The sequence below is a fragment of the Streptomyces sp. NPDC053079 genome, assembly GCF_044546695.1.
GTDB lineage: Bacteria > Actinomycetota > Actinomycetes > Streptomycetales > Streptomycetaceae > Streptomyces.
Window position 1 is genome coordinate 389,132 of sequence record NZ_JBITZJ010000002.1, and the last position, 55,384, is coordinate 444,515.

At 71.7% G+C, this 55,384-nt stretch carries 52 protein-coding genes and 2 pseudogenes; 22 read left to right on the forward strand and 32 right to left on the reverse strand.

Annotated features, from left to right (window positions below):
* Positions 1-70 precede the first annotated feature (70 nt).
* Positions 71-1,219, forward strand: a complete 1,149-nt coding sequence (locus tag ACIGXW_RS09000) for an adenosine deaminase (RefSeq protein WP_071964306.1) — start codon at positions 71-73, stop codon at positions 1,217-1,219.
* A gap of 173 nt (positions 1,220-1,392) precedes the next feature.
* Positions 1,393-1,788 carry a hypothetical protein gene (locus ACIGXW_RS09005; protein ID WP_071964305.1) on the forward strand — a complete coding sequence of 132 codons (396 nt, stop codon included), beginning with the start codon at positions 1,393-1,395 and terminating at the stop codon, positions 1,786-1,788.
* 94 nt (positions 1,789-1,882) lie between these two features.
* Here the strand turns inward: ACIGXW_RS09005 and ACIGXW_RS09010 are convergent, their stop codons facing one another.
* From ACIGXW_RS09010 to afsQ1, 5 genes are all read right to left on the reverse strand, one after another.
* Positions 1,883-2,095, reverse strand: coding sequence for a PspC domain-containing protein (locus tag ACIGXW_RS09010; protein WP_071964304.1), 213 nt, complete (start codon positions 2,093-2,095; stop codon positions 1,883-1,885).
* Positions 2,096-2,189: 94 nt separating this feature from the next.
* The gene (locus ACIGXW_RS09015; protein ID WP_071964315.1) at positions 2,190-2,744 is read right to left on the reverse strand and encodes a VanZ family protein; all 555 of its coding nucleotides are present in this window, start codon (positions 2,742-2,744) and stop codon (positions 2,190-2,192) included.
* 70 nt (positions 2,745-2,814) lie between these two features.
* The gene (locus ACIGXW_RS09020) at positions 2,815-3,411 is read right to left on the reverse strand and encodes a hypothetical protein (RefSeq protein ID WP_399571488.1); all 597 of its coding nucleotides are present in this window, start codon (positions 3,409-3,411) and stop codon (positions 2,815-2,817) included.
* A complete protein-coding gene (locus ACIGXW_RS09025) occupies positions 3,408-4,913 on the reverse strand; it encodes an ATP-binding protein (RefSeq protein WP_399572484.1) in 1,506 nt (501 codons plus the stop codon). Before ACIGXW_RS09025 ends, ACIGXW_RS09020 begins: the two co-directional genes overlap by 4 nt.
* A gap of 114 nt (positions 4,914-5,027) precedes the next feature.
* Positions 5,028-5,705 (reverse strand): two-component system response regulator AfsQ1, encoded by a 678-nt coding sequence (gene afsQ1 / locus ACIGXW_RS09030; protein WP_177338123.1) that lies wholly within the window; start codon positions 5,703-5,705, stop codon positions 5,028-5,030.
* 218 nt (positions 5,706-5,923) lie between these two features.
* Between afsQ1 and ACIGXW_RS09035 the strand changes: the two genes are divergently transcribed.
* Positions 5,924-6,676, forward strand: coding sequence for a SigE family RNA polymerase sigma factor (locus tag ACIGXW_RS09035; RefSeq protein WP_071964301.1), 753 nt, complete (start codon positions 5,924-5,926; stop codon positions 6,674-6,676).
* 152 nt (positions 6,677-6,828) lie between these two features.
* Here ACIGXW_RS09035 and ACIGXW_RS09040 read toward each other — a convergent pair whose 3' ends face one another.
* Positions 6,829-7,518, reverse strand: coding sequence for an ATP-binding protein (locus ACIGXW_RS09040; RefSeq protein ID WP_071964313.1), 690 nt, complete (start codon positions 7,516-7,518; stop codon positions 6,829-6,831).
* A gap of 159 nt (positions 7,519-7,677) precedes the next feature.
* On the opposite strand from ACIGXW_RS09040, the gene ACIGXW_RS09045 reads away from it, so the two are divergent.
* Positions 7,678-8,067, forward strand: a complete 390-nt coding sequence (locus ACIGXW_RS09045) for a hypothetical protein (protein ID WP_360914133.1) — start codon at positions 7,678-7,680, stop codon at positions 8,065-8,067.
* A gap of 72 nt (positions 8,068-8,139) precedes the next feature.
* Here ACIGXW_RS09045 and ACIGXW_RS09050 read toward each other — a convergent pair whose 3' ends face one another.
* Genes ACIGXW_RS09050 through deoC form a run of 3 tightly spaced genes read right to left on the reverse strand, consistent with a single transcriptional unit; the run spans position 8,140 to position 11,451 of the window.
* On the reverse strand, positions 8,140-9,024 hold the full coding sequence (locus tag ACIGXW_RS09050) for an aldehyde dehydrogenase family protein (RefSeq protein WP_071964300.1): 885 nt from the start codon (positions 9,022-9,024) through the stop codon (positions 8,140-8,142).
* Positions 9,017-10,447 (reverse strand): aldehyde dehydrogenase family protein, encoded by a 1,431-nt coding sequence (locus tag ACIGXW_RS09055; RefSeq protein WP_399571491.1) that lies wholly within the window; start codon positions 10,445-10,447, stop codon positions 9,017-9,019. The genes ACIGXW_RS09050 and ACIGXW_RS09055 overlap by 8 nt, the downstream gene beginning before the upstream one ends.
* Before the next feature lie 2 nt (positions 10,448-10,449).
* Positions 10,450-11,451: a deoxyribose-phosphate aldolase gene (deoC, locus tag ACIGXW_RS09060; protein WP_071964311.1), complete on the reverse strand. Its 1,002-nt coding sequence runs from the start codon at positions 11,449-11,451 to the stop codon at positions 10,450-10,452.
* 357 nt (positions 11,452-11,808) lie between these two features.
* Between deoC and ACIGXW_RS09065 the strand changes: the two genes are divergently transcribed.
* The 3 genes from ACIGXW_RS09065 (at position 11,809) to ACIGXW_RS09075 (ending at position 14,545) form a co-directional block, all read left to right on the forward strand.
* A complete protein-coding gene (locus tag ACIGXW_RS09065; RefSeq protein ID WP_399571494.1) occupies positions 11,809-13,164 on the forward strand; it encodes a hypothetical protein in 1,356 nt (451 codons plus the stop codon).
* A gap of 87 nt (positions 13,165-13,251) precedes the next feature.
* Positions 13,252-13,890: a class F sortase gene (locus ACIGXW_RS09070; protein WP_399571496.1), complete on the forward strand. Its 639-nt coding sequence runs from the start codon at positions 13,252-13,254 to the stop codon at positions 13,888-13,890.
* Positions 13,891-13,942: 52 nt separating this feature from the next.
* The gene (locus ACIGXW_RS09075; RefSeq protein WP_399571498.1) at positions 13,943-14,545 is read left to right on the forward strand and encodes a PH domain-containing protein; all 603 of its coding nucleotides are present in this window, start codon (positions 13,943-13,945) and stop codon (positions 14,543-14,545) included.
* A 243-nt stretch (positions 14,546-14,788) separates the two neighbouring features.
* Here the strand turns inward: ACIGXW_RS09075 and ACIGXW_RS09080 are convergent, their stop codons facing one another.
* From ACIGXW_RS09080 to ACIGXW_RS09090, 3 genes are all read right to left on the reverse strand, one after another.
* Positions 14,789-16,477 (reverse strand): phospho-sugar mutase, encoded by a 1,689-nt coding sequence (locus ACIGXW_RS09080; RefSeq protein WP_399571501.1) that lies wholly within the window; start codon positions 16,475-16,477, stop codon positions 14,789-14,791.
* Positions 16,478-16,879: 402 nt separating this feature from the next.
* Positions 16,880-17,701: a purine-nucleoside phosphorylase gene (locus ACIGXW_RS09085; RefSeq protein WP_360906364.1), complete on the reverse strand. Its 822-nt coding sequence runs from the start codon at positions 17,699-17,701 to the stop codon at positions 16,880-16,882.
* A 101-nt stretch (positions 17,702-17,802) separates the two neighbouring features.
* Entirely contained in the window at positions 17,803-18,240 is a 438-nt protein-coding gene (locus ACIGXW_RS09090; protein WP_071965776.1) for a gamma-glutamylcyclotransferase, read from the reverse strand.
* A 163-nt stretch (positions 18,241-18,403) separates the two neighbouring features.
* Here ACIGXW_RS09090 and ACIGXW_RS09095 point away from each other — a divergent pair, with 163 nt between their 5' ends.
* Together ACIGXW_RS09095 and ACIGXW_RS09100 are read left to right on the forward strand one after the other, a co-directional pair.
* A complete protein-coding gene (locus ACIGXW_RS09095) occupies positions 18,404-19,852 on the forward strand; it encodes an NAD(P)H-quinone dehydrogenase (protein ID WP_360906366.1) in 1,449 nt (482 codons plus the stop codon).
* A 155-nt stretch (positions 19,853-20,007) separates the two neighbouring features.
* On the forward strand, positions 20,008-20,979 hold the full coding sequence (locus ACIGXW_RS09100; RefSeq protein ID WP_399572486.1) for a DeoR/GlpR family DNA-binding transcription regulator: 972 nt from the start codon (positions 20,008-20,010) through the stop codon (positions 20,977-20,979).
* On the opposite strand, the gene ACIGXW_RS09105 is transcribed toward ACIGXW_RS09100, so the two are convergent.
* The 3 genes from ACIGXW_RS09105 to ACIGXW_RS09115 all read right to left on the reverse strand — a co-directional run bounded on the left by ACIGXW_RS09105 (position 20,976) and on the right by ACIGXW_RS09115 (position 24,533).
* A complete protein-coding gene (locus tag ACIGXW_RS09105; RefSeq protein ID WP_177337472.1) occupies positions 20,976-21,536 on the reverse strand; it encodes a TetR/AcrR family transcriptional regulator in 561 nt (186 codons plus the stop codon). The genes ACIGXW_RS09100 and ACIGXW_RS09105 overlap by 4 nt on opposite strands.
* Positions 21,537-21,726: 190 nt before the next feature.
* The gene (locus ACIGXW_RS09110; RefSeq protein WP_071961846.1) at positions 21,727-23,481 is read right to left on the reverse strand and encodes a biotin carboxylase N-terminal domain-containing protein; all 1,755 of its coding nucleotides are present in this window, start codon (positions 23,479-23,481) and stop codon (positions 21,727-21,729) included.
* Positions 23,482-23,774: 293 nt separating this feature from the next.
* Positions 23,775-24,533, reverse strand: coding sequence for an IclR family transcriptional regulator (locus ACIGXW_RS09115; protein WP_399571503.1), 759 nt, complete (start codon positions 24,531-24,533; stop codon positions 23,775-23,777).
* 173 nt (positions 24,534-24,706) lie between these two features.
* Between ACIGXW_RS09115 and ACIGXW_RS09120 the strand changes: the two genes are divergently transcribed.
* A complete protein-coding gene (locus ACIGXW_RS09120; protein WP_399571506.1) occupies positions 24,707-25,312 on the forward strand; it encodes a hypothetical protein in 606 nt (201 codons plus the stop codon).
* Positions 25,313-25,330: 18 nt separating this feature from the next.
* On the opposite strand, the gene ACIGXW_RS09125 is transcribed toward ACIGXW_RS09120, so the two are convergent.
* From ACIGXW_RS09125 to ACIGXW_RS09145, 5 genes are all read right to left on the reverse strand, one after another.
* Positions 25,331-25,939 carry a Maf family nucleotide pyrophosphatase gene (locus ACIGXW_RS09125; RefSeq protein WP_071961849.1) on the reverse strand — a complete coding sequence of 203 codons (609 nt, stop codon included), beginning with the start codon at positions 25,937-25,939 and terminating at the stop codon, positions 25,331-25,333.
* Between the two features lie 29 nt (positions 25,940-25,968).
* On the reverse strand, positions 25,969-27,426 hold the full coding sequence (locus ACIGXW_RS09130) for a peptidoglycan D,D-transpeptidase FtsI family protein (protein ID WP_399571509.1): 1,458 nt from the start codon (positions 27,424-27,426) through the stop codon (positions 25,969-25,971).
* Between the two features lie 131 nt (positions 27,427-27,557).
* Complete coding sequence (mmpB, locus tag ACIGXW_RS09135) at positions 27,558-27,686, reverse strand: morphogenic membrane protein MmpB (RefSeq protein WP_360906377.1); 129 nt, start codon at positions 27,684-27,686, stop codon at positions 27,558-27,560.
* 107 nt (positions 27,687-27,793) lie between these two features.
* The gene (locus tag ACIGXW_RS09140; protein ID WP_399571510.1) at positions 27,794-28,000 is read right to left on the reverse strand and encodes an acyl-CoA carboxylase epsilon subunit; all 207 of its coding nucleotides are present in this window, start codon (positions 27,998-28,000) and stop codon (positions 27,794-27,796) included.
* A gap of 46 nt (positions 28,001-28,046) precedes the next feature.
* A complete protein-coding gene (locus ACIGXW_RS09145; RefSeq protein WP_399571512.1) occupies positions 28,047-29,645 on the reverse strand; it encodes an acyl-CoA carboxylase subunit beta in 1,599 nt (532 codons plus the stop codon).
* Between the two features lie 150 nt (positions 29,646-29,795).
* Here ACIGXW_RS09145 and ACIGXW_RS09150 point away from each other — a divergent pair, with 150 nt between their 5' ends.
* From ACIGXW_RS09150 to hutH, 5 genes are all read left to right on the forward strand, one after another.
* Positions 29,796-30,647: a biotin--[acetyl-CoA-carboxylase] ligase gene (locus tag ACIGXW_RS09150; protein ID WP_071961853.1), complete on the forward strand. Its 852-nt coding sequence runs from the start codon at positions 29,796-29,798 to the stop codon at positions 30,645-30,647.
* 130 nt (positions 30,648-30,777) lie between these two features.
* Positions 30,778-31,920: an adenylate/guanylate cyclase domain-containing protein gene (locus ACIGXW_RS09155; protein WP_071961854.1), complete on the forward strand. Its 1,143-nt coding sequence runs from the start codon at positions 30,778-30,780 to the stop codon at positions 31,918-31,920.
* A 272-nt stretch (positions 31,921-32,192) separates the two neighbouring features.
* A complete protein-coding gene (locus ACIGXW_RS09160; RefSeq protein WP_399571514.1) occupies positions 32,193-32,993 on the forward strand; it encodes an enoyl-CoA hydratase/isomerase family protein in 801 nt (266 codons plus the stop codon).
* A 155-nt stretch (positions 32,994-33,148) separates the two neighbouring features.
* Positions 33,149-34,285, forward strand: coding sequence for a diguanylate cyclase domain-containing protein (locus ACIGXW_RS09165; protein WP_399572489.1), 1,137 nt, complete (start codon positions 33,149-33,151; stop codon positions 34,283-34,285).
* A gap of 254 nt (positions 34,286-34,539) precedes the next feature.
* Positions 34,540-36,084 carry a histidine ammonia-lyase gene (hutH, locus tag ACIGXW_RS09170; protein WP_071965649.1) on the forward strand — a complete coding sequence of 515 codons (1,545 nt, stop codon included), beginning with the start codon at positions 34,540-34,542 and terminating at the stop codon, positions 36,082-36,084.
* A gap of 4 nt (positions 36,085-36,088) precedes the next feature.
* Here hutH and ACIGXW_RS09175 read toward each other — a convergent pair whose 3' ends face one another.
* Positions 36,089-36,379 (reverse strand): hypothetical protein, encoded by a 291-nt coding sequence (locus tag ACIGXW_RS09175; protein WP_399571516.1) that lies wholly within the window; start codon positions 36,377-36,379, stop codon positions 36,089-36,091.
* Positions 36,380-36,698: 319 nt separating this feature from the next.
* On the opposite strand from ACIGXW_RS09175, the gene ACIGXW_RS09180 reads away from it, so the two are divergent.
* Entirely contained in the window at positions 36,699-37,973 is a 1,275-nt protein-coding gene (locus tag ACIGXW_RS09180; RefSeq protein WP_399571519.1) for an Ig-like domain-containing protein, read from the forward strand.
* 149 nt (positions 37,974-38,122) lie between these two features.
* Positions 38,123-39,346 carry a DUF2786 domain-containing protein gene (locus tag ACIGXW_RS09185; protein ID WP_399571521.1) on the forward strand — a complete coding sequence of 408 codons (1,224 nt, stop codon included), beginning with the start codon at positions 38,123-38,125 and terminating at the stop codon, positions 39,344-39,346.
* A 25-nt stretch (positions 39,347-39,371) separates the two neighbouring features.
* Here the strand turns inward: ACIGXW_RS09185 and ACIGXW_RS09190 are convergent, their stop codons facing one another.
* A complete protein-coding gene (locus ACIGXW_RS09190; protein ID WP_399571523.1) occupies positions 39,372-40,142 on the reverse strand; it encodes an AraC family transcriptional regulator in 771 nt (256 codons plus the stop codon).
* A 55-nt stretch (positions 40,143-40,197) separates the two neighbouring features.
* Between ACIGXW_RS09190 and ACIGXW_RS09195 the strand changes: the two genes are divergently transcribed.
* Complete coding sequence (locus ACIGXW_RS09195; protein WP_399571526.1) at positions 40,198-40,767, forward strand: class I SAM-dependent methyltransferase; 570 nt, start codon at positions 40,198-40,200, stop codon at positions 40,765-40,767.
* Between the two features lie 5 nt (positions 40,768-40,772).
* Here the strand turns inward: ACIGXW_RS09195 and ACIGXW_RS09200 are convergent, their stop codons facing one another.
* From ACIGXW_RS09200 to ACIGXW_RS09210, 3 genes are read right to left on the reverse strand one after another with little or no spacing between them, the layout of a single operon-like run.
* Positions 40,773-42,119, reverse strand: coding sequence for a nucleotidyl transferase AbiEii/AbiGii toxin family protein (locus ACIGXW_RS09200; RefSeq protein WP_399571528.1), 1,347 nt, complete (start codon positions 42,117-42,119; stop codon positions 40,773-40,775).
* Positions 42,116-42,787 (reverse strand): hypothetical protein, encoded by a 672-nt coding sequence (locus ACIGXW_RS09205; protein ID WP_399571530.1) that lies wholly within the window; start codon positions 42,785-42,787, stop codon positions 42,116-42,118. The genes ACIGXW_RS09200 and ACIGXW_RS09205 overlap by 4 nt, the downstream gene beginning before the upstream one ends.
* A gap of 12 nt (positions 42,788-42,799) precedes the next feature.
* Positions 42,800-43,693: a LysR substrate-binding domain-containing protein gene (locus tag ACIGXW_RS09210; protein ID WP_399571532.1), complete on the reverse strand. Its 894-nt coding sequence runs from the start codon at positions 43,691-43,693 to the stop codon at positions 42,800-42,802.
* A 108-nt stretch (positions 43,694-43,801) separates the two neighbouring features.
* Between ACIGXW_RS09210 and ACIGXW_RS09215 the strand changes: the two genes are divergently transcribed.
* The gene (locus ACIGXW_RS09215; RefSeq protein ID WP_399571535.1) at positions 43,802-44,218 is read left to right on the forward strand and encodes a nuclear transport factor 2 family protein; all 417 of its coding nucleotides are present in this window, start codon (positions 43,802-43,804) and stop codon (positions 44,216-44,218) included.
* 6 nt (positions 44,219-44,224) lie between these two features.
* Here the strand turns inward: ACIGXW_RS09215 and ACIGXW_RS09220 are convergent.
* Positions 44,225-44,326, reverse strand: a pseudogene (locus ACIGXW_RS09220) (peptide-methionine (S)-S-oxide reductase); the annotation flags it as partial.
* A gap of 580 nt (positions 44,327-44,906) precedes the next feature.
* The gene (locus ACIGXW_RS09225) at positions 44,907-46,655 is read right to left on the reverse strand and encodes an AIPR family protein (RefSeq protein WP_399571538.1); all 1,749 of its coding nucleotides are present in this window, start codon (positions 46,653-46,655) and stop codon (positions 44,907-44,909) included.
* A 157-nt stretch (positions 46,656-46,812) separates the two neighbouring features.
* On the opposite strand from ACIGXW_RS09225, the pseudogene ACIGXW_RS09230 reads away from it, so the two are divergent.
* Positions 46,813-47,282 (forward strand): annotated as a pseudogene (locus tag ACIGXW_RS09230) (NUDIX domain-containing protein).
* 12 nt (positions 47,283-47,294) lie between these two features.
* Here ACIGXW_RS09230 and msrA read toward each other — a convergent pair.
* The 4 genes from msrA to ACIGXW_RS09250 all read right to left on the reverse strand — a co-directional run bounded on the left by msrA (position 47,295) and on the right by ACIGXW_RS09250 (position 51,898).
* Positions 47,295-47,978, reverse strand: a complete 684-nt coding sequence (gene msrA / locus ACIGXW_RS09235; protein WP_399571540.1) for a peptide-methionine (S)-S-oxide reductase MsrA — start codon at positions 47,976-47,978, stop codon at positions 47,295-47,297.
* A gap of 74 nt (positions 47,979-48,052) precedes the next feature.
* Complete coding sequence (locus ACIGXW_RS09240; protein WP_399571542.1) at positions 48,053-49,111, reverse strand: hypothetical protein; 1,059 nt, start codon at positions 49,109-49,111, stop codon at positions 48,053-48,055.
* Between the two features lie 43 nt (positions 49,112-49,154).
* Positions 49,155-50,684: a M48 family metalloprotease gene (locus ACIGXW_RS09245; RefSeq protein WP_399571545.1), complete on the reverse strand. Its 1,530-nt coding sequence runs from the start codon at positions 50,682-50,684 to the stop codon at positions 49,155-49,157.
* Between the two features lie 122 nt (positions 50,685-50,806).
* Positions 50,807-51,898 carry a hypothetical protein gene (locus ACIGXW_RS09250; protein ID WP_399571547.1) on the reverse strand — a complete coding sequence of 364 codons (1,092 nt, stop codon included), beginning with the start codon at positions 51,896-51,898 and terminating at the stop codon, positions 50,807-50,809.
* A 125-nt stretch (positions 51,899-52,023) separates the two neighbouring features.
* Between ACIGXW_RS09250 and ACIGXW_RS09255 the strand changes: the two genes are divergently transcribed.
* Positions 52,024-53,169 carry a cystathionine gamma-synthase gene (locus ACIGXW_RS09255; protein ID WP_360906411.1) on the forward strand — a complete coding sequence of 382 codons (1,146 nt, stop codon included), beginning with the start codon at positions 52,024-52,026 and terminating at the stop codon, positions 53,167-53,169.
* 146 nt (positions 53,170-53,315) lie between these two features.
* Here the strand turns inward: ACIGXW_RS09255 and ACIGXW_RS09260 are convergent, their stop codons facing one another.
* Complete coding sequence (locus ACIGXW_RS09260; RefSeq protein ID WP_177337451.1) at positions 53,316-53,819, reverse strand: MarR family transcriptional regulator; 504 nt, start codon at positions 53,817-53,819, stop codon at positions 53,316-53,318.
* Positions 53,820-54,076: 257 nt separating this feature from the next.
* Here ACIGXW_RS09260 and ilvA point away from each other — a divergent pair, with 257 nt between their 5' ends.
* Entirely contained in the window at positions 54,077-55,288 is a 1,212-nt protein-coding gene (gene ilvA / locus ACIGXW_RS09265) for a threonine ammonia-lyase (protein ID WP_399571550.1), read from the forward strand.
* Positions 55,289-55,384: the final 96 nt, after the last annotated feature.

Genomic DNA, 55,384 nt, shown 5'->3' on the forward strand with positions numbered 1-55,384 from the left:
CACCCCACCGATGGGTCACCGTTCCGTATCGTTCGCCGATATCTACGCGCGTAGGGGCTAGAGTGCCGAAATGACGAGCGAGACCCTCTCCCAGCCGGCCGCCCAGCCCACCTCCGATCAGATCCGGCGCGCGCCCAAGGTGCTGCTCCACGACCACCTCGACGGCGGACTGCGCCCCGGAACGATCGTGGACCTCGCCGCCGCGGTCGGCTACGACAAGCTCCCCGAGACCGACCCGGGCAAGCTGGGCATCTGGTTCCGCGAGGCGGCGGACTCCGGCTCGCTGGAGCGCTACCTGGAGACCTTCGCGCACACCTGTGCCGTCATGCAGACCCGCGAGGCGCTGGTCCGCGTCGCCGCCGAGTGCGCCGAGGACCTGGCCGAGGACGGCGTCGTCTACGCGGAGGTGCGCTACGCCCCCGAGCAGCACCTGGAGGCCGGGCTCACCCTCGAGCAGGTCGTCGAGGCCGTGAACGAGGGCTTCCGTGAGGGCGAGCGCCGGGCGAAGGCCAACGGTCACCGCATCCGCGTCGGCGCCCTGCTGACCGCCATGCGGCACGCCGCCCGCGCCCTGGAGATCGCCGAACTGGCGAACCGCTACCGCGACTCCGGCGTCGCCGGCTTCGACATCGCGGGCGCCGAGGCGGGCTTCCCTCCCACCCGCCACCTGGACGCGTTCGAGTACCTCAAGCGCGAGAACAACCACTTCACGATCCACGCGGGCGAGGCCTTCGGCCTGCCGTCGATCTGGCAGGCCCTGCAGTGGTGCGGCGCGGACCGGCTCGGCCACGGCGTGCGGATCATCGACGACATCGAGATCGCCGAGGACGGCACGGTCAAGCTCGGCCGGCTGGCCTCGTACGTGCGGGACAAGCGCATTCCGCTGGAAATGTGCCCGACCTCCAATCTTCAGACCGCTGCGGCGAGTTCATATGAAGAGCACCCGATCGGTCTTCTCCGTAAGCTGCACTTCCGGCTGACGGTGAACACCGATAATCGTCTGATGAGCGGTACCAGCATGAGCCTGGAATTCGAGCACCTGGTCAAGGCGTTCGGCTATTCCCTGGATGACATGCAGTGGTTCACCGTCAACGCGATGAAGTCGGCCTTCATCCCATTCGATGAACGTCTCGCCATGATCAACGACGTGATCAAGCCGGGTTACGCGGAGCTGAAGTCCGAGTGGCTGTTCCGCCAGACGGCGACCGGCACGGTCTGACCAGCAATTCCCTTTCGGGGTGACTCCGCCGGTCGGCAGACGGGGGAATTCAGTGAATACGGCCGGGGCTTCGCGCCCCGGCCGTGTCATTGATTGCGGGCCGGGTGGACTCGTGGCTAGGTTGCAGAGCCGCTCGGCTTTTCCCCGTCATCCCCGTCACGAGGACTGATCAGATGAAGCAGGCATCCCTCAAGGCCCTCGGCGCCGCCGCTGTCGGTGCCGTCATCGCCGTCGGTGCGGCGGGTACCGCCTCCGCCGGCACGCTCGAGTCCGTCACCACCACCGCCACGGGCGTGGAGAAGGCGCTTCCCGTCGAGTCGGTCGGCCAGGTGGCCCCGGCCGGCGGGCCGGTCGCGATCGCCGCGGACCGGGCGGTGAAGTCGGGGTTGCTGGAGCAGACCGCCCACGCCCTCGACACCGCCCTCGCCCCCCACCTGCCCACCGAGAAGCTGACGCACGCCCCCGCCGACAACAAGGGCAACGCCGGCCTGCTCGGCGGCCTGCCCACCAAGGCCATCGCCCCCAACGGCCTCTCCCTGCCGGGCCTGGGCACCCCCAACATGCGCTGACGGCGCCGCGCGGGACGAGAGGAACAGCGCGAACGGGCCGCGCACCCCCGTCCGGGGTGCGCGGCCCGCGTGGTCCCGGGCGGGGGCCGTGGCGTCACCAGCCCTTGGCGGCGGCCCGGGAGGTGCCCTCGGCGGGCATCAGGATCCACAGCGCGATGTAGAGCACGAACTGCGGGCCGGGCAGCAGGCACGACAGCAGGAAGATCACCCGCATCGTCGTCCGGGAGGTGCCGAAGCGCTCGGCCAGACCCGCGCAGACTCCGGCGATCATCTTGTGGTTGCGGGGGCGGACCAGCGGAGCGGACATGGCAGCGACTCCTTCACGTCAAGGTGCCATCGGTGCGGGAACGTTTTCCCGATGACCTCAACGCTACGACCGCCACCCTGGGCGGAGCGTCACTCTACGGAGCGATCCCGACCCTGGGGATCGTCGGGGTCAACCCCCGCTCCGTCTCCTCCCGGCGGACGGTCCGGGTAGGGCCCACGTCGGACCTGCGACGGAGCCGGGCCCGTACCGCGGGGACGACGGCCAGGTGCGCCACCGTCACGCCGGTGACGTTCAGCAGCAGGGCGTCCACGTCCAGGACCTGGCCCACCACACCGCTCTGCACCACCTGCAACAGCAGCGAGATCATCGCCGCGGTGAAGACCGTCCGGGCCAGCGAGACCGGCGTCGACGCCACGATCCGGCCCCCCGCCCAGGGCAGCAGCACCCCCAGCGGCGCGAACGGCAGCACCCCGGCCGCCAGCGACCGCGTCGCGTCCCACGGCCCCAGCGCCAGATCGGCCCGGATCGTGGCCAGCGGCTCCAGGTGCGCGGCGGACACCCACGGGGCGGTCAGCGGTCGCAGGGCGAGCCAGCCGACCACCAGGAGGTGGGCAACCAGGAGGACACAGCCCGCCACGCGGTAGCGGTATCGGAGGGCGGGCGTACCGCCGTAGCCATGACGCTGCACGCCCCCCATGACGCGGTGCGCGGGGCGCGCGGTTCCGCAGCCGGGTACAGAGAGTCAGCGCCCGTTGTCGTCAGACGGCGCCAGGGGTGCTGTGCACCGTCTCCGGGTGGGTGCGCGTCTCCTCCGTGCACGTGTAACCGCGGGGCTTGTCCTCGCCGGGACCGCCCAGGACCACCGTGCTGCGTCCGTCGGCCGCGGCCGTACCGGCGTAGGTGCACACGACCTGCGCCAAGGCCGGCGGAGGCAGCTCCTCCGGCGCGGTGTTCAGGCGCAGCGTCCGGTCGGGGTCGCCCTTGCGCGGCCCGCTCACGGTCAGCCGCTGGGGGACGTCCGTGGAGAAACCGGCCTCCTCCTCGACGGGGGCGGGCTGCCGCCGCAGCTCGTCCAGCAGCGCGCGGGCGAGCGAGACGGCCTGGTCGTCCTCCTGGACGGGGACCACCCGGGTCACGGGGAGTAGCTGTGAGGTACACACGAGCTGGACGGAGATGGTGATGTTGCCCGGGGGCGGCGCACTCTGCGGGCCGGGGCGCGTGACGCACGTCGCACGCGAGGGCGCGCTCCCGGCGTCCACGGGCACGGCCGTGCCCCTGATGCCGCAGCCGGCGACCGTGGACATGACCGCCAGGCCCGTCGCCAGGACCGTCGTGCGGGTGATGGCGCGTCTCACTCCGCGCTCCCTTCCGCCGGACCACCGGACGGGGCGCCGCCGTCGTTCTCGGAGCCGGAGTCGATACGGGGGAGGGTGAGGGTGAACACGGCGCCGCCTTCCGCGGAGTTCGCCGCGGTGATCTCGCCCCCGTGGATGTGGGCGTTCTCCAGCGCGATGGACAGGCCCAGGCCGCTGCCCTCGGAGCGCGGGCGCGAGGCGCTCGCCTTGTAGAACCGGTCGAAGACGTGCGGCAGCACGTCCTCGGGGATGCCGGGGCCGTGGTCGCGCACCGCGATCACCAGGGCCTCGTCCGTCTGCCGCACGGACACCCGCACCGGGGAGCCGCCGTGCTTGAGGGCGTTGCCGATGAGGTTGGCGAGTATGACGTCCAGGCGGCGCGGGTCGAGCCGCGCCATGATGCCGCGCTCCGCGTCCAGTTCGACGGCGTCCAGCCAGGCCCGCGCGTCGATGCACGCCGTGATCTGGTCGGCGATGTCCACGTCGTCCAGGACCAGCCGGGCCGTGCCGGCGTCGAAGCGGGTGACCTCCATCAGGTTCTCCACCAGGTCGTTCAGACGACGGGTCTCGCTGACCACGAGCTGTACGACGGGCGCGATCATCGGGTCGAGGGAGTCCGCCTCCTCCTCCAGCACCTCCGTCACCGCGGTGATCGCCGTGAGCGGGGTCCGCAGCTCGTGCGACATGTCGGCGACGAAGCGCCGGCTCGCCGCCTCCCGCGAGCTCAGGTCCTCCACCCGCTTCTGCAGCGACTCCGCCGTCTTGTTGAAGGTCCGCGACAGGTCGGCCAGCTCGTCCGTGCCGGAGACCTGCAGCCGGGTGTCCAGCTTGCCCTCGCCGAGCCTTCGCGCCGCGTCGCCGAGCCGCTGCACGGGCCGCAGCACCGTCGAGGCGGCGGCCTGGGCGAGCAGCGCGGAGCCGATCAGGGCCAGTCCCGTGGCGATGCCCAGCGACCAGGCGAGAGAGTTGAGGTCGGCCCGCTCGTTGTCCAGGGACTTCAGCAGATAGCCCGTGGGCCCACCGCCGATCACCTTCGCGCCGCCGACCAGGTACGGCTTGCCGTCGAGCGTGATCCGCTGCCAGTACAGGTGGTACGGGAAGGGGTTGGAGTCGTCGACCTTCCGCTCCCGGTTGACGGCCGTCACCAGCGTCTTCGGCACCACGGCGAGCGTGAACAGATCGCGGTCCGAGGGCGCCGCGCAGTCGCCGCCGCCCTTGACCTTGCCGATCAGCAGCACCTCGTACTTCTGCGAGGTGGCCGCCATCCGGTCCGCGGCCTCCTGCAGCTCCGGACAGGTCGGGGTCAGCGGCAGCGATCCGGTGTTGTCCTGCAGCGTCTTGCGGAAGTCGTCGAGAGCGGCGTTCTGCGTACGGGTGAGGACCGCGTCGCGGTTGAGCCAGTACGCGATGGCGGACGCCGACACGGCGGCGGCGAGGGCCACCAGCGCGAAGACGAGCATCAACCGCAGCCGCAGGCTGATCCACCGCATGCTCAGCTTCATGACGTTCGTGGCCGCCGCCCAGCCCCGCACCCGACCGGGCTCTTCTGTCACTGTGGGCTCTCTGTCCTTCGCACTACGGATGAACTACGACGTGATCGCCTTGCCGCGTACGCCCTACTGCGGGGCGTCCAGGCGGTAGCCGACCCCACGGACCGTACGGATCAGCGTCGGCGACGACGGCACGTCCTCGACCTTGGCGCGCAGCCGCTGCACACAGGCGTCCACCAGCCGGGAGTCGCCGAGGTAGTCGTGCTCCCACACCAGCCGCAGCAGCTGCTGCCGCGACAGCGCCTGCCCCGGCCGGCGGCTGAGCTCCAGCAGCAGCCGCAGCTCGGTCGGCGTCAGCTGCAGGTCCTGGCCGTTCTTGGTGACCGTCATCGCGGACCGGTCGATGACCAGCGAACCGAACGACGCCGAGTCGCTCGACTCCCGCTCCCCACGGCGCAGCACGGCCCGGATGCGGGCGTCCAGCACCCGCCCCTGCACGGGCTTGACCACGTAGTCGTCCGCACCGGACTCCAGGCCGACCACGACGTCGATGTCGTCGTTGCGTGCGGTGAGCAGAATGATCGGCAGCTGGTCGGTGCGCCGGATCCGGCGGCACACCTCGAAGCCGTCGATACCGGGCAGCATCACGTCCAGCACGATCAGGTCCGGCCGCTGCTCGCGCAGCATCTTCAGGCCGTCCTCGCCCGTCGCCGCGGTCACCACACGGTGACCCTGGCGGGACAGGGAGAATTCGAGAGCCGTGCGGATGGCGTCGTCGTCCTCGATCAGCAACAGGAAAGGCACGGTGGTCATTCTGGCCTAAGACTGGCCGGTAGTTCGACAGAAGGACGCCGCAGCGACTCCCCACGGTCCGGCAACAGCGGCGGCACGGCCTGTTGCAGGGCTGTGACAGTCGGCGGACAGCGCCATGAAACTGGCCCGGCAGGCTTCTCTTCACCGGGCAGTTCCCAGGGTCCGGGTCACTGACGGACCGAGCTGGCTCCACCGACGGGGGGCGCGAGATGAACACACTGCACAGCACCACGAACAGCGCAGTTCGCACGCGCCTTCACGACGCCGGCCGGAGCACGGAGAAGTCCGGTGCCGTGGGCGGGCGGGGGTGCGCTCGCGGCACCGGACGTGTACGGCCGCCTTACATGGTGGCCATCGACGCGATCGCGTACGGGGAGCCCACTTCAGGCGCGGGGGGCGCCTTGGGGGCCACGGGGGAGAAGACCGGCGGCGTGTCCCGGAGCGAGGCGGAGTTCACCGCCTACGTCCAGGAGCGCCGGGCCTCCCTGTACGCGACCGCGTACCACCTCACCGGGGACCGCCACGAGGCGGAGGACCTGCTGCAGAGCGCGCTGTTCTCCACCTACCGCGCCTGGGACAGGATCACCGACAAGGCGGCGGTCGGCGGCTACCTGCGCCGCACCATGACCAACCTGCACATCAGCGCCTGGCGGCGCCGCAAGCTCAACGAGTACCCGACCGAGGAGCTGCCGGAGACGGTCGGCGAGACGGACGCCATGCGCGGCACCGAACTGCGCGCCGTCCTGTGGCAGGCCCTCGCCCGGCTGCCCGAGCTCCAGCGCACCATGCTCGTCCTCCGCTACTACGAGGGCCGTACGGACCCGGAGATCGCGGAGATCCTCGACATCAGCGTCGGCACCGTCAAGAGCAGCATCTGGCGCTCGCTGCGCCGGCTGCGCGAGGACGAGGTCATCGGCTCCGGCCGGGGCGTACGGGAGTCCTTCGGGGAGCTCGTCGCCTAGCCGGTGACGGGGGCTCGGGAGAGCCCCCGGGGGAACCAACGGGGGGAACACGGGGGAAGAGAGCGGGCGGGCAGCCGGGGGGACTGCCTCGCCCGCTCTCGCATGCGCCCGTCGTCCTGGAGCACGCGCTCAGGACACGCGCTCCAGCACACTCAGGAATGGACGCTCTCGCGCCGCCCGGCGGCGGCCGCGGCGATCCGGCCCATCGCCGTCTCCCCGCCGCAGGCGAACGCACCGAGCTCCGTCTGGCGCGCCACGATGGCCCGCTCGGACCGCATCAGACGCAGGCCGCGGCGGATCAGGTACAGGACGGGCTTGCGGGCCTCGCGCAGGTCGCGCACCAGGCGGCGGCGGAACGTCGTCGAGGGACGGCCGCGCAGGCACAGGGCGTCGGCGAGGTGACCGAGGTCACGGCACTGCCCGATGATGTCGGCGGCGAAGATGCCCTCCGCGATGAACAGCGGAGTGCGGCCTATGTCGAGCGCGCTCGCCCCGACCCGCGAGCTGGTGGAGATGTCGTACAGCGGCACGTCCGTGCGGCTCGTGCGGCACAGGGAGTCGATCGCGGCGACAGCCGCCTCCGCGTCCCACGACAGGGGCGAGTCCCAGTCCGTGCCGCTGCCGTCGGGGAGCTGGGGAAGCGTCGGGTCGTGGCCCTCCTTGTAGAAGTCGTCCAGGTTGAGCACGGGCAGCCCGGTGCGGGCGGCCAGGGACGACTTTCCGGAACCGGACGGACCGGTGAGCAGGATGACGCGCGCGGGTGTCAGGAGGGATGTCACGGGACACCAGTGTGAGGCATTGAGCCGTATGGAGGATCCCCCCGGGTCGAGGCGTGCACGCATCGTCACTGCTTCGCTACGCTGCGCTGTCGAATCGACCGACTCGTACCGGTCACACAACTCACGCTCCGGCAGGTGGTCATGGCCTCCCACGCACGTCACGCGCGTCACGCACGAACCGCGCCCGTCCCTCCGCCGCGCCGACGGCGCACGCTCGCACGCGTGGGGCTGCTGACCGTCTCGGCCGGCGCGGCGCTCGTCGCGGGCGGCGCCGCGGACGCGAGCGCCAAGCCGCAGCCGCCGACCGCCCAGCTCGGCCGCACCGACGTCGGCGCGGCGTTCGCCGGCACCGGCATCGCGCTGGAGAAGTCGGTGCAGGGCCTGGCGCCGGTCCTGCAGACCTTCAAGTACCACCCGCTGGCGGCCACGCCCGTGGACCCGCTGAACAACGGCGCCCGCACGCAGGTCGCCGACTTCAAGCCGGTCGGCACCCAGATGCTGACGTCGCCCGTCACCAAGCGCGGGCAGGTGGGCGACCTGCCGCTCGTCGGCCAGGCGCTGGGGGCGCTGCAGGGCCCCCAGGCCGGTCAGGCCGGTCAGGGCGGCCACTGAGCGCGTACACGACGACGGCGGTGGTTTCCCCGGCCGGGGAAACCACCGCCGTCGTCGTGCTGCGGGGGCGGCTCAGTAGGACGAGCCGCCCGCGCCCAGCGAGCCCGTGGGGTGCCAGACGGTCTTCGTCTCCAGGAAGGCGGTCAGCCGGTCCGTGCCCGGGTCGGCCGAGAAGTCCACAGCCTGTGGACGGACGACGCGCTTGAGGTTGTCGGCCGCGGCGAACTCCAGGGCCTTCGCCAGCTCGGCGTCGGCGCCGGCCAGGTCGATCGCGTTGACGTCCTGGTGCGCGGCGAGGGACGGAGAGATCTCCGCGGCCTTGCCGGACAGGATGTTGACCACGCCGCCGGGCACGTCGGAGGTGGCGAGCACCTCGCCCAGCGACAGGGCCGGCAGCGGCGCCTTCTCGGACGCCACGACGATCACGGTGTTACCGGTGGCGATCACCGGGGCGATCACGGACACCAGGCCCAGGAACGAGGACTCCTGCGGCGCCAGGACGGCCACCACGCCGGTGGGCTCGGGCGAGGAGACGTTGAAGAACGGCCCCGCGACCGGGTTGGTGCCACCGACGACCTGGGAGATCTTGTCGGTCCAGCCCGCGTACCAGACCCAGCGGTCGATCGCCGCGTCCACCTGGGCGGCGGCCTTGGCCTTCGACAGCCCCTCCGCGTCGGCGACCTCGGCGACGAACTGGTCCCGGCGGCCCTCGAGCATCTCGGCGACGCGGTAGAGCACCTGGCCGCGGTTGTACGCGGTCGCGCCCGACCAGCCGCCGAACGCCTTGCGCGCCGCCACGACGGCGTCACGGGCGTCCTTGCGGGACGACAGGGGGGCGTTGGCGAGCCACTTGCCCTTAGAGTCCGTCACCTCGTACACCCGCCCGCTCTCGGACCGGGGGAATTTGCCCCCGACGAACAGCTTGTAGGTCTTGAAGACGCTAAGTCGCTCAGACATCGAGGTAGGCCTCCAGACCGTGGCGGCCGCCCTCGCGGCCGAAGCCCGACTCCTTGTAGCCGCCGAAGGGCGAGGTCGGGTCGAACTTGTTGAACGTGTTGGCCCAGATGACGCCGGCCCGCAGCTTGTCCGCCACGGCGAGCATGCGCGAACCCTTCTCGGTCCAGATGCCGGCCGACAGCCCGTACTGCGAGTTGTTGGCCTTCGCGACGGCCTCGCCCGGCGTGCGGAAGGTCAGCACGGACAGCACCGGGCCGAAGATCTCCTCGCGGGCGATGCGGTGCGCCTGGGTGACGTTCGTGAACAGCGTCGGCGCGAACCAGTAGCCGTTGCCCGGCAGCTCGCAGGCCGGGGCCCAGCGCTCGGCGCCCTCGGCCTCGCCGCTGTCGGCCAGGGCCTTGATACGGGCCAGCTGCTCGGCGGAGTTGATCGCACCGACGTCGGTGTTCTTGTCCAGCGGGTCGCCGACGCGCAGCGTGGACATCCGCCGTTTGAGGGCGTCCAGCAGCTCGTCCTGGATCGACTCCTGCACCAGCAGGCGCGAGCCCGCGCAGCAGACCTGGCCCTGGTTGAAGAAGATGCCGTTGACGATGCCCTCGACGGCCTGGTCGATGGGGGCGTCGTCGAAGACGATGTTGGCGCCCTTGCCGCCCAGCTCCAGGGTGAGCTTCTTGTCCGTACCGGCCAGGGAGCGGGCGATCTCCTTGCCGACGCCGGTGGAGCCGGTGAAGGCGACCTTGTCGATGCCGTCGTGGGCCACCAGCGCGGCGCCGGTGGAGCCGTCGCCGGTCAGGATGTTCACGACGCCCTTGGGCAGGCCCGCCTGGCGGCAGATGTCCGCGAAGAACAGCGCCGACAGCGGAGTGGTCTCCGCCGGCTTGAGCACCACGGTGTTGCCGGCGGCCAGCGCCGGAGCGATCTTCCACGCCAGCATCAGCAGCGGGAAGTTCCACGGGATGACCTGGCCGGCCACGCCCAGCGCCTTCGGGTTCGGCCCGAAGCCGGCGTGGTCGAGCTTGTCGGCCCAGCCCGCGTAGTAGAAGAAGTGCGCGGCGACCAGCGGGAGGTCCGCGTCGCGGGTCTCCTTGATCGGCTTGCCGTTGTCGAGCGTCTCCAGGACGGCCAGCTCGCGTGAGCGCTCCTGGATGATCCGGGCGATGCGGAAGAGGTACTTCGCGCGCTCCGCGCCCGGCAGGGCGGACCACTTCTCGAACGCCTTGCGGGCGGCCTTGACGGCCGCGTCCACGTCCTCGGCCGACGCCTGGGCGACCTCGGAGAGGACCTCCTCGGTGGAGGGGGAGAGGGTCTTGAAGACCTTGCCGTCGGAGGCGTCGCGGAACTCGCCGTCGATGAAGAGCCCGTAGGACGGGGCGATGTCGACGACCGCGCGCGACTCGGGCGCCGGTGCGTATTCAAAAGCCATGGTCAGTCCACCGTCACGTAGTCGGGACCGGAGTAGCGCCCGGTGCTCAGCTTCTGGCGCTGCATCAGCAGGTCGTTGAGGAGGCTGGAGGCACCGAAGCGGAACCACTCGTTGGTCAGCCACTCCTCGCCCACGGTCTCGTTGACCAGCACCAGGAACTTCAGCGCGTCCTTGGTGGTGCGGATGCCGCCGGCGGGCTTCACGCCGACCTGCACCCCGGTCGTGGCGCGGAAGTCGCGCACGGCCTCCAGCATCAGCAGGGTGTTCGCCGGGGTGGCGTTCACCGCGACCTTGCCGGTCGAGGTCTTGATGAAGTCGGCGCCGGCCAGCATGCCCAGCCAGGAGGCGCGCCGGATGTTGTCGTACGTCGACAGCTCGCCGGTCTCGAAGATGACCTTCAGCCGGGCGGCCGAGCCGTCCTCGCGGCGGCAGGCCTCCTTGACGGCCTTGATCTCCTCGAAGACCGACAGGTAACGGCCGGAGAGGAAGGCACCCCGGTCGATCACCATGTCGATCTCGTCCGCGCCCGCGGCGACGGCGTCCTTGGTGTCCGCCAGCTTCACCGGCAGCGCGGCCCGGCCGGCCGGGAACGCGGTCGCGACGGAGGCGACCTTCACGCCGGAGCCGGCGAGGGCCTGGGCGGCGGTGGCCACCATGTCGGGGTAGACGCAGATCGCGGCCGTACGGGGGGTCCCGCGGTCCGTCGGGTCCGGGTTGACGGCCTTGGCGCACAGCGCCCGGACCTTGCCCGGAGTGTCCGCGCCCTCCAGGGTCGTCAGGTCGATCATGGAGATCGCCAGGTCGATGGCGTAGGCCTTCGCCGTCGTCTTGATCGAGCGGGTGCCGAGCGCCGAGGCGCGGGCCTCCAGCCCGACCGGGTCGACGCCCGGGAGGCCGTGCAGGAAGCGGCGCAGCGCACCGTCGGAAGCGGTCACGTCCGCCATCGACGCCAGTCGCTCGGCGGCTTCGTTGCCGTTTGAGGGAACTGTTGGGGGAGGGTGCATGGTCACCGGATGAGCATATCTACGCGCGTAGCGCGTGTCACCCCCTCGGGTGGCGGCAAAGCGCTGACCAGCAAGATCACTTGGCGATCGGGCGGTGTGGCGGGGGCGGTCGGCGGCCGGCTGCTCTTCGACCTTAGCGTCCGGCTCGATGTCCGGTTCGGTCGGATTAGGCCTGAAGGGGTGCCGCATCTTCCGCTTGCTGTCGATGTTTGGTGACAAAAAGCGGAAAGTTCGATCACTTGTGATCCATAAGCTTTTTCTCAGCAGAACCGCCCGACCTCTCCGGCCCCACCCGAACTGAGGGAAGCGGCATGCGAATTCCCTTCTTCCCAGGCCTGATCTCGCCAGGAGTCCAGCATGTCAGCTTTGTCCCCGCGCCGCCGTCGTAACGCCGTCCGCGCCGTCTTCGCCTCCGCCGCACTCGCCTCCGCCGTCCTGGCCCCGGCGACCGCCGCGTTCGCCGCCGAGCCTGCGGCTCCGGCCGCGCCGGCCGCCCCTGCGGCGTCCGCCGTCAAGGCGGGCGAGCCGGGTACCGGTACGAACACCCCGGCGGCACCGGCCGGTGCCGCCCAGAAGTCCGGGGAAGCGAAGACGGAGACGTCCGGGGCCGGCAAGAAGGCCGAGGCCGGTACGCAGGCCGGGACGGGCAAGAAGGCCGACGCGGCCACCCAGACCGAGCCCGAGAAGAAGGACGCCGCCACCCAGACCGACGCCGACAAGGGCGACGGCAAGGGCACGTCCCCGACCACCTTCACCCTCGTCGACGGGCACCAGATCTCGGTCGGCAAGGACCGGCCGAACGCCTTCCGGGCCGAGCTCGCCGTCAACGGCCGTGTCGTACTGATCCTGTCGAGCGAGGGCAAGGCCGACGTCGGCTACTACGGCGGCATGCGCGTGGTGCTGAACCCGAACGGGACGGTCGAGTCCTCGTGGACCGGCAAGGGTGACAAGGACGACAAGTCCGAGTACATCGGCATGGAGACGCTGCCCCAGGGCGGAGTCGTCCGCGTCTACAAGCTCGGCCCGAACCACTACCAGGGCAAGATCCTGCGCGGCGGGGCGGCCGGCGCGACCCTCAACACCATCGAGGCCGACGGCAAGGACGGCTACGGCGAGTACAAGGGCCAGCGCATCCGGCTCAGCGCGGCCGACGGCTCCGTCACCGTTCAGGTCATGGCCGGCCCGAGCGGCACCACCGAGTGCACCGCGACCGTCGAGGCCCACATCGGTGCCGGCACCATCGCCGTGCTGACCAACGGGCCCGAGGGTCCGCAGGTCCGTTACAAGGACGGCACCGGCGAGACCACCGGCGTGATCATGGACCGGGAGCACCCGTCCGACGGCCGCACCGGCAAGATTGTCGACCCCAACGGCGCCAACCCCCAGCTCGTGACGAAGATGCAGGGCGGCGACTACCCGTCCGTCGTCAGCAACTTCCCGGTGGGCTCCAAGGACTGCGGCGCGGCCGGCGCCAAGGGCAGCGGCTCCACCGGCGGCGGGGCCAAGGCCACCAACGCCTCCACGCAGCTGGTGTCGGCCGGTGCCGCCCAGACCAAGGCCGTCCCGCAGGGCGGCGTCGCGGCCGGTGCCGAGGGCGTGCGTGACGGCAACGAGACCGCGCTCCTCGCGGCGGGCGGTGCGCTCGCCTCGGTCAGCGCCGCGGGCGTCGCGTTCGCCGTGCTGCGCCGCCGTGCCGTCGGCGCGGGCGTCTGATCCGTAACCTTCCCCCGACCCGCGAGGGCGGGCCGTCCCTCACCGGCGGCCCGCCCTCGCGCCGTAGCGCCCCGTCAGGAGTTCCGCATGACCCAGCCCTCCGCAGGCTCCCGCCCCCGCCGGGGCGCCGCGGCCGCGCTGCTCGTCCTCGCCCTCGGCGGCGGTCTGCTCGCCTGCGGCGGTGCGAAGACGGGCAACGCCGGCGCCCATGTGTCCGCGACCACCGCGGCGCGGCCGGCGTCCACCGTCGCCCCGCTGCCCGCCTCCAAGCCCGTACGCGTCAGCGTGCCCGCCGCCTCCGTCGACACCGGCCCCATCCTCGAGCTCGGGCTGGCCGACGACGGCACCGTCGAGGTGCCGTCCGTCGAGCAGGCCGACCGCATCGGCTGGTACGACAAGGGCGTCACGCCCGGCGAGACGGGTCCCGCCGTACTCATCGGCCACTTCGACACGGCGAAGGGGCCGGCCGTCCTCAAGAACATCGCCAGGCTCAAGGTCGGCGACCCCATCACCGTCGGCCGGGCCGACGGGTCCACCGTCACGTTCACGGTCCGTGAGCTGCAGCAGGTCGACAAGAAGGACTTCCCCACCCGCAAGGTCTACGGGAACACCGACCGGCCCGAGCTCCGACTGATCACCTGCGGCGGCGACCTGCGCGACGGCCACCGGCCGGACAACATCGTCGTCTACGCCGACCTCACCGCGACGTCCGGCGGACGCTCCTAGCGTTGTCGTACCGCAATGTCCGGTACCCGGTGGGTCGGGCAGAATCGGCGCCATGAAGAGTTCCCCCAATGCCCCCGGTCAGGAATACGCCGAGCGGTGCTACAGGTCCCCCGCCGGCATCGGCGGAGGCGTGCTGCTGCTGGCGCTGGCCGCGTGGCTGGGCGGCGACGCGATCGTGAGCGGCGAGGGCGACACGCCGTGGCTCGCCCTGGCGGGGCTGCTGTGCGCGGTGCCGCTGATCATCGCGTTCACGTTGCGGCCCGCGGTGTGGGCGGGGGAGGAGCGGCTGCTGGTGCGCAATCCGTTCCGCACGATCACGCTGCCGTGGGCCTCTGTCGAGGCCGTTCGGGCCGGGTACTCCAGCGAGGTGCTCGCCGGTGGGGCGAAGTACCAGCTGTGGGCGCTGCCGGTGTCGCTGCGCCAGCGCAAGCGGGCGGCGCGGGCGAGTGCGCGCGGGGGCGTGGGCGGTGGCGTTGGCGATGAGGCGGTGCGGGCGGCGTCGGACCAGGCGGTCCAGGACCTGGGCGAGCTCGCGGAGCGGTGCGCTTCGCGCGAGGGCGCGCAGGGAGAACCGACGGTTCGCTGGGCGTACGAACTGATCGTGCCGTCGCTTGTGGGGCTGGTGCTGCTGGTGGTGCTGGCTGCCGTTGGCTGACGGCCACCGTTGGCGGGGCGGGGGCGGTGCAGGTCCGCTGTTCCGTTGTGCCCACCCGTTCCGCCCTGCGGAACGACTGCCCACAACGGGCGTGAGGGGGCGGGGCGGGATGGGTCCTGGCAGGGGGCGTAAGGGTTATTTGCGGCGGCTTTGGCGGCTTCGTATGAAGGAACCGCACCCGCCGTAAATAATCCAGCCCCCAGAAGGACCCGTCCCGCCCCGCCCCCGACCCACCACGAGGCGTCAGATGCCGGCGGCCCGTGCCAGGTCCGTCTTGACGGCCGCCAGGACCTCGGCCGCACGCACGCGCGCGTCCACCAGGGCGTTCGCCGCGGCGACCGGCACCACGACCTCCAGGTAGCACTTCAGCTTCGGCTCCGTGCCGCTCGGGCGCACGATGACCCGGGCCCCCGAGACCGTGCCCGACTCGTCACCCGCCAGGTGGTACCGCAGGCCGTCCGTCGGCGGCAGCGACTCCGTGCCCTTCGTCAGGTCCTCGGCCGACACCACGTGCAGCCCGGCCAGAACCGTCGGCGGCTGCTCCCGCAGACGACGCATCGCCGCCGCGATCAGCGACAGGTCCTCCACACGCACCGACAGCTGGTCCGTCGCGTGCAGCCCGTGCTCGACCGCCAGGTCGTCCAGCAGGTCGCTCAGTGTCCGCCCGGTCGCCTTGAGCTCCGCCGTCAGCTCCGCGACCAGCAGCGCCGCGGTGATGCCGTCCTTGTCCCGCACGCCCTCGGGGTCGACGCAGTAGCCCAGCGCCTCCTCGTACGCGTAGCGCAGGCCGTCCACGCGGGCCAGCCACTTGAAGCCGGTCAGCGTCTCCTCGTACGACGCGCCGGCCGCGGCCGCCGCGATGCGGGACAGCAGCGAGGACGAGACGATCGTCGTCGCGAACGTGCCGCGGGCGCTCTTGTGGACCAGGTGCGTGGCCAGCAGCGCGCCCACCTCGTCGCCGCGCAGCATCCGCCAGCCCTCGATCGTGTCCGGCGCGGGCACGGCCACGGCGCAGCGGTCGGCGTCGGGGTCGTTGGCGATGATGATGTCGGGCGATCCGCCCGCCGCCACGGCCGCACGGGCCGTCGCGAAGGCCAGGTCCATCGCGCCCGGCTCCTCCGGGTTCGGGAACGCGACCGTCGGGAAGTCCGGGTCCGGCTCCGCCTGCTCGGCGACCACCGTCGGCGCGGGGAAGCCGGCGCGGGCGAACGCGGCGGTCAGCACGTCACGGCCGACGCCGTGCATGGGCGTGTAGACCACGTCGACGTCGCGGGGGGAGCCGCCCGTCAGCACGGCGTCCGTGCGCTCGAGGTAGGCGCCGACCACGGCGTCCTCGCCGAGGGTCTCCCAGCCGGCGGACGGCCGGGGTACGTCGTCCAGGCTCGCGACCGCCGCGATCTCGGCGGCGATCTCCGCGTCGGCGGGCGGCACGATCTGGGAGCCGTCGCCGAGGTAGACCTTGTAGCCGTTGTCGCGGGGCGGGTTGTGGCTCGCGGTGACCTCGATGCCGGCGACGGCGCCCAGGTGGCGGATCGCGAAGGCGAGGACGGGGGTGGGCAGCGGCTTGGGCAGCAGCGCCGCCTTCAGGCCGGCGCCCACCATGACCGCGGCGGTGTCGCGGGCGAAGTCGGCGGACTTGTAGCGGGCGTCGTAGCCGATGACGACGGTGCCGTTGGCGTGGCCCTGCTTCTTGAGGTACGCGGCGAGGCCGGCGGCGGCGCGGATGACCACGGTGCGGTTCATGCGCATGGGGCCGGCGCCGAGCTCGCCGCGGAGGCCGGCGGTGCCGAACTGCAGGGTGCCGGCGAAGCGGCTGCCGAGCTCGGTGAGGTCGCCGGCGTCGATGAGCCGGGCGAGCTCGTCGCGGGTCTCGGGGTCGGGGTCCTCGGCGAGCCAGGCCTGGGCCCGGGCGATGAGGTCGTCTCGCTCCACGGTTTTCCTCCGGAGGTCTTTGGGGGTGCGCATGGGGTGCGGGGTGGTGCGGGGCCGGGGGGGGGGGGGGGGGGCTGGGGGGGGGGGGGGGGGGGGGGCGGGGGGGGGACGGGCCCTTCTGGGGGCTGCATGATTTACGGCGGATGAGGCCCAGCGTTGAGGGTGCCCCCAATGCCGCCGCAAATCACGCTCTACGCCCCCTGCCAGGGCCCGTCCCGCCCCGGCCCCTCCCGCCGGTACGGCGGCCGCGGGCCGGTGGGAGCTGCCTCGGCCCCACCGGTGTCGGACGACTGCCGGCAATCGGGCGGGTGGGTGGGCGTTTCCGCGCCGCAGGCGCGGAAACGCCCGTGCCGGAGGCGCAAGGGCCCCCGGCACGGAGTGGCTATGGCGTTGACCGCCAGGTCAGAGCTTCGGCAGGACCTGCGCCAGGAGCGAGCCCATGCGAGCGGCGGCGTCGCGGCCGGCCTCGAGGACCTCCTCGTGGTTCAGCGGCTCGCCCGTCATGCCGGCGGCGAGGTTCGTCACCAGCGAGATGCCCAGGACCTCGGCACCGGCCTCGCGGGCCGCGATGGCCTCGAGCGTGGTCGACATGCCGACGAGGTCGCCACCGAGGGTGCGGACCATGTGGATCTCGGCCGGGGTCTCGTAGTGCGGGCCGGGGAGCTGGACGTAGACGCCCTCTTCGAGGGTCTCGTCGACCTCCTTGCACAGCGCGCGCAGACGCGGCGAGTACAGGTCGGTGAGGTCGACGAAGTTGGCGCCCACGATCGGCGAGGTCGCCGTCATGTTGATGTGGTCGCTGATCAGCACCGGCTGGCCGGGGCGCATGCCGTCGCGGAGGCCACCGCAGCCGTTGGTGAGGACGACGGTCTTGCAGCCGGCGGCGACGGAGGTGCGGACCCCGTGCACGACGGCGGCGACGCCGCGGCCCTCGTAGTAGTGCGTACGGCCGAGGAAGACGAGCGCGCGCTTGTCGTTGACCTTGTAGGAGCGAACCGTGCCCGCGTGGCCCGCGACGGCGGCGGCGGTGAAGCCGGGCAGCTCGGTGACCGGGAACTCGGCCTCGGGGGTGCCGAGCGCTTCGGTGGCGGGGACCCAGCCGGAGCCCATGACCAGGGCGACGTCGTGGGTCTCGGCGCCTGTGAGCTCGCGCAGGCGGGCGGCGGCGGCGTCGGCCGCGGCGTACGGGTCGGCCTGGATCTCGGGGGTAACTGATGCGTTCACGCGGACGAGGGTAACCGCTAATGGCCTACGCGCGTAGATGTCGCTGGTTACGGTGTTCCGATTGTTGCTTTGTGCTTTGTGACGAGATGGAATCGTCACCTTCAGCACGGGCGCTTGCGCAGCTCCATGACGTAGTCGTGCGGAGCGCCGGCGGATTCCGCGGCGTCCGCGATCTCGCCGAGGTAGCGGGCGGAGGGCAGGCCCCCCTCGTATCCGTTGAGGACATAGACCCAGGCTGGCTCCTCACCGTCGAGAGTGTGGACACGGACACGCATGCGCCGGTAGATGTCCAGGCCGACGCCCTCCCAACGGTCCATCGAGTCCTCGTCCATCGGGGCGATGTCGTAGAGGGCCACGAAGACCTGCGAGCGGGGGGCTTCCACGATCGTGGCGAGTGCGCCCTCCCAGCCCATCTGCTCCCCGCCGAACGTCAGTCGCCAGCCGTTGAGCCAACCGGTGCCGCGCAGCGGGGAGTGCGGTGCGCGGCGGGTCATCAGCCGCGCGTCGAGGTTGCCGGCGTACGCGGCGTAGAGCGACATGGTTCCGAGGGTACGTGAGTGAGGCGGGACGGCATTTGGGGTGGCAATCTCGAAGGGAGGTTCGTGCGGAACTTTCTGTCGGTTTTCGTACAGAGGTCGCACGGATCGGCGTCAGGATGGCGTAGGGGGCCCCGGAAGGAGCCGCTTTGATGGGTGCGGGACAATGGAATACGTGACTCGGATCGTGATCATCGGTGGCGGACCCGGCGGCTATGAGGCGGCGCTCGTCGCCGCGCAGCTCGGCGCGGAGGTGACCGTCGTCGACTGCGACGGTCTGGGCGGGGCGTCGGTGCTGACCGACTGCGTGCCCTCGAAGACTCTTATCGCGACGGCAGAGGTGATGACGACCTTCGACTCCTCGTACGAGGAGCTGGGGATCATCGTCGCCGACGACACGCCGCCGCTGGAACAGGCCGCCGGTGTGGTGGGCGTGGACCTGGGCAAGGTCAACCGACGGGTCAAGCGCCTCGCGCTGGCCCAGTCGCACGACATCACGGCCTCGGTGACGCGGGCCGGCGGGCGGGTGCTGCGCGGGCGCGGGCGGCTTGAGCCGCAGCAGGCCCCGGACGGCTCGCGCCGGGTCGTGGTGACGGCCGCCGACGGGACCGAGGAGACGCTGGCCGCGGACGCCGTCCTGATCGCCACCGGTGCGCACCCCCGGGAGATCCCCGACGCGCTGCCGGACGGCGAGCGCATCCTGAACTGGACCCAGGTCTACGACCTGGACGAGCTCCCCGAGGAGCTCATCGTGGTCGGCTCCGGCGTGACCGGTGCCGAGTTCGCCGGCGCGTACCAGGCGCTGGGGTCCAAGGTGACCCTGGTGTCCTCGCGCGACCGGGTGCTGCCGGGTGAGGACCCGGACGCCGCGGCCGTTCTGGAGGACGTCTTCCGGCGGCGCGGCATGAACGTCATGGCCCGCTCCCGGGCCCAGTCCGCCAAGCGGGTGGGCGACCGGGTGGAGGTGACGCTCGCGGACGGGCGCGTCATCAGCGGGACGCACTGCCTGATGGCGGTCGGGTCCATCCCGAACACGGCGGGGATAGGGCTGGAGGAGTCCGGGGTCCGGCTCAAGGAGTCCGGGCACATCTGGACGGACCGGGTCTCGCGCACGAGCGCGCCGGGCGTCTACGCCGCCGGTGACTGCACGGGCGTGCTCGCGCTGGCGTCGGTCGCGGCGATGCAGGGCCGCATCGCCATGTACCACTTCCTGGGCGACACGGTCGCGCCTCTCAATCTCAAGGCTGTATCCGCGAACGTATTTACGGATCCCGAGATTGCTACGGTCGGGTATACACAGGCCGATGTCGACAACGGCGTGATTGACGCCCGTGTCGTCAAGCTTCCGTTGCTGCGTAATCCGCGAGCGAAGATGCAAGGTATTCGGGACGGTTTTGTGAAGATGTTCTGCCGTCCCGGCACGGGCATCGTCGTGGGTGGTGTGGTCGTCTCGCCGCGGGCCAGCGAGCTCATTCACCCGATCTCGATCGCGGTCGACAACAACCTGACCGTGGAGCAGATCGCCAACGCCTTCACCGTCTACCCCTCGCTGTCCGGCTCCATCGCCGAGGTGGCGCGGCAGTTGCACACGCGCAAGTCGCAGCGGGAGGCGTAGGGACAGGGGACCGGGTGTTCCGGTTCCCTATACCACTTCTTGCGCGGCACTACGGACAACTTCCGTTAATTGCTGCAACCTGCTGAAAACAGATGGTCGTTGGCGTTACTGTCGGTTTCGTGTTCGCTGCAGAACGTCGCCAATTGATCCTCGAAATGGTGCGGGCCAACGGAGCGGTTTCGCTCCGCGAGCTCGCCCGCGTCGTCCAGACCTCAGAAGTGACCGTACGGCGTGACGTGCGGGCGCTGGAGGCCGAAGGACTGCTCGACCGCCGGCACGGCGGTGCGGTGCTGCCGGGCGGTTTCACCAGGGAGTCCGGCTTCCCGCAGAAATCCCATCTAGCGACCGCCGAGAAGACGGCCATCGCCGATCTCGCGGCGAGCTTCGTCGAAGAGGGCGAGGCCGTCGTCGTCGGCGCCGGTACCACCACGCAGGAGCTGGCCCGCCGGCTCGCGCGCGTACCGGGTCTGACGGTGGTCACCAATTCCCTGCTCGTCGCCCAGGCGCTGGCCCATGCCAACCGCGTCGAGGTCGTCATGACCGGCGGCACCCTGCGCGGCTCCAACTACGCACTGGTCGGCAGCGGTGCCGAGCAGTCCCTGCAAGGGCTCCGGGTCACCCGGGCCTTCCTGTCCGGGAGCGGGCTGACCGCCGAGCGCGGGCTGTCCACGTCCAACATGCTCTCCGCGAGCGTGGACCGGGCGCTGGTGCAGGCCGCGGCGGAGGTGGTGGTCCTCGCGGACCACACCAAGCTGGGCACCGACACGATGTTCCAGACCGTGCCCACGGACGTGATCACCAGACTCGTGACCGACGAGCCGCCCGCCCACGACGACCGGGCCGCCACCGAGCTCCAGGCGCTGGCCGACCAGGGCGTGCACATCTCCGTCGCCGGGCCCGGGTCGGGCTCGGGGGGCGGTGCCGTGCACGGCGACGCGGTCTCCCAGACGGCCCGCCGCCGGGACGTGCCGCCGCTGCCGGGACAGCGCAGAAACCTGCCCCTGGGCCACGGCCAGCCGGGCGGGCCGGGGTCGGGCGGGCCCCCGGGCGCGCAGCTGCGCAGCGCGGTGTCCCTGGACGGCCAGGCCACGGCCCGGGTGGCGGACCTGGCCCCGAGGCGGCGCTAGGCCGGGGGGCGCTGCGCCTTTATCCCTGTCAGCGTCAGGGTGAGCAGGCGGTCGGCCAACTCCGGGTCGTCCGGGGACTGTTCGACCGCCAGCGAAATGGCGTTGGTCAGCTGCATCAGGTCGACGATGTCCACGTCCTCGCGGATGGCGCCGGCCCGCTGCGCCCGGGCGAGCAGCGTGCTGCCCGCCTCGCGCATCGGCAGGCTGCACCGGGACATGGCGGACGCCTTGTCGGTCTGCGCGGCCATCAGGGCCCGTGACAGGCCGCGGTAGGTGCTGGCGTGGGCCACGATGGCCCGCAGCCAGGCGACGAGCGCCCGGCAGGGCTCGGGGGACGCCAGCAGCTCGCGGGAGCGGGCCAGCAGGCCGTCCACCTCGCCCTGGAAGACCGCGCTCATCAGCGCGGTGCGGTTGGGGAAGTGCCGGTAGAGCGTGCCGATGCCGACGCCGGCCCGCTTGGCGATGTCCTCCAGCGAGGCGTCCGTGCCGTGCTCGGTGAACGCCGTACGGGCCTCCACGAGCAGCCGCTCGTAGTTGCGCCGGGCGTCCGCGCGCATAGGTCGTGGTGACGTCTGCGCCGCGTCGGTCGCCATTGGGTCAGTCCTCCCGATCGGTGGCCGCAGTGCCGGCCTCAGGTCCCACAGTCCCCGTCAGCCAAGGATGCCAGGCCGGTGCGCGCGCCGGTCCGGGAATGCCCACGGGCCCCGGCCTGTGCGGCCGGGGCCCGTGGGGCTGCGGAGTCCGGGATTAGTCCTTGATCTCGCAGATGACGGCGCCGGAGGAGACGGACGCGCCGACCTCCGCCGTGATGCCCTTGACCGTGCCGGTGCGGTGGGCGTTGAGGGGCTGCTCCATCTTCATGGCCTCCAGGACCACGATGAGGTCGCCCTCGTTGACCTGCTGGCCCTCTTCGACGGCCACCTTGACGATGGTGCCCTGCATCGGGGAGGCGAGGGCGTCGCCGGAGGCCGCGGAGCCGGACTTCTTGGCGGCGCGGCGCTTGGGCTTGGCCCCGCCGGCCGCGGCGGTGCGGGCGATGGTCATGCCGAGGGAGGAGGGCAGCGAGACCTCCAGGCGCTTGCCGCCGACCTCGACGACCACCGTCTCGCGGCCCGGGGCCTCCTCGTCCTCGTCCGCCGTCGCGCCGGCGAACGGCGCGATGGTGTTCTCGAACTCGGTCTCGATCCACCGGGTGTGGACCCGGAAGGGGTCCGCGGTGAAGGCGGGGTCGGTGACGACGGCCCGGTGGAAGGGGATGGCCGTGGCCATGCCCTCGACCTGGAACTCCGCCAGGGCGCGGGCCGCGCGCTGCAGGGCCTGCTCGCGGGTGGCGCCGGTGATGACCAGCTTGGCGAGGAGGGAGTCCCAGGCGGGGCCGATGACCGAGCCCGACTCCACGCCCGCGTCCAGCCGGACGCCGGGGCCGGTCGGGGCGGAGAAGCGGGTGACGGTGCCCGGGGCGGGCAGGAAGTTGCGGCCCGGGTCCTCGCCGTTGATGCGGAACTCGAAGGAGTGGCCGCGCAGCGGCGGGTCGTCGTAGCCCAGTTCCTCGCCGTCGGCGATGCGGAACATCTCGCGGACGAGGTCGATGCCGGTGACCTCTTCGGTGACCGGGTGCTCGACCTGCAGACGGGTGTTGACCTCGAGGAAGGAGATCGTGCCGTCCTGACCGACCAGGAATTCGCAGGTGCCGGCGCCCTCGTAGCCCGCCTCGCGCAGGATGGCCTTCGAGGCGCGGTACAGCTCGGCGTTCTGCTCGTCGGACAGGAACGGCGCGGGCGCCTCCTCGACCAGCTTCTGGTGGCGGCGCTGCAGCGAGCAGTCACGGGTGGAGACGACGACCACGTTGCCGTGCTTGTCGGCCAGGCACTGGGTCTCGACGTGCCGCGGGCGGTCCAGGTAGCGCTCGACGAAGCACTCGCCGCGGCCGAAGGCGGCCACGGCCTCGCGGACGGCGGAGTCGTAGAGCTCGGGGACCTCTTCGAGCGTGCGGGCGACCTTCAGGCCGCGGCCGCCGCCGCCGAAGGCGGCCTTGATGGCGATCGGCAGGCCGTGCTCCTCGGCGAAGGCGACGACCTCCTCCGCGCCCGAGACCGGGTCGGCGGTGCCGGCGACCAGGGGCGCGCCGGCGCGCTGGGCGATGTGACGGGCCGCCACCTTGTCGCCGAGGTCGCGGATGGCCTGCGGGGGCGGGCCGATCCAGGTCAGGCCGGCGTCGATGACCGCCTGCGCGAACTCGGCGTTCTCCGAGAGAAAGCCGTAGCCCGGGTGGATGGCGTCCGCGCCGGACTCGGCTGCGGCGGCGAGGACCTTGGCCATGTCGAGATAGCTGGTTGCGGGAGTGTCACCACCCAGCGCGTAGGCCTCGTCGGCCGCGCGGACATGCAACGCGTCGCGGTCGGGGTCGGCGTAGACCGCCACACTTCCGATCCCCGCATCCCGGCATGCACGAGCGACGCGGACAGCGATTTCGCCACGGTTGGCGATGAGCACCTTGCGCACGATGGCTCCCTCCTTGAAACAAGGTGAGTTTAGGTACTGGCGACACTCTGTGCCGACCCGACTTCCGGGGTGACCTTGCCCACACGGAGCGTGAGTAGGGAGCCGTGCGTGGGCCGAAGTCCCCAGATCATCCACGGTACGCCGGGTTTCACCGTGTGCCGATCGCGCGATGGTGTGGTCAAGCTCTCGGGGTGCGGTGAGGGTCGGCGAGGCCGTTTCTTAGTGGAGTCCCTACAAATGGGTGACACAAAGTTTGCGTGCCGTCCCGGACCGTAGGGCCTCCTTCTGTAGGCTTACCCGCCAGTAGGGCCGCTGATGTCGGCCGTCCCCTGGAACTTGGCCGCCTCCGCCGCGACATGGCGCAGCGCCTCGGCCACCTGCCGCCCGCGCCGGTGGAACTCCTCCAAGGGAAGCGCTGCCGAGACCGCGGTGAGCGCACCGGCGGCGGGCACCGGGACCGCCACGCACGCCACGCCGGGCGCGCACTCCTCGACCTCCACGGCCACTCCTTCACGTCTCACCCGGCGCAGCTGTACGTCCAGCCGCTCCGGTGACGTGATCGTGCGCGGGGTGATCGCCCGCATCCCGGACGCCGCCAGATAGCGCAGCCGGGCGGCCCGGGGCAGGGCCGCCAGCAGGACCTTGCCGTGGGCGGTGGCGTAGCCGGTCACGTCCTGGCCGACGGTGAAGCCGCCGGTGGCCGGGTGCGAGGCGGTCGCCGCGGCGAGCACGGCGATGTCGCCGTCGCGGTACGTACTGAAGTAGGTGTCCACGCCGGCCGCCCGGCGGGTCCTCTGCAGCAGCTCCTGCACCTCGTCGCTCATCCGCATCTGCCGCTGGAAGGCGTGGTGCAGGGACGGCACGCGGTAGCCCAGGACGTAGCCGGCCGGCGTGCGGACCAGATGGCCGCGGGCGGTGAGGGCGCCCAGCAGCTCGTAGACCGTGGACAGGCCGCAGCCCAGGTGCCGGGCGAGGGCCTTGGCGGGCACGGGCCCGTCGGACGCGGCGACGGCGTCCAGGACGTCCAGGGCGCGGTCCACGGACTGCGGCATGAGGGGCGGGCTCCTTCATGGGGAGGCGTACGGGCGGACCTCCCAGCCTCGCACAGGGCCCGGGGCGGCCCCGGTGTCCGCCGGGTGGGGGTGAACTCCCCCTGTTCTGTGGGGGATTCCCCTCCCGGCGGAGGGGAACGTGACCGAAATACCCTGACATCGTTGATGAAGTCATGATCAAGCGCATCGCTGCCGCTGCCGTCCTGGCCGGCGCCGCTCTGTCCATGTCCGCCGCCGCGCCCGCCTCCGCCGCGCCCGTCGCGCCGACGCCGGTGGCGCCGCCGCCGACGTCGAACGCGGGCCCGGTCAGCGTCACCGACCCCTCGCACGGCACCCCGACGGATGCCCCGACGAAGGCCCCGGTGAAGGGCGCCCCCGCGAAGGGCGTGCAGGCGAAGGGTGCGCCGGCCAAGGCGGCTCCCTCGAAGGGCGCTCCGAGCAAGGGCGCTCCGAGCAAGGGCGCCCCGGTCAAGGGCGCTCCCGTCAAGGGCGCTCACGTCAAGGCGGCCCCTTCGAAGAGCGCCCCGGCCAAGGCGGCTCCCTCCAAGGGCGCGCCGGCCAAGAGCGGTCCCGCGAAGGCTGCTCCGGTCAAGGGCGCACCGGGGCCGCAGGCCGGGCCGGCCGGGACGCAGCCCCCCGCGGGGGTGCCCTCCCCGCAGGACATGGCCCCCTCGCAGGACCAGAGCGTCCACCCGGGCGTCGTCAACGGGCTGCGCAAGCTCGACCAGCTCAGGCAGCTGAGGCAGGTCGGCCAGGCCACCAGTGCCCTGCCGCTCTAGCGGCTACGTCCGCGGGGGCTACGCCCACAGGTCGGTGATGCCGGTCCCCAGCTCCGCCAGCAGCTCGCGCAGGAGCGGCAGCGACAGGCCGATGACGTTGCCGGGGTCGCCGTCGATGCCCCGGACGAACGGTGCGGAACGGCCGTCGAGGGTGAAGGCGCCCGCGACGTGCAGCGGCTCGCCCGAGGCCACGTAGGCGGCGATCTCGGCGTCGGACGGCTCGCCGAAGCGGACGGTGGTGGAGGCCGTCGCCGAGGCCCGGCGGCCGGTGGCGGTGTCGATGACGCAGTGGCCGGTGCGCAGGACGCCGGAGCGGCCGCGCATCGCCTTCCAGCGGGCCGTGGCCTCCTCGGCGTCGGCCGGCTTGCCGAGCGCCTGGCCGTCCAGCTCCAGCACCGAGTCACAGCCCACCACCAGCGCGCCCGCCGCCGCCTCCTGGCCGGCGACGGCCGCGGCCTTCGCCTCGGCCAGGACCAGCGCCAGAGCGGCGGGGGTGGGGGCGTCGAGCGCGTCCTCGTCCACCCCGCTGACGATCACCTCGGGGGCCAGCCCGGCCTGGCGCAGCAGGCCGAGGCGGGCGGGGGACTGGGAGGCGAGGACGAGGCGGCGGCGGGTGCTGTCGGTCATACGGGCCAGCCTAAGGGCGGCACGGGGCGTCACTTGTCGAGGACGGCCCGCATGACCTTCTTGGCGATCGGCCCGGCGAGCTTGCCGCCGGAGATCTCGTCGTTCGGCACGCTCTCGTCGGGGTCGATCACGACGGCGACGGCGACCGGGGAGCCGTCGGCCGTCTTGGCGTAGGAGATGAACCAGGCGAGGTTCTTCTGGTCCTTGCCGCGCTCGGCGGTGCCGGTCTTGCCGCCGACGGTGACGCCGTCGATCAGCGCGGCCTTGCCGGTGCCCTTGGTGGCGGTGTCCTCCATCATCCGCTGGACCTTCCTGGCGACCTCCGGCGAGACGGCCTGCGACATCTCCTCCGGCTGGTGCTTCTCGACGCTCTGCAGGTCCGGGCCGCGCAGCTCCTCGACCATGTAGGGCTTCATCAGCTTGCCGTCGTTGGCGATGGCGGCGGTCATCATGGCGACCTGGAGCGGGGTGGCGGTCAGGCTGCCCTGCCCGATGCCGGCGAGCGCGGTCTGCGACTTGTTGATGTTGTCGGGGAAGGTGCTCTTCGCGGCGCGGACGGGGGTGTCGACCTTGGCGTCGTTGAAGCCGAACCGCTCGGCCGTCTCCTTCATCTTCTGCTTGCCGAGGTCGGAGCTGACCTTGCCGTAGACGTTGTTGCAGGAGTGCTGCATCGCGACGTTCAGCGAGGCGTCCTTGCAGGGCGCGGTGGGGTTCTGGTTGGGCAGCACGGTCCGGGTGCCGGGCATGGTCCAGGGGTCGGGCGAGTCGGTCTTGCCGTCGATGTCGCTGTAGAGGCCGTTCTCCAGGGCCGCCGACGCCGTGACGATCTTGAAGGTCGAGCCGGGCGGGTAGGTCTCCCTCAGCGCACGGTTGAGCGTCGGCTTGTCCTTGTCCTTCTCCAGCGCCTCCCAGGCGGCCTTGTCCTTGCCGCCGGTCCCCGCGAAGACGGAGGGGTCGTACGAGGGGGTGGACGCGAGGGCGAGGATCTTGCCGGTGCGCGGGTCGAGGGCGACGACGGCGCCCTTCCTGTCGCCGAGGCCCTCGAACGCCGCCTTCTGCGCCTTCGGGTCGATGGTCGTCACCACGTCGCCGCCGCGCGGCTTCTTGCCGGTGAGCATGTCGTTGGTGCGCTGGAGGAACAGGCGGTCGTCGGTGCCGTTGAGCAGCCTGTTGTTGAGGCTCTCGAGCTGGGTGCTGCCGTAGCCCTGCGAGAAGAAGCCCGTGACCGGGGCGTACATCTTGCCGTCCTTGAAGGTGCGCTTGTACTTCAGGTCGCTGCCTTCGGTCACCGTGGAACCGGTGATGGGCTCGCCGCCGACGATGATGTTGCCGCGCGGCTGGGAGAAGCTCGCGATGGCCACCCGGCGGTTCTTCTCGTGGTTGGCCAGCTCGTCGGTACGGACGAACTGCACCCAGGTTGCCCGCACCAGGAGTGCGAGCACGAGCACCCCGGTGAATATCGCTATGTGGCGTACGGGCCTGTTCATGGTCTGTCGGTCTCCCCGCGGTCGTCCCCCCGATCACGGCATATCACTGGGCATGACGCGAAACGGACGAATGCGGTTGCGGTCAGGGCAAACCTATGAGTCGCCTGTGACCTTCGGTGACCTCAGGAGCCTCAGCTGATGCCCAGCAGGACGAACAGCACCACCATGCCCACGGCAAGCACGACCCCCGCCCGCCGGAGCATGGCCTGCGCCTCGCGCAGCTCCTCGGGCGGTTCATCGGACGGGTCGGACCAGAGCATGACGTCCATGCTCCGGCCGGAAAGGGCGTGGCGCCTGAGTACGCGTACTCAAGCGCCACGGTAAATGCGCCACCGTCATTCGCCCGGGCCCCCGCGGGCGCCCGGGCTCAGGACGGCCAGTAGCTGGTGCGCCAGGCCCGCGGGCCCGGCTGCGGGACACGGCGGGCCGCGGCCCGCCGGGCCGGGCTGGACCATTCCGGGCGCGTGGGCTCCGGAGGCGCGGCGGCGGCGCCCGCCGCCGCGCGGGCCTGGACCACCGCCAGTGCGGCGGCCAGCTCCTCGGGGGTCGGATTGCCCCGTACGACCTTGATCACGTCAGCGTCCCTTCCTTCGTGACCGGTATGCCGCCGCGGAGGCGGCTTACAGCGGGATGTTGCCGTGCTTCTTGGGCGGCAGCGCCTCGCGCTTGTCCCGCAGCGCGCGCAGCCCGCGCACGATCTGCCGGCGGGTGTCCGAGGGCATGATCACCGCGTCGACGTAACCGTGGTCGGCCGCCACGTACGGGTTGAGCAGCGTGTCCTCGTAGTCGGTGATCAGCTGGGCGCGCAGCTCCTCCTGCTGCTCCGGCGACGTCGCCGCCGCCAGCGAACGGCGGTGCAGGATGTTGACCGCGCCCTGGGCGCCCATGACGGCGATCTGCGCGGTGGGCCAGGCGAGGTTGAGGTCCGCGCCCAGGTGCTTGGAGCCCATGACGTCGTACGCGCCGCCGTACGCCTTGCGGGTGATCACCGTGATCAGGGGCACCGTGGCCTCGGCGTAGGCGTAGATCAGCTTGGCGCCGCGGCGGATGATGCCGTTGTACTCCTGGTCCGTGCCCGGCAGGAAGCCGGGCACGTCGACGAAGGTGAGCACGGGGATGTTGAAGGCGTCGCAGGTGCGTACGAAGCGCGCGGCCTTCTCACTGGCGTTGATGTCCAGGCAGCCGGCGAACTGCATCGGCTGGTTGGCGACCACGCCCACCGGCCGGCCCTCGACCCGGCCGAAGCCGGTGACGATGTTCGGCGCGAACAGCGCCTGGGTCTCCAGGAACTCCCCGTCGTCCAGCACGTGCTCCAGCACGGTGTGCATGTCGTAGGGCTGGTTCGCCGAATCCGGGATGAGCGCGTCCAGCTCGCGGTCGGTGTCCGAGACCTCGAGATCGGCCTCCTCGGGGAAGGCCGGGGGCTCGGAGAGGTTGTTCGACGGCAGGTAGGACAGCAGGGCCTTGAGGTACTCGATGGCGTCCTTCTCGTCACCCGCCATGTGGTGCGCCACGCCCGAGGTGGAGTTGTGCGTCCGGGCGCCGCCCAGCTCCTCGAAGCCCACGTCCTCACCCGTGACCGTCTTGATGACGTCCGGTCCGGTGATGAACATGTGCGAGGTCTGATCGACCATGACCGTGAAGTCGGTGATCGCCGGGGAGTAGACCGCGCCGCCCGCGCAGGGGCCGACGACCAGCGAGATCTGCGGGATCACACCCGAGGCGTGCGTGTTGCGGCGGAAGATCTCGCCGTACATGCCCAGGGACGCCACGCCCTCCTGGATGCGCGCGCCGCCCGAGTCGTTGATGCCGATGACCGGGCACCCCGTCTTCAGGGCGAAGTCCATCACCTTGACGATCTTCTGGCCGAAGACCTCGCCCAGCGCGCCGCCGAAGACCGTGAAGTCCTGCGAGAAGACCGCCACCGGACGGCCGTCGACCGTGCCGTAGCCGGTGACCACACCGTCCCCGTACGGGCGGTTGGCGTCCATGCCGAAGTTGGTCGAGCGGTGCCGGGCGAACTCGTCGAGTTCCACGAACGAGTCATCGTCCAACAGCAGATCGATCCGCTCGCGCGCCGTCAACTTCCCCTTGGCGTGCTGCTTCTCCACCGCCCGCGCGGAGCCGGCGTGCGTCGCCTCCTCGATCCGGCGCTGCAGATCCGCGAGCTTGCCCGCGGTGGTGTGGATGTCGAATCCATTGGCTTCCGGCTCGGACACGGGATGCGGCTCCTGCTCGTCCAGGGGTGTGGGCTGAAGAGGTACGGCTGACCGGTGCTACCGGTTCGTAGCGTATCCGCGCGGATGCGCTGCGGCAGTGCGTCGTTGGCCACACCGATTCGTCCTCGCCTGCCTCCTATGGTGGCTGTTATGACGCCCTCCGACGCCTCCGGCAACCGCTGGTCCGACCTGGACCGGCCCCCCCTCAACGCCGCCGCCCTGCGGCGCGGGCTGCTGCGCCCCGGCGCGCTGTGGACCTCCGTCGACGTGGTGCCGCGCACCGGGTCCACCAACAGCGACCTCGTCGCCTCCGGCGGGACCGAGGGGGCCGTGCTCGTCGCCGAGGAACAGTCCGCCGGCCGCGGCCGCCTCGACCGCACCTGGTCCGCTCCGCCGCGCTCCGGGCTCTTCTTCTCCGTCCTGCTCACCCCCGGCCCCGGCGTGCCCGCCGCCCGGTGGGGCTGGCTGCCGCTGCTCGCCGGCGTCGCCACCGCCGCCGCCGTCTCCCGCGCCGCCGGCGTCGACACCGCCCTGAAGTGGCCCAACGACCTCCTCGTGACGGTCGGCGAGGAGGAGCGCAAGGCCGGCGGCATCCTCGCCGAGCGCACCGGCGACAGCGTCGTCGTCGGCATCGGCCTCAACGTCACGCTCCGCGCCGATGAGCTGCCGGTGCCCGGCGCCGGGTCGCTCGCGCTGGCCGGCGCCGAGGTGCTCGACCGGGACCCGCTGCTGCGGGCCGTCCTGCGCTCCCTGGAGGAGTGGTACCTCGAGTGGCGCGCCGCCGGAGGCGACCCCGCCCTGTGCCGCCTGCAGGAGGCGTACGCCACCGGCTGCGCCACGCTCGGCCGGTCCGTACGGGCCGAACTGCCCGGCGGCCGGGAGCTCGTCGGCGAGGCCGTGGCCGTGGACGGCGACGGACGGCTGGTACTGGCGACGGCCGAGGGGGTGCAGGAGCCGGTGGGAGCGGGTGACATCGTCCATTTGCGGCCGGCAGGGTCGTAAACGTCGTAAAGAGTGAGCGGCGTGCCGTGGGGAGAGTGAGCTACGGCACACCTGACGTATCGTTGTGCCCGGAACCTAAGCGAGCAGCGATCGGCAGGGCAGTGCGCACGGATCGGACAGGGGGCGGGCGGTGACCGCCGACGGTGGGGGAACCTCCCGTGCCGTTGAGGCCAAGGGGGAGGACAGCGCTGCGCGCGAGGCCGCTTCCCGGGACGTCGGGGAGGACTTCGACGAGGAGGGCGGCGACCCCCTCGCGCTCCGGCTGGAAGCCCTCATCCTCGGCGCCGAGCGGCGCTACACCCCTTTTCAGGCCGCACGAGCGGCCGGCGTCTCCATGGACCTGGCCGCCCGGTTCTGGCGCGCCATGGGGTTCGCCGACATCGGACAGGCGAAGGCCCTCACCGAGGCCGACGTGCTGGCGCTGCGGCGGCTCGCCGGTCTGGTGGAAGCCGGGCTGCTGAGCGAGCCCATGGCCGTCCAGGTCGCCCGGTCCACCGGCCAGACCACCGCGCGGCTCGCCGACTGGCAGATCGACTCCTTCCTGGAGGGCCTGACCGAGCCTCAGGAGGGGATGACCCGCACGGAGATCACCTACCCCCTGGTCGAGCTGCTGCTGCCGGAGCTGGAGGAGTTCCTCGTCTACGTCTGGCGACGGCAGCTGGCCGCCGCCACCGGACGCGTCGTCCAGGCCGCGGACGACGCCGAAATGGTCGACCGGCGGCTCGCCGTCGGCTTCGCCGACCTCGTCGGCTTCACCCGGCTGACCCGGCGCCTGGAGGAGGAGGAGCTCGGCGAGCTCGTCGAGGCCTTCGAGACGACGGCGGCGGACCTGGTGGCCGCGCACGGCGGGCGGCTCATCAAGACGCTGGGCGACGAGGTGCTGTTCGCGGCCGACGACGCCGGTACCGCCGCCGAGATCGGGCTGCGGCTGATCGAGACCCTCACGAACGACGAGACGATGCCCGAGCTGCGGGTCGGCATCGCCTTCGGGACCGTCACCACGCGCATGGGCGACGTCTTCGGCACGACCGTCAACCTCGCGAGCCGGCTGACATCGATAGCGCCGAAGGACGCCGTCCTCGTGGACGGCGCCCTCGCGGAGGAGCTTGCCCGCGCCGGCGACGCGCCCAAGTCCGAGGCCGAGGCCGCGGCGGCCGAGCAGGCGGGCGAGGAGCCCGCCGCGTACCGGTTCGCCCTGCAGCCGATGTGGCAGCGGCCGGTGCGGGGGCTGGGCGTGGTGGAGCCGTGGCTGCTGACGCGGCGGGATCAGTGATCGCCCGCTGTGGGCTACCGCTGTCCGGTCGGCGGGGCGGTGGCCCACGGACCGGAGGGGCCGGGGTGGGACGGGCCCTGGCAGGGGGCGTAAGGGTTATTTGCGGCGGCTTTGACGGCTCCGCATGAGGGAACCGAACCCGCCGTAAATAATCCAGCCCCCAGAAGGGCCCGTCCCACCCCGGCCCCGACCCGACCACGGCGAGGTCTGGCCCCTCGGCCCCGCTCCGGGCATGATCAGTGGCCTGGCACCGAGAGACCGGGAGGGCAAGCGTGAGCGAGCAGCGTTACGGGGAATGGATCGCGGTCCGCAAGCACGAGGGCGGTCACGTGGCCGAACTGGTGCTGGACCGCCCCAAGGCCATGAACGCCGTCTCCACCGAGCTCGGCCGGGGCGTCATCGAGGCCACCGCCGCGCTCGCTGCGGACCGTGATGTACGGGCCGTCGTCCTCACCTCCACCCACGAGCGCGCGTTCTGCGTGGGCGCGGACCTCAAGGAGCGCAACTCCTTCACGGACGACGACCTGCGCCGCCAGCGCCCCTACTCGCGCGCCTGCTACACCGGCGTGCTGGAGCTGCCCATGCCGGCCATCGCCGCCGTGCACGGCTTCGCGCTGGGCGGCGGCTTCGAGCTGGCGCTGTCCTGCGACGTGATCGTGGCGGACTCCACCGCCGTGGTGGGGCTGCCCGAGGTGTCGGTCGGGGTGATCCCCGGCGGCGGCGGTACGCAACTGCTGCCGCGCCGCGTCGGGGCCGCCCGGGCCGCCGAGCTGATCTTCAGCGCCCGGCGGGTGGAGGCCGCCGAGGCCCGGGAGTTGGGCCTCGTCGACGTGCTGGTGGAGCCCGGTCGGGACCGGGAGGAGGCGCTGGCCCTCGCCGCGCGGATCGCGCGCAACTCGCCGGTCGGTGTGCGTGCCGCGAAGCGGGCGCTGCGGCTGGGGCAGGGGCTGGATCTGCGGGCGGGGCTGGAGGTCGAGGACGCCGCCTGGCGCACCGTGGCCTTCTCCGGCGACCGTGCGGAGGGCGTGGCCGCCTTCAACGAGAAGCGGACGCCGGACTGGCCGGGGGAGTGAGCCGGGGGCATAAAGCCCCTTATAAAGCGGAATGAGCTCAGCATTCTTACGCTGGAGAGCAGGACCTGCGTGTAGTGACGGAATGCGAGGCTCGGGTGGCTGCTGACGGGGAGCGCGACGACCGCCTGCGCGCCGTGGTGGAACTGGCGCAGGTGATGGCCGCCGCGTACACCCCGCTCGAGAGCGTCGAGGCCGCCGCGGAGGGGGCGCGGCGCGCCCTCGGGGGGTCGTTCGCCGCCGTCTCGGTCTGGGAGCGCGAGCACGGGCGGCTGCGGGTCCTGGTGAACGTGGGGGAGCTCGCGGCGGGGGAGGAACGGTTTCCCGGTGCCGAGTTCTATCCCGTGCATGCCTTTCCTGAGATCGCCTCGTTTCTGCATGAGGATTGGGTGGGTGGGGCGCCTCAGGCTTGGGTGGAGACTGCTGGGGGTGGTGGGGGTGCCTACTGTCATCAGCGCGTTGCCGCTCTGCGGCGGCGGGGGCGGGGCTGTTGTGTCGTCGCGCCCATCGTGTTGCACGGGCGGGCCTGGGGTGAGCTCTACGTGGCGCGGCCCGTCGGGGCGCCGGTGTTCGAGGCCGGGGACGCGGAGTTCGCCACCGTTCTGGCGGCGGTGACCGCTTCGGGGATCGCGCAGACCGAGCGGCTCGAGGAGGTGCGCCGCCTCGCCTTCACGGACCCGCTCACCGGGCTCGCCAACCGGCGCGCCGTCGACGCCCGTCTCGACGAGGCCGTCGAACGGCACCAGTTGGACGGGGTCGTCGTGAGCCTGGTGGTGTGCGACCTCAACGGGCTCAAGCGCGTCAACGACACGTTGGGGCACGCGGTGGGCGACCGTCTGCTGGAACGTTTCGCGTCGGTGCTGTCGCTGTGCGGGGCGCAGCTGCCGGGGGCGCTGGCCGCCCGGCTCGGCGGCGACGAGTTCTGCCTGCTGACCGTGGGGCCCGCCGCGGACGAGGTCGTGCGGGTCGCGGACGAGCTGTGCCGGCGGGCCGCCTCGCTGGAGCTGGGGGAGGGCGTCGCGTGCGGGGTGGCCTCCACGGGGGATCCGATCGGGCCGGTGCGATCGGCCCGGCGGCTGTTCCGGCTGGCGGACGCCGCGCAGTACCGGGCTAAGGGGTTGCGGGCTTCCGGGGCGGTGGTGGCGGGGCGGGACGGGGGGCGTGAGGACCCTGTGGTGCGGATGGCGGACCGGCCTCCGCCGGCGGCTTTGCCGGGGGGCGGTGCCGTGGAGCGGCGGCGGTTCCGGGGGCGGGGCCGGGGCCGGGGCGGGACGGGCCCTTCTGGGGCTGCATGATTTACGGCGGGTGCGGTTCCTGGGATTCGGCACCTCCTATGCCGCCGCAAATCACTCCCCCAGCTACCGCTGGGAGGTGCCCCCAACGCCCCTGCCAGGGCCCATCCCGCCCCGGCCCCGGCCCCTCAGGTCTCTTCGCGGCCGCCAGGCCGCCTTGGGCGTTACCTCCGGAAGCGTCGGGCTCTCTTTCGCGTTGTAACTGCTGCACTGGCTACTAGTGACAGGTCGCGATTCAGTCTCTAGGGTGCCTGAATATGGATATGCACACTGTGGTGGTGGGGACGGCCGGGACGACTGCGGAAGACGTGATTGCCGTGGCGCGCAACAGTGCGCGCGTCGTCGTGTCCGAGGAAGCGCTGGCCGCCGTCGCCGCCGCGCGGCAGGTCATCGACGACCTGGCCGCCAAGCCCGACCCCGTCTACGGCGTCTCTACCGGCTTCGGCGCTCTCGCCACGCGCCACATCAGCCCCGAGCTCCGCGCCCAGCTCCAGCGCAACATCGTGCGCTCGCACGCGGCCGGCATGGGTCCGCGCGTCGAGCGCGAGGTCGTGCGGGCGCTGATGTTCCTGCGCCTGAAGACCCTCGCCTCCGGGCATACGGGCGTACGGCCCGTGGTCGTGGAGACCATGGCCGCCGTCCTGAACGCCGGCATCACCCCGGTGGTGCACGAGTACGGCTCGCTGGGGTGCTCCGGCGACCTGGCCCCCCTGTCGCACTGTGCGCTCGCGCTGATGGGCGAGGGGGACTGCGAGGGGCCCGACGGGGTCGTGCGCCCGGCCGCCCAGCTGCTCGCCGAGCACCGCATCGAGCCCCTGGAGCTGCGTGAGAAGGAGGGGCTGGCGCTCCTCAACGGCACCGACGGCATGCTCGGCATGCTGGTCATGGCCTGTGCCGACCTCTCGCGGCTGATCACGTCCGCCGACGTCACCGCCGCGCTGTCGCTCGAGGCGCTGCTGGGGTCCGAGAAGGTCCTCGCGCCCGAGCTGCACACCATCCGGCCGCACCCCGGGCAGGGCGTCAGCGCCGCCAACATGGCGGCCGTCCTCGAGGGTTCCGGGCTCACCGGGCACCACCAGGACGACGCGCCGCGCGTGCAGGACGCGTACTCGATCCGCTGTGCGCCGCAGGTCGCGGGCGCCGGGCGGGACACGCTCGCCCATGCCCGGCTGGTCGCCGACCGCGAGCTGGCCGCCGCCGTCGACAACCCGGTCGTGCTGCGTGACGGCCGTGTGGAGTCCAACGGTAACTTCCATGGCGCACCGGTGGCTTATGTCTTGGATTTCCTGGCGATCGCCGCTGCTGACCTTGCTTCCATCGCCGAGCGTCGTACGGACCGGCTGCTGGACAAGGCCCGTTCGCACGGCCTGCCGCCGTTCCTGGCGGGTGACCCCGGCGTCGACTCGGGGCTGATGATCGCTCAGTACACGCAGGCCGCCCTGGTCAGCGAGATGAAGCGGCTCGCCGTGCCGGCGTCCGTGGACTCGATCCCGTCCTCCGCGATGCAGGAGGACCACGTCTCCATGGGCTGGTCGGCGGCGCGCAAGCTGCGCACGGCCGTCGACGCGCTCGGCAAGGTCGTCGCCGTCGAGCTGGTGGCCGCCACGCGCGCCATCGAGCTGCGGGAGGGCATGACGCCGGGCCCGGCCGCGCAGGCGGTGCTGAAGGCCGTGCGTGCCGCGGGCGTCGAGGGTCCGGGCGAGGACCGGTTCCTGGCTCCCGACCTGGCCGCGGCGGACGCGTTCGTACGGGCCGGGAAGCTCGTCGAGACGGTGGAGGCGGTGACGGGTCCGCTCGGCTGATCCGTCATCGGGCCGCTGTGCGCGACCTGCGCACAGCGGTCGTCACCAGTGCTCCGCCCGCGGCGACGAAGGCCACGCCGCCGAAGAGGTACGGGGTGGTGTCGATGCTGCCGCTGTCCGCGAGGGCCAGCTGTGCGGTGGCAGGACTGCTGGCCGGTTGCGCCTGTTGCCCGGCGGGTGCGGGGCGGGCCGGGGCCGGGTGCTCGGCGGAGGCGTTGGCGCTCGGCACGAACCACATCGCGCACAACAGCGTGCCGGCGGCGACGGCGGTCAGCAGCGGGCGGCGTGCGGTCACGGGATGAATCCCCCTTGCGGTGACGGAGATTGGGGGTCGTGGAGCTTCGGCGCGTCCCGACTGACACGATGTTAGTGATACGGATGGCCCAGGGGGAAGCCATGGGTGCGATCCGGCCTTCTAGCAGGGCTTCTGGCCTTAATCAAGACCCCGGTTGCGACGTCTGTCGGCCGAGGGTCTTTACTGGCGTGGCCTTCCCCACAATTTCCCCAAGTGTGGAACGGGAGAAAGGGTGCAGGCGTTCTTTTAAGTAGTAGCCGGGATGCGTGCAACCCCACGAGCCCCACGCTCGGCTCGGGGATTCCGGGGTCCAGGAGCAATGGAGAAGCGTGTGATGACGTACGGCAAGCGCCGCAAGGGCCTCGTGGCCGCGGCCGCTGTGCTCGGCGGTGTGCTGACTCTGGCCGCGTGCGGTGGCGACGGTGACGACGCCAAGGGCACGGGTGACAGCAAGGGCAAGTCGCAGGGCCAGGTCGACGCCGCGGCCGCCAAGGATGCCTCCAAGGCGCAGATCAAGATCACGCCCAAGGGTGGCACCACCAACGCGGGCATCACGCCCGACGCCGTGAACGTCACCGTCAGTGACGGTGAGCTCGTGAGCGTCAAGATGACGACGGACAAGGGCACCCCCGTCGAGGGTTCAATATCTTCGGACAAGAAGACCTGGAAGCCGAACAAGCAGCTCGAGCGTTCGACCAAGTACCAGGTCGTGGCCGAGGCCAAGGACGACAAGGGCCGCAAGGCCACTGAGCACTCCTCCTTCTCCACGGTCTCGCCGGAGAACAGCTTCATCGGCTCCTTCAACCCCGAGGACGGCTCGACGGTCGGCGGCGGCATGCCCGTGTCGGTGACCTTCAACAAGCCGATCAAGGACCGCAAGGCCGTCCAGTCGCACCTGGAGGTCTCCTCCAGCAGCGGCCAGAAGGTCGTCGGTCACTGGTTCAACGACCAGCGCCTGGACTTCCGCCCGCAGGACTACTGGAAGACCGGCTCCGAGGTCACGCTGAAGATGGACCTGGACGGCGTCGAGGGCGCCCCGGGCGTCAAGGGCGTCCAGAAGAAGACGATCAAGTTCAAGATCGGCCGGGTCCAGGTCTCCACCGTCGACGTCAAGACCCACCAGATGACGGTCGTGCGCGACGGCCAGACCATCAAGACGATCCCGATCTCGGCGGGCAGCCCGTCCAGCCCCACGTACAACGGCAAGATGGTGATCTCCGAGAAGTTCAAGGAGACCCGGATGGACGGCTCGACCGTCGGCTTCACCAAGAAGGACGGCAAGGGCGAGTACGACATCAAGGACGTGCCGCACGCCATGCGGCTGTCCACGTCGGGCACGTTCATCCACGGCAACTACTGGGGCAGCGGCATCTTCGGCGTCTCCAACACCAGCCACGGCTGCATCGGCCTGGAGGACAAGCAGGGCGCGAACGACCCGAACACCTCGGGCTCCTGGTTCTTCTCCAACTCGATGATCGGTGACGTGGTCGAGGTCAAGAACTCCGACGACAAGACCATCGCCCCGGACAACGGCCTCAACGGCTGGAACATGGACTGGCAGCAGTGGGTCGCGGGCAGCGCGACCGGCGCGTGAGGCTCCGGCCCTGACGTGGGAAGGGGCCCTCCCGGCGGACATCCGCCGGGAGGGCCCCTTTCGCATGGGGCCGGTGGGGGCAGTGTGAAGTTCCGGGGCGTACGGGAAAATGGAGTCTCCCCCTCCTTCGAAGGAAAAGAGCCCGGAACGTGCAGAACAACGAGCCGCCCCTGGAGACCGTCTCCGCCGCCCTGCGCGGCCTGCGGGCGGTGCCCGGGGACGCGCTCGAGGACGCGGTCTACGCCGCCGCGTCCGTCGTGGCCGCCGCCCCGGCCGGGTGGGAGGCCGTCAGCGGGGCCGTGGTGCGGGTGGGCTCGGGCATCGCACGGCGGTGCTGGGAGTACGGGTGGCAGCCCGCCGACGTCGTACGGCTGGCGCGGCGCGAACTGACCCCGGTGGAGTCGCGGTTCGCCGTCGACGTGATCGCCGCGGAGGCGCGGCGCTACGCACCGGAGACGCTCGGCGCGCGGTGGGCGGCGCAGCTGGCCGACATCGGGGCGCGCGAATGGTGGCAGGGCGACGACACCTTCCTGGACGGCTTCGCGGGGCGCGAGCGGCTGAGCCGGTTCGAGACGGCGGCGTGCGCCCTCGGCGCGCTGCGGCTGATGGACGCGCTGCCCAGGATCGGTGCCGTGGGCCCGCTGCCGGGGACCGGCCATGTACAGGCCGTCCGGGCACCGGCGGAGGCCGTGCCGGCGCGCATGCTCGGGCGGATCCGCGCGCTGCTGGCCAAGGCGGAGTCGACGCAGTTCCCGGAGGAGGCCGAGGCGCTCTCGGCGAAGGCGCAGGAGCTCATGGCGCGGCACTCCATCGACGAGGCCCTGCTGGCCGCGGGCTCCGGCGCGCCCTCGGAGGGGCCGGGCGCCTGCCGGATCGGGGTCGAGGGCCCGTACGAGTCCGCGAAGGCGCTGCTCCTGGACGCGGTGGCCGCGGCCAACCACTGCCAGGCGGTCTGGTCCGCCGAGTACGGCTTCTCCACCGTCGTCGGCTTCGAGGCCGACCTGGAGCTCGTGGAACTGCTGTACACCTCCCTGCTGGTGCAGGCCACCTCCGCGATGCGGCGCGCCGCCGACGAGCACCACGCCCGCGGCCGCTCCCGCCGCACGCGCGACTTCCGGGAGTCCTTCCTGATCGCCTACGCCGGGCGCATCAGCGACCGGCTGTCCGCGGCGGTCCAGGACGTGGCGGCGGAGGAGTCCCGCCCGGAGGTGCTGCCGGTGCTGGCCGCCCGGGACGTGGAGGTCGGCGAGACGGCCGGACGGATGTTCCCCGAGACGACCTCCCACCGGCTCAAGGGGCGCGACGCGGAGGGCTGGGCCCGCGGCAGGGAGGCCGCGGACGCGGCCCGGATCGCGGGCGGCAAGAGGGCGTGAGGGGCCGCGCCGGGACGCCTTCCGGTCAGGTGCGGGCGTCCGGGCGGGCGAAGTACGTGCCGGGCGGGACGCCCACGCCCCGGCGGAAGGCCGCGACGAAGGCGCTCGGCGAGCCGTAGCCCACCCGGCGGGCCACGGCGGAGACCGTCGCGCCCGCTGCCAGCATCGGCATCGCCGCCTCCAGCCGCAGCTGGGTGCGCCACTGCCCGAACGGCATGCCCGTACTGGCCGCGAACGCCCGCGCCAGGGTGCGGGCGCTCGCGCCCACCAGTGCGCCCCACTGCGCGAGGGAACGGTCGTCCGCCGGGTCCGCGCGCAGGGCCAGGGCCACGCGCCGGGCGCGCGGGTCGGCGGGCAAGGGGGCGCGTACGGTCGTCACGGACACCGGGTGGAGCTGGTCGAGGACGACGTCCTCGGCGCGCCGGCGCGCGGCGGCGTCGAGGCCGTCCTGGGCGAGATGCCCGATCAACTCCCGCAAAAGACCCGATACGGGCACGACTTGGGGCTCGGACCAGGTCAGCGGGCAGCGCTCCGGCCAGAAGTACAGGCTGCGCAGCAGCGCGGCCGAGGTCGCGCCCGTGGCGTGCGGGACGCCCGCCGGTATCCACAGCGCGACGGTGGAGGGCAGCACCCAGGTGCGGTCGGCGGCCCGCACGGCCAGCACGCCGCGCTGCGCCCAGGCGAGCTGATGCGCCCCGTGCTCGTGGACGCCGAACCACTCGTCGCCGTCGAGGGGGAAGCTGCCGACGACGACGGCGCTGCCGGCGGGGGCGACGATCTGTCCTTCTGACGACATGAGTTGGCCTCCTGGCCCGTATACGACACCGGTACCCGGTTCCTAGCCTCGTCGTATGCCGATGAACCTTCTTCACCGCCGTCTGTGCAGCTCCCAGCGCTGGGCACGGGCGATCGAGGACCAATTGCTGCCGTGGGCCCTGGAGGACGTGGACCTCGGGCCCGAGGCCCTGGAGATCGGCCCCGGCTACGGGGCCACGACACGTGTGCTGCTGCGAAAGGTGGAGCGCCTGAGCATCATCGAGGTGGACGAGGCCTCGGTGGCGGGGCTGCGCCGTGAGTTCGGCGACCGCGCGGAGGTCGTCCACGGGGACGGCACCGCCCTGCCGTGGTCCGACGGGAGCTTCGACTCCGTCGCCTGCTTCACGATGCTGCACCACGTGCCCTCGGTGTGGCGCCAGGACACGCTCTTCGCGGAGGCGTGCCGGGTGCTGCGGCCGGGCGGCCTCTTCACCGGCTGCGACGCGCTGAGCAGTTGGGGCTTCCGGCTGATCCACCTGGGCGACACCTGCGTGCCGGTGCCGCCGGAGACGCTGGGGGAGCGGCTCCGGCGGGCGGGGTTCGCGCACGCCGAGGTGACGATCGGAGAGGGGAGCTTCCGGTTCAAGGCGGTCGCCGCCGGCTAGCGCGCCTACGGACCGGTGTCCGCCGCCTCGATCCGCACGGCCACCTCGTGGGGGTCGCCGCGCCACCCGCGGACGTAGGGCTGCTCGACCTCGCCGCCCCAGCGCGTGCGGCGGAACGACACCAGCACGTCCGCGGCGTCGCGCAGGGTGCACTCCTCGCGGCCGAGGAGCTCGCGTACGACGACGACCGCGCAGGCACTGTGCACCATGCGGTCCGTGAACCACGTCTCGACGGCCGCCATGCCGCCCGCCTCGTGCTCCTCGCGCACGACAGCCGTCGTACCGGCGAAGGCCGCGGCCAGGTGTGCGTACGCGCCGGCGTCCGGGGCGGTGTCCTCGGCGGCGGCCTCCTCGGAGGCGGCGGCGAAGGCCGGGGCGAGGGCGATGACGAGCCGTGTCAGATAGCCGTCGCCCGTGTCCGGGACCACCGGGCGGTCCTTGAGGAACTCGAACCAGTCGGCGTTGACCGCCTCGTAGAGGATCCAGTTCAGATGGATCTCCGCCTCCGCCGGGCACTCCCCGGCCGCCACGAGGACCCGCTTCAGCAGCTCGTACGGGACCTCGGCGCTCTCCGCGAGGAGCACCGCGTCGTAGAGGTCCTTGCCCTCGGGGTGCTGGTCGGTGACCAGCCAGAGGATCTTCCATACGAGCGAGAGCTCCGGGCTCACCGCCATCACATGGCGACCGGCGATCTCCGTGGGGACCGCCGGGGCCGGCAGGGTCTCGTTGAAGACGAAGTCCAGCTGTACCGTGCCGGGCGGTACGCCCTCCTCCTCCGCCGACCAGGGCAGCACGAGGCGGCGGCCCGGTACCCGGTCGTACGTCCAGATCTCGTCGCTCACCGCGCCCGCCGCGTCGATGCGGACCTGGCTGCCGGTCTCCCGCGACAGCGCCTCGGCGGCGCGGGCGATGCCGTCGAGCATCGCGTCCGTGCGCTCGTCCTCGAGCTGCCAGGTGTCGGGTACGACCACGAAGTCCAGGTCGCCGGGCTCGCGCGCGGCGTCCCCGAACCAGGCCTTGAGCAGCATGCTGCCGCGCAGCACCAGGTGGCCGGCCCACGCGGAGCCCGCGACCGCCGCGAGGGCGAGGTCCAGGGCGTGCCGCCGGGCCGCGTACCAGGCCCGGCCCCTGTCCGTGTCGGTGAACTGCGGCTCGCTCAGCCGCATGCCCATCCGGTGGTGGTTGGCGGCCGGGTCGTAGGCGGGGCGCTGCCGCACCCCCTCGCCGGGCACGGGCCGCAGCGTCCTCGGCAGGTCCTGGCCCGCACGGGTCGCCTCGGTCGGCGGCGTCTGCGGGACGACCATGTCGTCGTCCCACGGCCCGTAGCCGAACCGCTCCCACGGTGTCGTCATTCCCCCGTACCCTCCTCGCTGATCCAGCCCGCGTCGAGCGACGCGTCGCTGTCGTACACGACGAACTCGCGCTCGGCGGACGCCATCTCGTACCCGGCCGCCCTTATCGCCGCCGTCAGCGCGTCCAGCCGCGCCCCCGCCGTCCGGCGGCCCACCATGCGGCAGCGCTGCGTGACGAACCGCTCGGCGCGGCCGTCCGCCCGCACCCGGCGGGCGTTGCGCGACAGGTGCGCGCAATGCCCGGAGGCGAGCTCCGCGAGCGGCGCGGCGTCCGCGCCGGGCGGCAGCAGCAGCTTGATGTGGTGCTCGAAGTAGTACCGCGCCCCGAGCGCCACGGCCGCCTCGTCGCTCTCCGGCACCCCTTCCGCCCACGGCGCCGCCTCGACCTTCGCCCGTACGACCTCGAAGCCGGCGTCCCGCAGCGCGCGGGCGCCGCGCTCTACGTCATCCCGCACCGCCGCCAGCGTCCCGGACCCGCGCAGGGTGACCATCGGCTGGCTGGGCGTGTGCCCACGGTCCAGCACGATGTGGATGAACTTCAGTCCATGGGCGGCGGCGTGGCGCTCGAACCGGGTCGCGTCGCCGCGGACGGTGAGGTGCGCTTCGAAGTCGCCGCTGAAGGAGACGGTGGCGGGTATGGGGGCGGGGGCGGTGGTGCGGGCTGTCACCGGTAGATGATCTCAGGGTGGGCCGGCCGGCCCACCCTGGCGGATCAGTTCGCGGAAGCGGGTCACCAGCGGGTTGGCCGTATTGCGGCGCCAGACCAGGAAGTTGGAGGTGGTGGCCCCGGCGAGCGGGCGCGGGGCGACGCCGGTGCGGTGCAGCACCCGGTAGGAGTCGGCGAGCACGGCGGCGCCGAAGCCGGCGGCGGCCAGCGCCAGGAGCGTCTGCACCGTACGGGCCTCGGCGGCGATTCGCGGGACGACTCCCGCCTGCCGGCACAGGGCGGCGATCTCGTCGTACGACAGCGGTGAGGCGTCCCGCGGCCACAGCACCAGGGGCACGTCGCCCAGGGCGGTGAGCGGCAGTTCGCCGTCGCCCTCGGCCAACGGGTGCGCGGCGGGAAGGAAGAGCGTGAGGGGCTCGCGCCACCACTCGCGCACGGCGAGCCGTTCGTCCTGCGCGGGCAGCCGCTGCACGGCGAGGTCGCAGCGGCCTTCGAGCACTTCGGCGGACATCCGGGCGTCGTCGAAGCTCTCCACCAGGCACAGCTCGACGTCGGGGAGCGTCTCGCGGACGGTGCGCAGGGCGGCACCGAGCGGGCCGTTGATCCCGGACCCGGCGAAGGTGATGGTCAGCCGCCCGCGCAGCCCCTGCGCGGCCAGCCGCACGTCCTCCTGCGCGGCCCGGGCCTCGGCGAGCATCACCCGGGCACGGGCGAGCAGCGCTTCGCCCGCCGCGGTGGGGGTCATGCGACGGCCCTCGCGGCGGAACAGCGGGGTGCCCAGCCTGCGTTCGAGGTCGCGCAGCTGGCGGCTGAGCGTCGGCTGGGTGAGGTGCAGACGCTCGGCGGCGGCGACGAGGGTACCGGTTTCGGCGACGGCGACGACGTAGCCGAGGACCCTGAGCTCCATGTATGCCTCCTGGGCAGACACCATCTGCCTAAGACTGCCTTGCAGGCAGAACAGTGCGTGGGCAGGGTGGATCACGTCAAGCAGTCGCCGACGACGAAACGAGGACCCGTGACCACCTCCACCCGGCCCACCGCACTCCACACCGTCGAGGCGTACTTCGAGGCACTCGGCCAGGGCGACATGGACGCGGTGTTCGCCCTGCTCGACCCGGAGGTCGAGTGGCTCGTCCCCGGTGACGCCGCACTGGTCCCCTGGGCAGGACGGCGCACCGGGCACACGGCGATGCGCGAGTGGTTCCCCATGCTCGCCGGCGCCGGAGAGCGGAAGGACTTCGAGCTCTACGGGATGGCACCGCTCGGGGCGGACCAGGTCCTGGCGAACGGCCGGTTCGTCTTCCGCATGCACGCCACCGGGGCGGTCTACGACGACGAGTTCGTCATGCGCTTCACCGTCCGCGACGGGCACATCACCGCCTACCGCATCTACGAGGACTCTCTCGCTCTGGCCCGCGCCTACCGGGGCTGAGGGGGCTCAGCCGTCGGCTGTTGCGATCCCCACGGGGCAACTCACACCCGTCCCCCCGATCCCGCAGTACCCCGCAGGGTTCTTCTCCAAGTACTGCTGGTGGTACGCCTTCCCTACACACGCAATTAGATGCGTTGTTGAAGGCGAGGACATGGCCGACAGGATAGACGAGCCACGGTGGTGGCGTATGCACGGATCTCCGCTGACACAGCCAAAGACGGCCACGGCGTCGACGACCAGCACAAGCTCAACGTTGAGATGGTAGGCAGACTCGGCTGGACCGTCGTGCACCGCTACACGGACAACGAGGCTGTTGGCGGTCAGGACGCGGCTGGCATTGGGGTTGAGGCGGTCGGTGGCCGCGCCGTCCACCGGGTGGGCTTGCTCGTGAGACGGGGGCATGGGGGCGATGGTTGCTCAGGTGATGAGCGATTCGCTGACCTGCGGAGTGCCTCGTGATCCCGGCGTATTTCCAGGGGAGCGGACGCTCATGCCGAAGCCGAGATAGTCGGCGCGCGGTTACCTGTGCCCTGTATCGGCCCGTATCGGCCTGCGGGGCAGGTGTGGGGCGGCGCTGCAACAGGGCGTCAAAGTCCCGAGACCTCACGCAACTTCATCCGATAGCGCGCACGGAACACCGCTTGAATATCCGCGTCGCTGATCCCCCGGGGAACTGGCGCTGCTTCCTTTACCGATACACCACTTGGTCCATGAAGAGCTCGTAGGTTGTTCGATTGTGCTTGCGCGCTGCTACCACTTGAGAGCGAAAATTACGCAGCGCCGTCTCGACCGCCTGCCGGTTGCGTAGAGTCGATGTCACCAGAGGGTCTCGCAGTTGGCCTGGGGCGAAGGCGAGCAGCGACTCCACGATGGGTTCCCAAACCTTGGCTGCCTCAGACATGGCTAGGTTTTTCTTGAACCGCAAGACGTATGCGTCGCTGACGGCTTCTCCAACGAGGGTTTCTCTTGTAGTCCCGATAGCCTCCGCAGCAAGCATGATTGACCCCCGCAGGCCAAACCACTCGAACAGCTCGGTCTCATCTTCGGTCCGTGCCTCTGCCGCGACGCGGCCGAGTCTCGCCTTCTCCATCTCGATGGCGCGCAGCAGGCTCGCGACGAACACGATGTGCTCGGCGGTGATGCGTTCAGGGAAGACTCGGCTGTACAGGGCGTCTTGTTCCCAGATCTTGCTCTTCTCGTGATAAGCCACGCCAGACTCTCCGTGGAAGGCTGCGAGAGCCTGAGCCGCAACCTCGGCGGAGAGGTGATTCTCTCCTGGGCGTCGGATGACATCCTCGGCCCCGCCCCGCCGGCCACCGTTATAGCCGACGACCCCCAACTCCCGGAACTCGCTGACAAGCCGCCTCTGGACCCCGTCGTTGCTGCGGAAGTCCGAAGCCTGCGTGGGATTTTGGCGGTTATTAAAGCGAACGATACTGCGAACGGTCTCGGGGTCGTCGCATCGGATGAACCGTGTGAGGACGTGACTCTTCTGACTGACATGCATGGCTTGGACCGAGCCGATTGCCCCGGTCGTCTGGGCGCCATTAACGATGCCCAGCCCCGTGATCTCAACAGTGCCGTTGGCGAAGCTGAAGTCGCGCACCAAGGCCGTAATGCCGTTGTTGTAGGCCCACAGGTTCGTCGGCTCATTGAGCACTGTTTGCTGGATGCCGTTGTTGATATTGCTTTGTGACCGGCGGCTACCTAGATAGTCACGGACGTTCGACGAGAACAAGTCGGCGCCGTGCTGATCGAACCGCTCATGCAGCCAGCGGACTGGCACACTCGTACACAAGGCTGTCCACTTGTCGCCGTGTTCCTCGAATGCCCCGGGAACCTCGATCGTGAACGTATCCGCCACGAGGATGGGGGTTTGCGAGTTTTCGTAGCGCTGGGACAGTCTCTCGCGGCCTAGCTCTTCCCAGGAGACCTCGAGCTCGCTATTCGGGTAGCCGTGACGCAACTGGGCGTACGCGGCCTCGCGAGCGGCTTGAAGCTCACCTGCGACCTGCTGTGACTCCGGAAGGTTGTGGACGTACCAGATTGCGACATCGCCGATGGCGTCGTCTGCCAGTGCATCGTGAAGCTCGCGCCAGGCAACCCGCAGGGCGTCCGGCACCCCTTCAGGCTCGTTCTTTTTGAACAGCCAGTTGACCGCCTGATGGAGGGTGGCAGCCTTCCTGGCGGGCGCCTGCAGCTTCGCGGAATTCTTGGATTCGTATCCCTGGCCCAGAACAACACGGCCGGCGTTGCGATCGATATAGAGCAGATCGCACGACTTGTCGTTGGGGTGATCCGTCAGTGATGTGGCGGCGACCGTTCTGATGTCCTCAATGTCGAACATGAGTTGCAGCGAAAACAGCAGTCGCTTGTTGGAGCCGTACTGATTGAGATCAGCGCGCTTCTGGAGAGCTAGTTCGAGGCCACCCGTCACGGCGATCAGGCTACCTGTTCACCGTACGCACGGCTGATGTTTCCGGTTGTTTGCATGTGCACCTCCGCCGCAACGGCGACGGAGGGATCTTCGACACCTACGCGCAGAGCTTCGACGCGATGTGGGTGACCGCGACCCCTGCCCAGGAGGAGTGACCTTGTCCCGCACCGAGTACTACGACGACCCGAAGGCGCCCGAGCCGAACAGCCTGGTTGTCGCCGCATCGCCGTCGTGACCGATGACCGGGGGCGCATCCTGTTGCAGCGACGGCGCGACAACGCTCTCTGGGCCCTGCCCGGCGGCGGCATGGAGATGACCGACTCGCTCCCCGGCGCGGCGGTGCGCGAGGTCAAGGAGGAAACCGGGCTGGACGTGGAGATCACGGGGCTGGTCGGGACGTACACCGACCCGCGCCATGTGATCGCCTACTCCGACGGAGAGGTACGACGACAGTTCAACGTCTGCTTCACCGCGCGCGTGACCGGCGGGGAGCTCGAGATCTCCGATGAGTCCACAGAGCTGAGGTTCGTCCACCCCGATGAGATCGCCGCCCTCCCGATGCACCACACCCAGGAGCTCCGGATCCGGCACTTCCTGGAACATCGGGAGAGCCCCTACCTGGGGTGATGGGACCGGCGGTCAGCCGTCGGCGGGCGCGATCCCCGTAGGGCACGACCCGCCCCAGCCCTCCTCCGACGGGTCACCCAGCTTGACCCCCGTCCCCCCGATCCCGCAGTACCCCCCAGGGTTCTTCTCCAAGTACTGCTGGTGGTACGCCTCCGCGTAGTAGAACGGCCCCGCCGGGAGGATTTCCGTGGTGATGGGGCCGTAGCCCGAGCCCTTCAGGACGGTCTGGTACGCCTCTCGGGAGGCCTCCGCCGTGGTCTGGTGTTCGGGGGAGTGGGTGTAGATCGCGGAGCGGTACTGGGTGCCGCGGTCGTTGCCCTGGCGGAAGCCCTGGGTGGGGTCGTGGGACTCCCAGAAGAGCTTGAGCAGGGACTCGTACGAGGTGAGCGACGGGTCGAAGACGACGCGGACCGCTTCCGTGTGGCCCGTCAGGCCGCTGCAGACCTCGTCGTAGGCGGGGTGCGGGGTGTGGCCGCCCTGGTAGCCGACCAGGGTTGTCCACACGCCCTCCGCCTGCCAGAACTTGCGCTCGGCACCCCAGAAGCAGCCCAGCCCGAAGTCGGCCACCGCCAGGCCCTCGGGGTAGGGGGCGGCCAGTGGGGTGCCCAGGACCGTGTGGCGCTCCTGGAGGGGGAACTCCGGCTCGGGGCGGCCCTTGAGGGCCTGCTCGGGGGTGGGCAGGCGGTTCGGGAACATCCGGTTCTCGCTCTCCTCGGCTCCAGTGGTCCGTGGACAAGAACGTACGGCCGGCGGCGGGGATTCCGGGCTGGTCAGCGGCCGGTCCGGAGGGCGCCCGAGCCGATGATCGCCGCGTCGCGGTAGAGACAGAAGGCCTCCGCCTGCTTGGTGGGGTAGTGGGTCCACGGCTCGGCCGCCACATATCCGTCCACCCGCCGGAACTGGTCCACGGCCTCCGCGTACCGCTCCTGCTTCGTCAGGATGTACGCCAGCAGGTGACGCGCACCCGCCAGCCGGGGGTGGTCCGGCCGGCACGCCGCCACGTCGATCAGGGCGGCGTCGACCATGGCCGTGAGGTCCACCGAGCGGAAGGCGACGTCCGGGGCGTCCTCATCGAGGTGGTCGTGCCAGTGCATCAGCGGGAGCATCGTCATCAGATTGCCGGGCGGGGCCGTGCGCGCCGCGCCCCACGCGAACTCGCGGACCAGCTCCTCCGAGCCGCGCCACCTCGGGTACCAGTACAGGAGCGCGCTCGCGTGGGCGTCGAAGAGGTACGGGGCACGGGCGGTGATCTCGGCCCACAGCTCCCGCATCGTCTCGTGCGACGCGCCCGTGCCCTTCTCCAGCGGGATCCGGGAGGCGTACGGGGTGGGGTCGTCCGGCGCGGCCAGGGCGGCGGCGCGGTCGAAGTCCTCCCGGGCCTCGCGCAGCATCCGGTGGAAGCCCGCGAACTGCTCGGCCGTGGTGTCCTGGGCCCAGGCCGTGCCCCGGATGTCCCACGCCACGATCACCTTCGCCTCCGCCTTGACGACCGCCGCGCCCGGGTCGTCGGGGCGCGCGGCCTCCCAGGCCCGGAGCCAGGCGTCGTCCTTGGCCGCGGCGTGGGCGATGATCCCGACCAGCGCGGAGCGCCGCTCCCAGTCGGTGCCCGTGGCGTCGAGCGCCTGCGCGGCGGGCTGCCAGTCGCCCCGGGCGAGAGCCGCCTCGATGGCGTCGGCCTCGGGGTTCGCGAAGGACCGCTCCGTGTTCTGCCGCTCCGGCGGCAGCCAGCCGGCCGCGGCCAACCGGGCGGCGGACGGCGCGGCCTCGCGCCGTCTCCTCCTGATCCAGAGGAAGACGGACACGGCTATGACGATGATGGCCAGCAGCATGTAGGGAAGTGATCCGATCGGGAGATGGAAAGAGAAAGAGAAATCAAGCAGTCGTGGTGCGCAGCAGCTCGCGCAGCGGCGCCGTGTCGGGTACGTCGCCGACGGCCTGCCGTACCGCCGTCGCCACCGCCTCGTCGGTCCCGGCGCCCGTCGGCAGCAGGAGTCGTGCGGGCTCCGACCAGGACAGCTCCCAGCGGGCTCCCGCCGTCTCGGCCAGGGCCAGTTCGGTCAGGTTGTACAGCCCGCAGTGCAGCGCGGGGCGCAGGAACTCCCGGGCGGCGCGGCCCGTGGCCCGGGCGGCCTCCGGTGACTTGGGCAGGCGGTCGGCGATCTGCCACAGCCGGCCGGCGTCGACGGCGTCGAGGAACGCCGTCAGGTCCGCCGTGGCGCTCGAGGTCCCGGCCCCTGGTGTCGCCGTCAGCGCCTCCCGTAGCGGACGCGCCTCCTCCACAGTCAGCGCGTGCATGCTCCGGTGCGTCAGCTCCGGCCAGTCCGCCCGCTTCAGGGCCAGGGCCTCGGGCGTGAGGACGGCGCTCTCCAGCTCCCTCAGGACCCCGTCGGCGTCGCGCAGCAGCGCGAGCGCGGGCCGTGCCGGGGCGGCCGCGCGGCCGTCGTCGGGCAGCGCCTCGATCAGGCGGACCCGGTCGGCCGGCGACGGGTGGGTGTCGTACGGGGAGGTCTCCCCGGCCGGCGGTTCGCCGCGCAGCTCCGCCAGGTTCTGCTGGCGCCCGGGGGCGGTGAGCAGCCGGCGCAGGCCGCCGAAGACCTCGCCGGGCGGCGGGAGGAGGCCCGCCGGGACGCCCATCGTCGCGTAGCGGCTCATGTAGAAGTCGTGGGCCGCGTCGAGGGCGGCGGTCTCGCGCAGCGCCGAGGCCGTGGCGTCGCGTCCGGCGATTCGCGCCGCCGTCCGGTCGGCGGCGAGCTCCTGCGCCCGGCCGGCGCCGTGGGTGGCACGCAGATAGACGCGGGCGTACGCGACGAAGGGCTTCGCCATCATGCGGTGGGTGAACCCGGCCCGGCCGGTGTTCACCTCCTTGGCCTCGCGACCCTTGGCGATCGCCTTGGCGACGGCCTTCTCCTGCCGGGAACGCTCCTTGTCGATCCGCTTGCGCTCCTGCTCCTGGAAGGCCTTCACGGTCCGCAGCACGCTGTCGCGACCACGGTGGGTGATGCCCGCGAGCCGGGTGTCGGCATGGCCGTAGTGGGCGAGCTCGTGGGCGAGCACGGCGTGCAGCTGCGGCTCGGTGAGCCCGGTCAGCAGCGGTACGCCGATGCAGAGGCTGCGCGGGCCGGGCAGCAGGCCGAGCAGGCGGGTGTCCTCGCTGACGCCCGCGTTCGCGTCCCCGGTGAGGAGGACGGCGTCGGGCGCCCGGGTGCCGACGCGCTCGGCCAACGATCGGACCGTTCGCCACAGTTCGGGCTGCTCGGCGTCGGTGACGGGCAGTCCGACGATGTCGGAGTGGTCCGCTCCGCCAGGCGTGAGGGCGCCCCGGACGAAGGGGATGCCGAGCGTGAGCAGATGGAAACCGGCCAGCAGGGCGAAGGCCCGCAGGGCGCGCAGAGAGGTGCCCACCGGGCGAAATCCCCCACCTAAAGGATCGGTGACAGAGCAAGGGGATCATATGTGTGATTCCGGCGCCGTTCGACAGGATTTCGCCCAGGGTTCCGCCCGGCGCTCCCGCCCGGCGCCCGGCGCTATGCGGAGTGCCGCCCCGCCTCGAAGCCCGCCACGGCCATCGCCCGGTACGCGGTGTACACGGCCACCGGGTCCTGCTCGTACGTCCACGGCACCGCGCCGATGTGGCCGTCGACCTTGCGCAGCTGCTCCAGGGCCTCGCCGTGGCGCTCGGCCCGGACCAGGAACCACGCCAGCAGATGGCGCACGTGCGGCAGCACGGGGTGGTCCTCCGGGGCACCCGCCACCGCGAACTGGGCGGCCTCGATCGCCTGGCCGACCACCACGCTCTGGAACAGGCCGCGCACCAGCTGTACGTCGGGCAGGTGGTCGTGGACGGCGAACAGCGGCAGCGCCGGCAGCAGGCTGCCCTCTGCCGCGCCGGCCGCCGCCCGCTGGGCGAAGGCGTCCGCCTGCTCCTGCGAGCCGTGCCACTTCGCGCTCCAGTACCGCAGCGCGGCCAGGTGCGCGCCCATGTGCTGCGGGGCCCGGGCCACCACCGTCTCCCACACCGACTGGAACTCCGCCTCGCTCGCGTTCAGGCCCCGCGCCACGCCCAGCTCGACGATGTACGGCACGGGGTCGCCCGGCGCCAGCAGGGCCGCCTCGGCGCAGACCGTGCGGGCCTCCTCCAGGATCATCCGGAAGTCCTGCGAGGACGGGTCGCGCAGCGCCTGCTGGACCAGGAACTCGGCCTGGACCGCCGCGCCGCCCGCGTCCTTGGGCGCCACCACGCGCCAGTGCCGCAGCCACATCCCGCCCGTGCCCGGCGTCTCGGCCAGCTCGCGCACGGCGGCCCCGGCGAGGGTCTGCACGCGCTGCCAGCGCAGCTCGGGCGCGTCGGCCGCGGGGGTACGGGCCAGCAGCTCGGAGGCGGGCTTCCAGTCCTGGGTGCGGCGGGCCTCCTCCACGGCGGCCAGCAGCTCCGGGTCGGGGCCCGGGAGCCGTACGTCCAGCTGCCCGGGGGGTACGAAGCCGTGGGCGCCCACCGGGTCGACGGCCGCGCCGGCACCCAGCAGGGCGTCCTGCTCCGCGCGGCGGCGGCGCAGCGCCGGTACCACCACGACGCCGCAGATCACGACGAGGGCGAGCAGGATGAGCAGAAACTCCATGAGGTGTCCCGAGAGCTGAGAAACGAGGATCGACGTCGGTACAACGCCACAAAGCGGCGGATCGTTCATCCGCCGGTTACAAGTGAACAGGAGCGTTCGGGGGAACGGGTACTACGCTCGGGTAAATGAGCGACCAGCACAGCTTCGAGACCCTCGCCATCCACGCCGGGCAGGAGGCGGACCCGCTGACCGGGGCCGTCGTGCCGCCCATCTACCAAGTCTCCACCTACAAGCAGGACGGCGTCGGCGGCCTGCGCGGCGGCTACGAGTACAGCCGTAGCGCCAATCCCACCCGTACCGCCCTGGAAGAGAACCTGGCGGCCCTCGAGGGCGGCGTCCGGGGCCTGGCCTTCGCCTCCGGCCTGGCGGCCGAGGACTGCCTGCTGCGCACGCTGCTGGCGCCGGGCGACCACGTGGTCATCCCGAACGACGCCTACGGCGGTACGTTCCGGCTCTTCGCCAAGGTCGTCGGCCGCTGGGGCGTGGAGTGGTCGGTCGCCGACACCTCCAGCCCGGAGGCCGTGCGCGCCGCCATCCGGCCCGAGACGAAGGCCGTCTGGGTCGAGACCCCGTCCAACCCGCTGCTCGGCATCACCGACATCGCCGCCGTCGCGGGCGTCGCCCACGAGGCCGGCGCCAAGCTGGTCGTGGACAACACCTTCGCCAGCCCCTACCTCCAGCAGCCGCTGGCGCTGGGCGCGGACGTCGTCGTCCACTCCACCACCAAGTACATGGGCGGCCACTCCGATGTCGTCGGCGGCGCGCTGATCACCTCCGACGCCGGCCTCGGCGAGGAACTGGCCTACCACCAGAACGCGATGGGCGCCGTCGCCGGCCCCTTCGACTCCTGGCTGACGCTGCGCGGCATCAAGACCCTGGCCGTGCGCATGGACCGCCACACCGCCAACGCCGAGCGCGTGGTGGAGATGCTGGTCGCCCACCCGAAGGTGACGCAGGTCTACTACCCGGGTCTGCCCGAGCACCCGCTGCACGAGGTCGCGGCCAAGCAGATGCGCGCCTTCGGCGGCATGGTGTCCTTCCGCGTCGCGGGCGGCGAGCAGGCGGCGGTCGAGGTCTGCAACCGCGCGAAGCTGTTCACCCTCGGCGAGTCGCTGGGCGGCGTCGAGTCCCTGATCGAGCACCCGGGCCGGATGACGCACGCCTCGGTGGCCGGTTCCGCGCTGGAGGTCCCGGCGGACCTGGTGCGCGCCTCGGTCGGCATCGAGTCGGCGGACGACCTGCTGGCCGACCTGACCCAGGCGCTGGGCTAGACGGCGGGAACGTTTCACCCCTGACCGGTCGACCCAGGTCGACCGGTCGCGCCCAGGCGACCGGCGCGGGGCCACGAGCCGGCCACCCCCCGGCGGCGGCCCGGGCCCGGGCCGTATCCCGTGTCCCGTCGACCGGTCGCGCCCGCTCAGGAAGCGGGCGGCACCTGGGTCGGCTGGGTGAAGTGGATGTCGGAGAGGGCTCCGTTGAAGCGGGTGAGCAGGGTGCAGAACACCTCGCGCTCGTTCTCCGTCCAGCCCTCCGTCACCAGCGCCATCAGCTCGCGGCGCGAGGCGCGCACCTCCTCCAGCCGCGCCTTGCCGCGCGGCGAGAGCTGCAGGACGACCGCGCGGCCGTCCTCCGGGTGCGAGGTGCGCTTGACCAGGCCGGTGTCGACCAGCGGCGCCACCTGGCGGGTGACGGTCGAGGAGTCGATTCCCATGCCCGCGGCGAGGGCCTTGACCCCCATCGGGCCTTCCTGGTCGAGGCGGTTGAGCAACAGGTAGGCGGCGCGGTCCATGGAGTTGTGGACCCGGCCTACGCCACCGAGCCGGGTCTGCTCGGCGCGGCGGGCGAAGACGGCCACCTGGTGCTGGAGGGCGTCGAGGACACCGGGGGCGAGGTCGGTCGTCATGTCCTGATGGGTGGGCATGGCCTGGGGCTCACTTCGTACGGCGGGCAGGGGAACGGACTGTGAACTGCTCAGAATGGGGGACAGAGTACGCGGCCCGGGGCGTGCTCGTACCAGTGCTCCGCAAACCGGTCGGTATGTATGTATGCGGCTCATGTCGACGACGCTGCGGGGCCGGGCGAAAACCCTGGCAAAGCCCCAGGTGAGGGGCTGATCGAGGGCCCGTGGGCCGGCCCGGGCCGAGGGCCCCGGGGCCGGCCGCGCAGGATACTTGCCTCATGGCCGCACGCCTCGTCTCTCCCGGCGATGTGCGCCGTGCGCGGCGGACGTTGTCCGGAGTGTCCGTGACCACCGCCCTGGAGGGCAGCCGCCATCTGTCCGCTCTGGTGGGCGCCCCGGTCCACCTCAAGTGCGAGAACCTGCAGCGGACCGGGTCCTTCAAGCTGCGCGGCGCCTACGTGCGGATCGCCGGCCTGTCGCCGCGGGAGCGGGCGGCCGGCGTGGTCGCGGCCAGCTCCGGCAACCACGCCCAGGGGGTGGCGCTGGCGGCCTCGCTGCTGGGCGTGCGGGCGACGGTGTTCATGCCGGATGGCTCCCCGCTGCCGAAGGTGGCCGCCACGCGCGGCTACGGCGCCGAAGTCCGGCTGGGCGGACAGGCCCTGGACGAGGCGCTCGGCGCCGCGCGCGAGCACGCCGAGCGCACCGGTGCCGTCTTCATCCACCCCTTCGACCACCCCGACATCGTCGCGGGCCAGGGCACGGTGGGCCTGGAGATCCTTGAGCAGTGCCCCGAGGTGGCGACCGTCGTGGCGGGCATGGGCGGGGGCGGGCTGGTGGCGGGGATCGCGGTGGCCGTCAAGGGGCTGCGCCCGGACGTGCGGATCGTGGGCGTGCAGGCGGCCGGCGCCGCCGCGTACCCGCCGTCGCTGGCCGCCGGGCACCCGGTGTCACTGGACGCCCCGGTGACGATGGCGGACGGCATCCGGGTGGGGTGCCCCGGCGAGGTGCCGTTCCGGATCGTCGAGGAGCTCGTGGACGAGGTCCGTACCGTCACCGAGGACGAGCTGGCGGCCGCGCTGCTGCTCTGCCTGGAGCGGGCGAAGCTCGTGGTGGAGCCCGCCGGGGCGAGCCCGGTGGCGGCGCTGCTGGCCGATCCCACGGCGTTCGAGGGCCCGGTCGTGGCCGTCCTGTCCGGCGGCAACGTGGACCCGCTGCTGCTGCAGCGCGTGCTGCGCCACGGCATGGCGGCGGCGGGCCGCTACCTGTCGCTGCGGCTGCCGCTGACGGACCGTCCGGGGGCGCTGGCGGCGCTGCTCGCGGTGCTGTCCGCCGCCGACGCCAACGTCGTGGACATCAGCCACGTACGGACCGATCCGCGGCTCGGCCTGACGGAGGCGGAGGTCGAGCTGCACCTGGAGACGTCGGGGCCGGAGCACCGCGCCCAGGTGACGCAGGCGCTGCGGGCGGCGGGCTATCCGGTGATGTCCTGATATCCGGGGGCGGGTTTGCGGCGTGTTTCCCAGGGATTTCGGCGGTGGCATTCATTCACAGGGCGGGATGGCGAGGATGAACGTAAAATCATCTAT

What these genes read in the sequence shown, in the direction of transcription:
- ACIGXW_RS09000 (WP_071964306.1), top strand. Translation starts at nt 71, where the DNA reads ATGACGAGCGAGACCCTCTCCCAGCCGGCCGCCCAGCCCACCTCCGAT.
- ACIGXW_RS09005 (WP_071964305.1), top strand. Translation starts at nt 1,393, where the DNA reads ATGAAGCAGGCATCCCTCAAGGCCCTCGGCGCCGCCGCTGTCGGTGCC.
- ACIGXW_RS09010 (WP_071964304.1), bottom strand. Translation starts at nt 2,095, where the DNA reads ATGTCCGCTCCGCTGGTCCGCCCCCGCAACCACAAGATGATCGCCGGA.
- ACIGXW_RS09025 (WP_399572484.1), bottom strand. Translation starts at nt 4,913, where the DNA reads ATGAAGCTGAGCATGCGGTGGATCAGCCTGCGGCTGCGGTTGATGCTC.
- ACIGXW_RS09035 (WP_071964301.1), top strand. Translation starts at nt 5,924, where the DNA reads ATGAACACACTGCACAGCACCACGAACAGCGCAGTTCGCACGCGCCTT.
- ACIGXW_RS09040 (WP_071964313.1), bottom strand. Translation starts at nt 7,518, where the DNA reads ATGCGTGCACGCCTCGACCCGGGGGGATCCTCCATACGGCTCAATGCC.
- ACIGXW_RS09050 (WP_071964300.1), bottom strand. Translation starts at nt 9,024, where the DNA reads ATGTCTGAGCGACTTAGCGTCTTCAAGACCTACAAGCTGTTCGTCGGG.
- ACIGXW_RS09055 (WP_399571491.1), bottom strand. Translation starts at nt 10,447, where the DNA reads ATGGCTTTTGAATACGCACCGGCGCCCGAGTCGCGCGCGGTCGTCGAC.
- deoC (WP_071964311.1), bottom strand. Translation starts at nt 11,451, where the DNA reads ATGCACCCTCCCCCAACAGTTCCCTCAAACGGCAACGAAGCCGCCGAG.
- ACIGXW_RS09065 (WP_399571494.1), top strand. Translation starts at nt 11,809, where the DNA reads ATGTCAGCTTTGTCCCCGCGCCGCCGTCGTAACGCCGTCCGCGCCGTC.
- ACIGXW_RS09070 (WP_399571496.1), top strand. Translation starts at nt 13,252, where the DNA reads ATGACCCAGCCCTCCGCAGGCTCCCGCCCCCGCCGGGGCGCCGCGGCC.
- ACIGXW_RS09075 (WP_399571498.1), top strand. Translation starts at nt 13,943, where the DNA reads ATGAAGAGTTCCCCCAATGCCCCCGGTCAGGAATACGCCGAGCGGTGC.
- ACIGXW_RS09090 (WP_071965776.1), bottom strand. Translation starts at nt 18,240, where the DNA reads ATGTCGCTCTACGCCGCGTACGCCGGCAACCTCGACGCGCGGCTGATG.
- ACIGXW_RS09095 (WP_360906366.1), top strand. Translation starts at nt 18,404, where the DNA reads ATGGAATACGTGACTCGGATCGTGATCATCGGTGGCGGACCCGGCGGC.
- ACIGXW_RS09100 (WP_399572486.1), top strand. Translation starts at nt 20,008, where the DNA reads ATGGTGCGGGCCAACGGAGCGGTTTCGCTCCGCGAGCTCGCCCGCGTC.
- ACIGXW_RS09105 (WP_177337472.1), bottom strand. Translation starts at nt 21,536, where the DNA reads ATGCGCGCGGACGCCCGGCGCAACTACGAGCGGCTGCTCGTGGAGGCC.
- ACIGXW_RS09115 (WP_399571503.1), bottom strand. Translation starts at nt 24,533, where the DNA reads ATGCCGCAGTCCGTGGACCGCGCCCTGGACGTCCTGGACGCCGTCGCC.
- ACIGXW_RS09120 (WP_399571506.1), top strand. Translation starts at nt 24,707, where the DNA reads ATGATCAAGCGCATCGCTGCCGCTGCCGTCCTGGCCGGCGCCGCTCTG.
- ACIGXW_RS09125 (WP_071961849.1), bottom strand. Translation starts at nt 25,939, where the DNA reads ATGACCGACAGCACCCGCCGCCGCCTCGTCCTCGCCTCCCAGTCCCCC.
- ACIGXW_RS09130 (WP_399571509.1), bottom strand. Translation starts at nt 27,426, where the DNA reads ATGAACAGGCCCGTACGCCACATAGCGATATTCACCGGGGTGCTCGTG.
- mmpB (WP_360906377.1), bottom strand. Translation starts at nt 27,686, where the DNA reads ATGCTCTGGTCCGACCCGTCCGATGAACCGCCCGAGGAGCTGCGCGAG.
- ACIGXW_RS09150 (WP_071961853.1), top strand. Translation starts at nt 29,796, where the DNA reads ATGACGCCCTCCGACGCCTCCGGCAACCGCTGGTCCGACCTGGACCGG.
- ACIGXW_RS09165 (WP_399572489.1), top strand. Translation starts at nt 33,149, where the DNA reads ATGGCCGCCGCGTACACCCCGCTCGAGAGCGTCGAGGCCGCCGCGGAG.
- hutH (WP_071965649.1), top strand. Translation starts at nt 34,540, where the DNA reads ATGGATATGCACACTGTGGTGGTGGGGACGGCCGGGACGACTGCGGAA.
- ACIGXW_RS09180 (WP_399571519.1), top strand. Translation starts at nt 36,699, where the DNA reads ATGGAGAAGCGTGTGATGACGTACGGCAAGCGCCGCAAGGGCCTCGTG.
- ACIGXW_RS09190 (WP_399571523.1), bottom strand. Translation starts at nt 40,142, where the DNA reads ATGTCGTCAGAAGGACAGATCGTCGCCCCCGCCGGCAGCGCCGTCGTC.
- ACIGXW_RS09195 (WP_399571526.1), top strand. Translation starts at nt 40,198, where the DNA reads ATGCCGATGAACCTTCTTCACCGCCGTCTGTGCAGCTCCCAGCGCTGG.
- ACIGXW_RS09200 (WP_399571528.1), bottom strand. Translation starts at nt 42,119, where the DNA reads ATGACGACACCGTGGGAGCGGTTCGGCTACGGGCCGTGGGACGACGAC.
- ACIGXW_RS09210 (WP_399571532.1), bottom strand. Translation starts at nt 43,693, where the DNA reads ATGGAGCTCAGGGTCCTCGGCTACGTCGTCGCCGTCGCCGAAACCGGT.
- msrA (WP_399571540.1), bottom strand. Translation starts at nt 47,978, where the DNA reads ATGTTCCCGAACCGCCTGCCCACCCCCGAGCAGGCCCTCAAGGGCCGC.
- ACIGXW_RS09240 (WP_399571542.1), bottom strand. Translation starts at nt 49,111, where the DNA reads ATGCTGCTGGCCATCATCGTCATAGCCGTGTCCGTCTTCCTCTGGATC.
- ACIGXW_RS09250 (WP_399571547.1), bottom strand. Translation starts at nt 51,898, where the DNA reads ATGGAGTTTCTGCTCATCCTGCTCGCCCTCGTCGTGATCTGCGGCGTC.
- ACIGXW_RS09255 (WP_360906411.1), top strand. Translation starts at nt 52,024, where the DNA reads ATGAGCGACCAGCACAGCTTCGAGACCCTCGCCATCCACGCCGGGCAG.
- ACIGXW_RS09260 (WP_177337451.1), bottom strand. Translation starts at nt 53,819, where the DNA reads ATGCCCACCCATCAGGACATGACGACCGACCTCGCCCCCGGTGTCCTC.
- ilvA (WP_399571550.1), top strand. Translation starts at nt 54,077, where the DNA reads ATGGCCGCACGCCTCGTCTCTCCCGGCGATGTGCGCCGTGCGCGGCGG.